The following is a 57671-nucleotide window of genomic DNA, read 5'->3' as shown; positions in this document are numbered from 1 at the left end:
CATTAAGGCTGCTTACGCCGCAGGCGTACGCATGTTTGTGTTTGACTGCCTTGAAGAGCTGGAAAAGCTGGCAGCGCATGCACCCGGTGCCCGCGTTTACTGCCGCCTTTTAGTTGATAACGTTGGCGCAGAATGGCCGCTTTCACGCAAGTTTGGCACCACGCTGGACTCTGCGCGAGCACTTATGCTCAAAGCCCGTGAACTCGGCTTAGACCCCTACGGTCTGTCCTTTCATGTGGGGAGCCAGCAGCTTGCTACAGACGCCTATGAAGTGGCTATTGCCCGTGTGGCCGCGCTGTTTACAGACCTAGCTGCGGCTGGGCTGGATTTGCGTATGGTGAATTTAGGGGGCGGTTTTCCGGTAAAATACCGCGATGACGTACCCGAAATTGATCGTTTTGCGACAGCTATTAGCCATGCCATGACCGAGCATTTTGGTAATGCTCTGCCAGAAATGCTGGTAGAGCCGGGCCGTTATATTGTGGGTGCCGCAGGCGTTGTGCGCTCAGAAGTTGTGCTGGTAAGCCGCCGCGGGCGCGAAGATGGCCCGCGCTGGGTGTATCTGGATATTGGCCGCTTTGGTGGGTTGGCAGAAACAGAAGGCGAAGCCATTCGCTACGCCCTGCGTACCGCGCGGGACGGCAGCCCAACTGGCCCAGTAGCCCTAGCAGGCCCAACTTGCGATGGGGCAGACATTATGTACGAAAAAACAGCGTACGAACTCCCACTCGGCTTGCAGTCTGGTGAGCAGATCGACCTGCTGTCTACCGGTGCTTATGTGTCTACCTACTGTTCTACCCGCTTTAACGGCTTTAAGCCTTTGGCAGAACATTATATCTAACCAGCTATGCGCTGGGCGTGATATAACTCTAAGGCATTGATATAATACGTTTTTAAAGACTATGCAGGCAGGGCTGGCTTTTGTCAGTCCTGCTTTGTGTTGTGCTGCCTTTGCTTGGTAGTGCTGCGGCTTAAAGTGCCTCCATACGTGTGTGCATTTGCACAAAAAAGTTGGAGGTTTTTCATGAAAAAAACAGGTTTAGTGCTGTCTGTTCTGCTGGCATCTGCGGCGGTTCCGGCATGGGCTGATGTACCCGCTGTAACGCCAGCTAGTGCACAAGCGGCGCAGGGTGCAGCCGCTGCAACAGCGCAACTGGCAGATACAGCCGCGCAAGATTTCGGTCGGCTTTCGGTAGATGGCAATACGGCGTTTGAAGAATTGACACTGGCCCGCAACGCTATTTTTGATGGTGACCTAGACGGCGCACAAAAGCTGATAACAGACGCACAACAGGCCCTTGAGCGCGCACGGGCAGACAACACGGCGTTTCAAAAAGCTCAAGAAGAGCTTATGCCAAGCAAAGCGCACCAACAGCCAGTAAGGCCAGCCCCTGCCGCAGGCCCGCAAGTGGCATGGCTACCCATAGATGGTGAACTGGTGTTGGACGAAACAGTACAGGCTTCTTCAGAAAAAACGGCAGCTTTGGCTGCGGCCAACCGCCACCTGCGGGCGGGTGATGCCAGCCGTGCGTCAGACGTGCTGCGTATTGCCAATGTTGATGCAGATTATGTTGTGGCGGCAGTACCGCTAGAGCAGGCACGGGCCAACCTGAAAAAGGCTGCACAATTTATTAAAAGCAACCCTTACAAAGCGAGCGAGGCATTGCGTGCGGTAGAAAACTCCGTGCGGTATGCATCGGTTGATATTCAAGGGGGCAGCCAGCAGGCTGGTGCTAAAAAATAAAGTTTTGGTTCAAGAGTTTGTAAAGAAAAAGCCGCCCAAAAGGCGGCTTTTTCCGTAGTCAGTGGTGTCTCAAAGCAGGTCTTTAACAGACCTTAAATGGCTTTGAGAGCAACCGCAGACTTTTTGCCGTTACGGCCAGCTTCCAACTCATAGGAAACCTGCTGCCCTTCATTGAGGGTGTGCATGCCTGCGCGTTCAAGTTCGGAGATGTGAACGAACGCATCTGCCCCGCCGTCATCTGGCTGAATGAAACCGAAACCCTTTGTGGGGTTGAACCATTTTACGGTGCCTGTTGCCATAACAAGGCTCCCTTCTTACTAAACCGCGGTCGTGCACAAAACACACACGAAATCATAACTTTTAAGGAGAGAAGGGGCGCAACATGCGCCCAGCACTCGGAATAAAAGCATCCGCTGGGCAAGACATGCGCCTGCTTAGCCCTGAATGCAAGGGCTAAGCACCACATAAAAGGTAGCGTGGCATTTGGGGTGGGGCATGGTGCGCCATGTTATACTTGCCAAACTGTAAAGTTAGCTTGCCTTGTGCGTGGGCCTGCGTGCCCCAACATTGGGCAGAGTGCTTGAGCGCACACATGCCTTATGGGGCGCGTGTGCGGGCTTTTTAGTGTTTAACGACGATGCAGGTGTTTGGGAATGGAAAAACGAGAACTCGGCCGTACAGGCCTTATGGTAAGCGAAATCTGCCTTGGCACCATGACCTTTGGCCAACAAAATACCGAGGCCGAGGGGCACGCCCAGCTTGATATGGCCTTGGCCAACGGCATTAATTTTATTGATACGGCTGAACTTTATTCCATTCCCCCCAAAGCCGAGACCTATGGGGCGACAGAGCGGATTATTGGCAGTTGGCTTAAAGCCCGTGGTGGGCGCGACAAAATTATTTTGGCCAGCAAGGTTGTTGGGCGTGGCACATCACCATGGTTTAGGCCGGGTGGGGAGGAAACACGCCTAACCCCGCGCCAGATCCGTTACGCTCTTGAAGGCTCGCTACAGCGCTTGGGCACAGACTACCTTGATCTGTACCAACTGCACTGGCCAGACCGGAAATTAGGGTTGTTTGGTGAAGGCGGGACAACCTTCAGCACTGTTTCAACGGCAGATGAGGTGCCGTTGGAAGAAACACTCGGCGTACTGGGTGACTTGGTGGCAGAAGGCAAAATTCGCCATGTTGGGTTATCGAACGAAACCGCATGGGGTGTGGCTAAAAGTCTGGCCTGTGCGCGTGAGGGCGCGCCACGAGTCGCTTCCATTCAAAATGCGTACAACCTCATAAACCGTACCTTTGAAATAGGGCTGGCTGAAATGGCCTTGCGGGAAAAAGTGGGGCTTTTGGCTTACTCACCTTTGGCGCAAGGCTACCTAACAGGTAAATACCTGAATGGCGCCCGCCCGGCAGGGGCCAGAAGCACCTTGTTTGACCGTGGCCAGCGTTACCAAAAACCGGGGGTAGATGACGCTATTAAAGCCTACCACGCACTGGCGCATGAGCACGGCATAGACCCGGTACAACTGGCCATAGCCTTTGTAACAACCCGCCCCTTTGTAACCTCCAACATTATTGGTGCCACCAGTACAGAGCAGCTTGGTACTATTTTAGGTGCTTCAGACGTACAGATTACGCCTGAATTGGAAGCGCAGATAAACGCTATTCATCAGGTGCATTCTAACCCTGCTCCGTAAGGGGCTACTACCGGGTAGGGGCGGCAGGCTTAAAATGCTGCCGCCTTTTATACCAGAGGTTACTCAACCGCAGCGCGTAGGCCTGCACCCGCTGCCAAGGGGCAGAGGGGTAGGGCACCTGCCAAAAAGGCCCCAAGCAGTTCTAGGTCTGGCCCCCATGGTAGGCCGGTGCTTGCGGCATCAATGGCGGCCGCGCCAAAAATAAGAGCCGGGGTAATAAGGGGCAGCACCAAAAGGGGCAGCAACACCCCACCCCGCCGTGCGCCCAGCACAATAGAGGCCCCCATCCCCCCTGTTAAAGACAACACCATGGAGCCAAGCAGCAAACCTGCCAGCAGAATCGGCAAGCTGCCTGCGGGTAGGCCCAACATAATGGCCAAAGGTATGGCTGCAATTAAAAGCGGCAGGCCAGTAGTAAGCCAATGCGCGGTCATTTTTGCCAGTGCCACAAGCGGGGCGGGCAGGCCTAAAAGCAAGAGCTGGTCGAGTGAGCCATCTTCCAGCTCGGCACCAAATAGCCGGTCGAGCGGCAGTAGGGCTGCAAGCAACGCGCACACCCAAATAATACCGGGTGCCATGTGGCGCAGCAATTCAGGCGATGGGCCAAGAGCTAACGGAAACAATGTGCCTGTGAGAATAAAAAAGAGCACAGCTCCGAGCGTGTCTGCCCCATGCCGGAGGGCTAATTTCAGGTCTCTTAACACAATAGCGCAGAAGAGTCGGGTCATGCCGTGGCTCCTGTTTGGTCGGGCCATGTGTCATCGGCCAGATCGTCCCACAGGGGGGCAAGGTGCTCTGGTGTGGCGGGCAGGGCCAAGTGGCGTACTGCTTCAAGCGGGAGCGGCACATGGGTTGTGGCAATAACCATGCCCCCTTGTGCGCGGTGCTGGGTAATAGCGTGGCCCAAAAGGGTAATAGCGTTGGCGTCTAACCCCAGACTCGGCTCATCTAGCAACCATAAAGGGGCATTGGCTAACAACACACGGGCTAAGGCGGCCCGGCGTTTTTGCCCGGCAGATAGGAGGCGGGCGGGTAGGTCTGCTAAATCCAGCAGGTCAACAGCACTTAGGGCTTGGGTCAGTGTGGGGCCTGTTGGGGTTAAAAACAGGCTTAGGTTTTCGCGCACGCTCAGGCTGGGCTTTAATGCATCTTGGTGGCCAAGATAGGCAACACGGCTGGCATGCGCGGCGGTATCTTCGGCTATGGGTGTGCCGCACCACAGCAAAGCACCGGCATCTGGCCGCCGTAGGCCTGCTAAAACCCGCAATAAGGTAGACTTGCCCGCACCGTTAGGCCCGGTCAGCAGCATGGCCTCACCCGCGCAAAGTGTGAGGCTAATCTCGTTGAGTACCAGCCTGTCTCCGCGAAAAACACGCAAAGACTCTGCCGCAAGCAGGGCGGTACAAGGTGGAGCAGAAGAAAGAGGTGCTGGGCCATCTTCCCCCTGTTCGGGAGTAAACAAAGACTCGGAGATAGGAGTTCTCCTTAATGTTACCTGTCAAAACCCACGAAAACGGGGCTGCTCGCGCGCTCGTGGTCACGTGCCCGCTTGTGCCTTACCAGAGTGCCGGTATGTTCTACCGCCAACGGGATATCAAGCCGGGCACCCAAAAGAGATGGGTGAGCGTATAGCGCGGTACCATGCGGTATGTCGGCTTCCGGAACGTATCACCAGCCATGGGCTGTGATCGGGGAGAAGAGTATATGAAGACGGTTGGGCACGATTCACTGAAAACAGGCCGCACACTGAATGTGGATGGCAAGGCCTATCACTATTTTTCTATTCCAGAAGCGGCTAAGACCATTGGCGACGTGAGCCGCCTGCCGGTTTCGTTGAAAGTGCTTCTTGAAAACGTCCTGCGTTTTGAAGACGGACGTTCTTACAGCGTTGATGACGCTAAAGCCATTGCTGGCTGGCTGCCACAGGGTAGCAGCACCAAAGAGGTGCCTTTCAAACCCTCTCGCATTCTGATGCAAGATTTCACCGGTGTTCCTGCCGTGGTTGACCTTGCCGCCATGCGTGATGGGATTGTGAAGCTGAAAGGCGACCCACAAAAAGTTAACCCGCTGGTGCCGGTCAACCTCGTGATCGACCACTCCGTAATGGTTGACGTGTATGGCTCAGCCGATGCCCTGCAAAAAAACATTACGCTGGAATTTGAGCGCAACGCTGAGCGTTATGCCTTTTTGCGCTGGGGCCAGGAAGCCTTTGAAAACTTCTCTGTTGTGCCGCCAGATACGGGTATCTGCCACCAAGTAAATCTTGAATACATTGCGCAGGTTGCCTGGACAGCCAACGTAGCCGGGAAAGACTATGTCTACCCCGATTCTCTGTACGGCACAGACAGCCACACCACCATGATCAATGGTCTGGGCGTTCTGGGTTGGGGCGTTGGTGGTATTGAGGCAGAAGCCGCAATGCTGGGCCAGCCCATTGCCATGCTTATTCCAGACGTGATTGGCTTTAAGCTAACCGGCAAACTGCCAGAAGGCGCTACAGCCACTGACCTGGTGCTGACCGTAACCCAGATGCTGCGTAAAAAAGGCGTTGTGGGTAAATTTGTTGAGTTCTTTGGCCCAGCCCTTGACCACCTGCCCGTGGCCGACCGCGCAACCATTGCCAACATGGCACCTGAATACGGCGCAACCTGTGGCTTCTTCCCCGTTGACACGCTAACCCTTGATTACCTGCGTGAAACCGGCCGTGACGAACATCGCATTAAGCTGACAGAAGAATATTTGCGCGCGCAGGACATGTTCCGCACCGCTGAAACACCAGAACCCGTGTTTACAGACGTGCTCGAACTCGACCTGAGCACGGTTGTACCGTCTATTTCTGGCCCTAAACGCCCACAAGACCGTGTTGTTCTGACCGAAGCTAAAACCGCTTTCGAAAAAGAACTCACCACCTCTTTGGGTGTGCCCGCTAACGACGCCGACAAAAAAGTGCCGGTTGCTGGTACCAATTACGAAATTGGTCAGGGTGACATTGTTATTGCGGCCATTACGTCTTGCACCAATACCTCTAACCCTGCTGTGCTGATTGCTGCTGGTCTTGTGGCCCGCAAAGCCCGCGCACTGGGCCTTACGCCTAAGCCTTGGGTTAAAACCTCTCTGGCGCCTGGCTCTCAGGTGGTAACAGACTATCTTAACCGCGCTAAATTGACAGAAGACCTTGATGCACTGGGTTTCCAGACCGTTGGGTATGGCTGCACAACCTGCATTGGTAACTCTGGCCCGCTGCCGTCTCACATTGTAGACGCGATTGAAAATAACGATCTGGTCGCGGTGTCTGTTCTGTCTGGTAACCGTAACTTTGAAGGGCGTATTTCCCCCAACGTGCGTGCCAACTATCTGGCAAGCCCGCCGCTGGTGGTTGCGTACTCTCTGCTCGGCACCATGCGCAAAGACATCACCAAAGACCAAATTGGTACGTCTAAAGACGGCAAGCCGGTTTACCTAAAAGATATCTGGCCCACCAATAAGGAAATTGCTGACCTGATTGGCTCTTCCATCAACCGCGAAGAGTTTATCAATCGCTACAAGAACGTGGCAAAAGGCACCAAAGAGTGGCAAGACCTTAAGGTTGCTACAGGGTCTGAAACCTACACGTGGGACCCTAAGTCTACCTACGTGCAAGACCCACCTTACTTCAAAGACATCACGCCAGAACCAACCCCGCGTGGTGGTATTGAAAATGCCCGTATTCTGGCCATTTTGGGCGACAACATTACCACAGACCATATCTCACCCGCCGGTGCGATCAAGAAGGACTCCCCTGCTGGGCATTACCTGATTGAAAACGGCGTTGAACCACGCGACTTTAACTCCTACGGCTCACGCCGCGGGAACGACCGCGTGATGGTGCGTGGTACCTTTGCTAATATCCGCATCAAAAACGAAATGCTGCCGGGTACAGAAGGTGGCCTGTCCAAACATTACCCAGACGGCAAGGAAGGCTTCATTTACGATGTCTCCATGCAGTACCAGAAAGAAGGTACGCCGCTGGTAGTTTTTGGTGGCAAAGAATACGGCATGGGCTCATCACGCGACTGGGCTGCTAAAGGCACCCTGCTGCTTGGTATTAAAGCCGTTGTTGCAGAAAGCTTTGAGCGTATTCACCGTTCCAACCTTGTTGGCATGGGCGTGCTGCCTCTGCTCTTCAAAGAAGGGACAACCCGTAAAACACTCAACCTGCGTGGTGATGAAACCATTACCATTAAAGGTCTGGAAAAAATCACGCCGCGCATGGACGTAATTATGACAATTACGCGTCATGACGGTTCTACGCAGGATGTTCCGCTTCTTTGCCGTGTCGATACACTGGACGAAGTAGAATATTACCGGCATGGTGGCATTCTCCAGTATGTTTTGCGCGGGATGACTAAAGCTGCCTGAAAACCGTTCTGTTCTTAACGAACATGACAGTGCCGACCCGGTAAACACCGGGTCGGCTTTTTGCGTAAAAGAAGACCCTGTTGTGCTGAGTGCACAAAATGTGCACAAAAGTTTTGGAGAAGGCGCCATTTTAAGCGGCGTTTCTCTGGAAGTGCGTAAGGGCGAACTCATATCCATCATCGGCCCATCAGGGTGTGGTAAATCCACCTTTTTGCGCTGCATGAATTTTCTAGAAATTCCAGACCGTGGCACCATAACGGCCATGGGCGTTACCATAGACCGCCAAGGTGGCCCGTGGCGCCGTGCCGATGAACATATGGCCCATAAGCTTCGTACCCATGTGGGCATGGTGTTTCAGAGCTTTAACCTGTTTCCGCATTTAAGCGTGCTGGATAACGTGTTGCTTGGCCCCCGCGTGGTAAAAGGTGAGCACAGCCAGACCGAGCGTGATGAAGCCATGGCCCTGCTTGAAAAAGTGGGCCTTGGGCGTGTGGCGCAACGCTACCCCGTCTCTCTCTCTGGTGGGCAGCAGCAGCGTGCGGCCATTGCCCGTGCGTTGGCCATGCGCCCCGAAATTATGTTGTACGACGAGCCAACCTCTGCCCTAGACCCCATAGTGGCAGAAGAAGTGCTTAATGTTATGCGCACGCTCGATGATGAAGGCATGACCCAAATTGTGGTCACACACGACATGCGCTTTGCCCAAGTGGCGTCAGACCATATTGTGTATATGGATGGGGGGCATGTTATTGAGGCCGGCCCGCCAGAAACCCTGTGTGTTAACCCGGTTGATGACCGAACACGGCGTTTTTTAAGGACAGTTTTGTGAGAGATGGCCTGAAGCGTTCCGTGGCGCGTGCTTTTGCAACACGGGTTTGGTTTTTGGGTGTTCTGGCGGTTTTGGTATGCGGCTTATATGGCGGTACCCCTGCTGCGTCGGCGCAGGTGTTACGCTGGGCGGCTGATGCCTCGGCTGATGTGCCCTATACGTTTCATGATCCCAAAGACCAGTCGCGCTTAACGGGGTATGAATACGACCTTATGCAGGAGCTTGGCCGGCACCTGCAACGCCCCACACAGTTTGTACAAAACGACTGGGACGGCCTTATTCCCGGCCTGCAACGTGGCCTGTATGACCTTGTTATATGCGGCATTGAAATTACGCCCGAACACGCACAGGGCATAGATTTTAGCGACCCCTATTACGTTACCGCAGAGCGTTTGGTGGTACGTAAAGGCAGTGCGCCGTTTGAGAGCATTACAGACCTTAAAGGGCATACGGTTGGCACCATAAAAGCCACTCAGGCCGAGCGTATTTTGGCTGACTACCCAGATGTGCGGGTACGCACTTACGATGAAGAGAGCAATGTCTTCATGGATCTGGTGAATGGTCGCACAGATGCCGTGCTGATAGATGGCCCCATTGCCCAATATTACGGCGGCACCAACCCAGCGCTTGAGGTGGTTGGCCCCCCAATTGGCCGTGTGTCTTACGGTATTGCGTTTGGTAAAGGGCAAAATGCGGTGCTTAAGCAGCAGGTTAATGCTGCATTGGAGCAAATGCGCGCCGATGGCAGCCTGCACCGCATTTTGGCCCGCTGGCACCTGTGGTCGCCAGAAATGGTGGCGTTTACCAAAGACACAACCCAGCCAGACATAGCCCCTACAGAGTGGCAGCATTATGCAGATTCCGTGCACGAAGCCTCTGGCTGGCAGGTACGGTTTTGGCAGTATGTTGGCTTTTTGCCCCTGCTGGCAAAAGGTGCGGTGCTCACCTTGCTGGTGTCGCTTTGTGCTATGGTGTTGGCTGTGGCGCTGGGCTTAGCCTTAGCGTTGGTGCGTATGTACGGCCCTAAATGGGCAGTGTCGCTTGCAGCCCTGTATGTTGAGATTGTGCGTGGCACACCGCTGCTTATCCAAATCTTGTTTATTTTTTATGGTCTACCGCAATTTGGCATTAATTTAGGGCCGTTTTTGGCGGGTGTTATTGGTTTGGGCATGAATTATGCCGCCTACGAAGCTGAAAATTATCGTGCAGGGTTGCAGTCCGTTGCGCGTGGGCAAATGGAAGCCGCCCTTGCGCTGAACATGACGCACTTTCAGGCATTGCGTTTTGTGGTTGTGCCGCAGGCCTTCCGGCTGGTGATGCCAGTTATGACCAACGACTTCATCTCGTTGCTCAAAGACTCGTCCTTGGTCAGCGTTATTACCCTGACAGAGCTAACCCAAACGTATATCCGGCTGTCATCTACCTATTTTGACTATTTTGGAACGGGCCTGATGGTGGGCGGGGCGTATTTGTTAATTGGTCTGCCTTTTGTGCGGTTGGCCCGTATGGCTGAAAAAAGGCTGGCTCAACCCCATACGCGCAGAGAATAAAGTTGGGCACGCAGCGCCGCTCTGATGCATAAACGGCATGGCGGAGCAGTGTTCGTGTGCCTTGTGCGCCTGCGGGCCTTGAGTCAGATAAGACAAAAGTAACGTCTGTTGCTGCTTTAAAAGTCTGTCAGGTCTAAAAGGTGCGTACCGTATAACATGCCTGTTCTGGCACTGTGCGCTTCTGGAAAGATCGGAAGGACACGTTTTTAGTTTTTACCATAGTCGTTCCGGAACCGATGGATCTTCTTTCAGCCCTTCATAGCTTTGTCCGCGTGGCGGCCACAGGCTCTTTCTCCGCTGTCTCGCGTGAAACCGGGGTAAGCCAGCCAACAATCTCGCGGCATATTGCACTGCTGGAAGCGCATTACGGCACAACGCTGTTTGCGCGTACCACCCGCAGCCTTATGATGACCGAAGATGGCCGCAGCTTGCTACCGCACGCCTACGAAGTGCTGGAAATTCTTGAAACTGCCGAGACCGTTTTGGGCCGTAGGCGGGCATCTATTTCTGGCCTGGTACGGTTGGGGGTTACCACGGCTTTTGGTCTGTACCTGACCAAGCGTTTAGGCGAACTGCTTGAGCGGCACCCAGACCTGTCTGTAGAACTGGTTATGCGCGACTCCTTTGGAGATCTGGTAGAAGAAGGGCTAGATCTTGCCGTGCGGGTGGGTGACATAGCCGAAGGCTCACTTATTGCCCGCAAACTGGGCAGTGTACGTAAATGGCTCGTAGCGTCTCCGGCTTGCCTTAAACGGTGCGGCACCCCAGAACACCCGCGCGACCTGCCAGAATACCCCGCCATTGTGTATAACTATGGCGGCGGCCGCCAAGACTGGAACTTCTACCGCGAGGAAGAAGAAAGCGTTATTGCACCCTCTACGGTTTTTCGGGCCAATAGCAGCGAGGCCGTCTATTACGCTGTGGGGGCCGATATTGGTATTGGCCTTTTACCAGAGTTTTTAGTGCGGGAAGATGTTAAAGCAGGCAAACTTGTACGGCTCTTTTCAGATTGGAAAATACCCGTACTGCCGTTTTATGCAGTGCATACCGGCCCACGTACCCTACCACTCCGTACGCGCACCGTGCTGGATTTCTTGATCGAAGTATCTTCAGATGTTTTGAAAGAAGATCGCTAAAGGCCGCAGTGTACAAGGCGGCCTAAGGTTTATGCGGTAGCATGGTGCCGGGCCCAAGCGTCTGGCCAGCCGTTTGTTATAGTCATCAGTTTATACGAAAACTAAAAAAGGCGGGGCAATTAAGCTCCGCCTTTTTTGGCTGTGGTCAGTGCTTTAGGCCTTAACCATGAAAACCGGGGTCTGCTGCCAAAATGGCAGACCATGCCGTGGTGTCTAGCGTGCCGGTGTAGCCTTTACGTAATTCTGGTGTCCAATGTTGTAGCCAAGAGCTGGTGCGTTGCACAAAATCAGCGACATCGGGGGAGTTGTTCATACCCGGTTTAGACCAGTCTTCAGGTGCGCCGGGTATGGTTACGTGTTCACCTGCCTGTGCCGGGCTTACAAAAATATGCACAGAGGCAAAATCTACCCCGTTGCCAGATTTGCTTTTTTCAATATGCACCCAGCCTGCATCAACGAGCACAGGGGGTAGGGCAAAGCCCATCATGCTCAACCGTTGCAATGCGGGCGGAATAAACAGCGGGCTACTCACCAACCCTTGCAAGGCTTGGTTAGAGGTTATGAACTGGTTGTTGACCACCTTAATGGGGGCGGTCATCCAGCATTCAGTTCTGTTGCCGTCTTGGGGTAGGTCGCCTGCGGTAAAGTTAAAGGTGTTGTGGCACATATCCTGCCACATTTGCGTATCAGACGACGGCAGAGACTGCGTGGTGGCCTGTGCAATAATAAAGCCCGTTACCATGCCGCGTTCTGAGCGCACGTAAAGCGAGGTCAGAAGTTCGCCATGCGCCACGTCATCCTGATAATTCAATACAGGGTGCCAATGACCTGCGGGTAGAGGCAGTTGCCGCCCGGCAAAAGGGATAACCCCTTCAAGCTGGGCATCCATCGGTGGTTGAGAGACCATGCGGCGGCCTTGGTTATCGGCATCGGCCGCCTTTTGGGCGGCGCTCTCCCGGCCTAACATATGGCCAATTTTATCTGTGCCGCGTTGGTAAAGCGGCAAGCTGCGCTCCAGCCATGGGGCAGGAAACAACAGGGCAAAGGTGCTGCATACCCCGGTTAAAATAAGGGTAGTGCGCCACAGGGGCGCACGGCGCCATAAGCGGGTAAAAGCTGACATGGCGTATAATCTCAGGGTGTCAGGCGGGCGTGCATGCTGTCACTACTACCGGCAGCATCTGCCACTTTAGCGGTAATGGTGCCGTCATCATCTTTAATGATACGGATCATGGAGGCCCCTTGCTGGCGTGCCACAATAAGAGATTCGCTAATCATGTCCTCAATAGAGCGCACAAGGTCACGGGCAGATGCGCCATCCCCCATACGGCTTTGGCGGCGCATCACGTCTATCAGCAGGGCAGGGTCAATACCGCCGGTTTCTACTTTCAGGCCGTAGCTTTCAATCATGGCCTCAATTTCAAGGGCAGAAACGCGGGCAATATCTAGCCCCTTCAGAGCGCGGAACACAAAAATACGGTCAAGGCGGTTCAGCACTTCTGGGGCAAAGCCTGCTTGGCGCAAGGCTTCAACCGACTCGGCACGCATACGGTCGGGGTCGTCATGCAGGCGGTCGGCAATTTCGGTCAGGGCATCTGTTGCAATGTTAGAGGTCAGCACAAAGATGGCCCGTACAGTAGAAATCTGCTGCCCGGTTGATGCTTCGGTAATGTGCCCATCGTTCCATGCCGTCAGGAATTTCTTGAACACATCGGGGTGGGCTTTTTCAATTTCGTCCAGCAGCACCACGGCATCTGGCTTTTCTTTCAAGCCGCCGGTTAGTTTGCCGTAAGTATCAGACCCCACATACCCTTTGGGGGAGCCAAAAAGTTGGGTGGCAGCGTGGGGGCTGCTCATTTGGGTCATGTCAAAATGCAGCAGGGGCCGTTCAAGCTGGCGAGCCATTTGCTTGGCAAGATAGGTTTTGCCAGTGCCCGGAGGGCCTGCCAGCAAGAAAATACCAACGGGTTTGCCGCGTATCTGCAACGCAAGGCGGCGGCGCAGTTGCTGGGCAATATCTTCACACACTTGGTCTTGCCCAATAACGCGGGCGCGCAGGTTTGCGGCCAGTTCTTCGGCGTCAATTGTTGTTTCACGCTGTTCGCGCGCCAGCATTTCTTCCAGTGCGTTGCGGTTAGTCAGTCTGGCAAGAACATCCATCATCCACCCCCGTCGGCGTAATAAACCTTTGCGCGCAAGCCGCTCGGCGCGTGTTTCAAACAGCAGGCCACCCAGCGTGAGCAGGCCGCTTAGTGCAGCAATAACGGGCCATGCCGGTGCGCACCATTCCATGAAATGCGCCAAAGACGCGAAAGAAAGGTGCAGGCTTATGGCCATTTGAACACTGGCCAGCACCAAGAAGATAACCATCATTAACGGCATCAGCCGGTTGAGAGCAGGGAGTAGGCTCTTCATTGCGCAATCACCGTAAGGCCAAGAGACTCGCCCTGATGCATGACCGGCAGGGGCTGCGGCCCAAATAAAGTGACCACGCCTGCTCCTATGCCTGTCACGCCTGGATCTGATACGGGTAGAATATCGACGTTTCCGGCAATTGTAATTGGTAAAATCAGCACTGTAGGTGTTGGCTGCAATGCCACGGTGCGGTGTGTGGTGCCGCACACCACGCTGACTGTGCCGCCTGTGCCGGTTGCATCAAAAATAGGCATGGCGACCAAGCGCAGGTCACGCCGTTTAATGCCTGCCAAAATATCAGCCTGCTCTTTTTCAGAATACCCGGAAGATGCAAGCGCCTGCGCTGCTTTTTCCGGCGCAATAAGAGACATTTGCACGCCTATGCGTTGCTGCTCCGAATCGGCCACAGGGCTGGCATTTGTGTCTGCCCCGCCTAAAAGGCGCCCCCCCAAGCCAGAAAAATGAACACCCGCCCCGGCCAACAAGGTGCAGGTCGCTAAAATGATGCAGGCCGTTCTGAAATGAGAGGGTTTATCCTCTGGGTTCAGTTGCGGTTTGTAGGCGGGTTCAGGCTCTGTGCTCATAACAAATAGTCAGGCATAGGTCGGTGGCTCTGTGCAAGGTCTGAAACAGCAGGGTAGGGCTATAAAATGGCCGTGGCGTATTAATTTCTTTTTCACGAATCGGGCAAAAATAAGAGCAGCCTATTTTCAAGCCTTGCAGCGTAGCCTTGTATCGCCTACATGGAACATCATCCTTTCATCGTATCAGAAATTTGGGGGGTGGCCTTGACGGGCCGCCTTTTTTGCATTGGACGCTGACCTACCTACTCATTCCGGCCTAGAAGCCCGCCTTGTGGCCCTTGTAGCCCCAACGCTGGACGACCTTGGCTATGAAATTGTGCGTGTGGCGGTGCTTGGGCGCGAGCGCCCAACCGTGCAGATTATGGCCGACCGTAAGGACGGCACCCTAATAAGTGTTGATGATTGTGAGCGTATCAGCCGTGCAGTTGGCGCTGTGCTGGACGTGGAAGACCCTATTCCCGGTTTATGGACACTTGAAGTGTCTTCCGCCGGGATTGATCGTCCACTCACCCGCGCAAAAGACTGGAACCGTTTTGCAGGCCATCAGGCCAAGGCAGAGGTTTTGGTGCCAATTGACGGGCGCCGCCGTTTTGCGGGCGTTGTGCTGGGTGCCGATGCTGAAAATGCACGGATGCGCTTGGATGATGGAACGGAGGCCGTCTTGCCGCTGGCGGAAATACGCCGTGCAAGGCTGGTGTTGACAGATGCCCTGATTGAGGCGAGTGCCCAAATGGCCCGCCCAGCCGCCGAGGGTGACCAAGAAGAGCGCAAGGCCGGGGCAGAAAACCCTGCCGGGCGCAAGTTACACTGATCAAGCCGCCTGCTTTGGAGAGCTGAGAGTATGGATACCTCTGTTTCCCGTCCTGAACTGCTGCTGGTTGCAGACGCTGTTTCGCGCGAGAAGGGAATCGACCGCGATGAAGTGCTGGAAGCCATGGAGCAGGCTATCCAGAAGGCCGGTCGTGCCAAATACGGGCACGAAAAAGACATTCGCGCGACCATAGACCGTCGCACTGGTGAAGTGCGCCTGTCCCGCTGGACAGAAGTGGTCGAAAACGCCGAGAACGAGGAAACCCAGATTCCGCTGGCTATTGCGCGCAAATTTCAGCCAGAAATTAAAGCGGGTGAATATCTGGTTGACCCGCTGCCGCCTATCGATTTTGGGCGTATTGCAGCCCAGACAGCCAAGCAAGTTATTGTGCAGCGCGTGCGTGAATATGAACGCAAACGCCAGTACAACGAGTTTAAAGACCGCGTAGGCGAAATTGTGAACGGCACCGTCAAGCGTACCGAATACGGTAACCTGATGGTTGAAATCGGCTCTGCTGAGGCACTTCTGCGCCGCGATGAGTTGATTGCCCGCGAAACGTTCCGCAACTCTGACCGTGTGCGCGCTTACATCTATGATGTACGTGACGAGCCGCGTGGCCCGCAAATTTTTCTTTCTCGTACGCACCCTGCTTTCCTTGCAAAGCTGTTTGCACAAGAAGTGCCCGAAATTTATGACGGCATTATCGAGATCAAGGCTGTGGCCCGTGACCCCGGCTCTCGCGCTAAAATGGCTGTTGTGTCCCGTGATGCTTCTATCGACCCGGTAGGGGCGTGCGTTGGTATGCGTGGCTCCCGCGTGCAGGCTGTTGTGGCCGAATTGCAGGGCGAAAAAATCGACATCATTCCTTGGAGCCCGCAGGCTGCAACCTTTGTGGTGAACGCACTGGCCCCGGCTGAAGTCTCCAAAGTGGTGATGGATGAAGAAGCTGGCCGCGTTGAAGTTGTGGTGCCAGACGAGCAGCTTTCACTGGCGATTGGCCGCCGCGGTCAAAACGTACGCCTTGCAAGCCAGTTGACCCGTTGGGATATTGATATCCTGACCGAAGCTGAAGAATCCGAACGCCGTCAGGAAGAATTCCGTCGTCGCACCAACCTCTTTGTTGAGGCTCTGGACGTTGATGACGTGATTGCAAGCCTGTTGGTAACTGAAGGCTTCCATTCCATTGAGGAATTGGCCTATGCAGACCCCGATGAGCTGATAGGCATTGAAGGTTTCGATGAATCGGTGGTAAGTGAACTCGTACAGCGCGCTGAAGCCTATTTGGTGAAACAGGAAGAAAACCTGGATACCAAACGGCGCGAGCTGGGTGTGTCTGACGATATTGCGGACATGGGTGTCTTTACCAACCAGATGCTTGTGACTTTGGGCGAAAAGGGTGTAAAAACTCTTGACGACCTTGCTGATCTGGCTGGCGATGAGCTTGTCGAAATCCTCGGTACTGATGCCATTGAGGAAGATGCTGCCAATGAAATCATTATGGCAGCACGTGCTCACTGGTTTGATGGCGAGGGTGATCAGTCTTCCTCAACAGAGGGAGCGTAAGCCCGAAGGTTAACAAGGGCTGTTTAAAAGTGGGTAGTGATTTTTTGCCAGAAGCCGATCCCGAAAAAGGCCCCTTGCGCCGCTGTGCAGTAACACGGCAGCAAGGTATTCCAGCCGAAATGGTACGGTTTGTGGTCTCTCCCACCTCGGTCATAACCCCCGATCTGGATGGAAAACTGCCCGGACGGGGAATATGGTTGAGTGCCAAGCGAGATGTGATAGAACAAGCCCGCACACGCGGGGTGTTTGCACGGGCCGCGCGGTGTCAGGTACAGGTGCCCGAAGATCTGGCTACGCAAGTAGAAGCAGGTCTGCACCGGCGCATGATAGAGGCTTTAGGGCTGGCACGGCGTGCCGGGCAGTCTGTAAGCGGGTTTATGAAGGTGCGGGAATTGATAACACGCCAAAAGGCAGCCGTTATCATTCACGCATCGGATGGAAGCAGGGAAGAACTGGATCGGCTTATGTCGGGTGCCAGAGACCTCCCTGTCATTGAGGCGCTTTGCGTACAAGACCTTGCAAAGGTTTTTGGGCGGGAGCGGGTGGTAAACGTAGCATTGGTACCGGGGGCCTTGGCGTCCCGCCTATGTTGCGAGAATGAGCGTTTTTCGGGGGTTGCCCAAGGTGGCCCTCGGGTTCGTCGGACCTTTCCGGCGGATGGGTTTGAACAGGCGGGTCAATGAGCGAAGGCAAGGATCAGGATCAGGGCAAGGGGCGTTTGTCCCTTCGGCCAGCAGGGCGTTCAGACGTCGGGCGTACGGTTGATGCCGGGTCCGTGCGGCAGAGTTTTAGCCATGGCCGCTCCAAGGTTGTGCAGGTTGAGGTGCGCAAAAAGCGTGGCCCAGGTGCTGGCAATGGGGCAGGTGGCCGTGGTGCTGGCGGGCGTGCAGGGGCAGGTCGTACCCTGACAGCCGCCGAGCTGGCAATGCGCCAGCGCGTGCTGCAGGAACAGAAAAAAGCAGCTGAAGAAGCTGAACGGCGTGAAGCCGAACGGCGCGAACAGGAAAAAATTCAGATCCTGTCTGCTGCTGAAGAAGCACGCCGCCGCGAAGAAGATGAAAAGCGTGCAGTCGAAGCCGCCGCCGAAGCTGCAGCTGCAGCCGCGGCTGAAGAAGCTGCTGCTGAAGACGCTGACCGTAAGGCGCGCATTGACTCCATCAAACCGATCGAAGTCAAAGGGCCGGTGGTTTCTGCTGTGCCAATTCCGGGCGAGGTAACCCTTGCACCGCCGGTAAGCCGCCTTAAGCCTTTGGCCGAGCGGGCTATTATGCCTGCCAAGCCGTTGAAAGCTGCCGCGCCACGCCCGCAAGCTAAAGCTGCTGCTTCTGCTGCGGCAGAGCCGGGTGCAGCCGCACAAACACTGCGCCTGCGTGGTGGCCGTGCAGCCGATGGTGATGAAGAACCACGCCGTGGTGGCCCAGCTCGTAGGCCGAGCGGTGGTGCGCCCCCTCGTAAAAGTGCGGGTTCGCGTAAAAGCGATGGTGGTGGCCGTCGTTCCGGTCGTATTGACGTGCAGGCCGCCATTGAGGGTGATGACGACAAGACGCGTTCACTCGCCTCTGTGCGCCGTCAGCGCGAGCGTGAGCGCCGTCAGGCTGAGCTAGAACGCCTGCGTGCAGACCAAGTGCGCGTTGTGCGTGACGTTGTGCTGCCTGAAACCATCACGGTTCAGGAACTGGCAAACCGTATGGCCGCCCGTCAGGGTGAGGTCATTAAAGCGCTGATGAAAAACGGCGTGATGGCAACGGTAACCCAGACCATTGATGCTGATACGGCAGAACTGATCGTTGAAGAATTCGGCCACCGCGTGCGCCGTGTTGCTGAAAGCGACGTTGAGCTCGGCATTGAAGGAACGCAGGACGAACCTGAAGAACTTCAGCCTCGTGCTCCTGTTGTTACCATTATGGGCCATGTTGACCACGGTAAAACCTCTCTGCTTGATGCCCTGCGCACAACAGACGTTGCCGCGGGTGAAGCTGGTGGCATTACGCAGCATATTGGTGCGTATCAGGTAACGCTCGCTTCTGGCGCGAAAATCACGTTCCTTGATACACCCGGCCATGAAGCCTTTACGGCAATGCGTGCCCGTGGTGCCTCTATTACAGACGTGGTTGTGCTGGTTGTTGCCGCAGACGATGGCGTGATGCCGCAAACAATTGAAGCCATTAAGCATGCAAAAGCTGCTGATGCGCCCATCATTGTTGCCATCAACAAAATCGACAAACCCGGTGCCAACCCAGACCGTGTGCGTCAGGAATTGCTGAACCACGAGATTGTTGTGGAATCTCTGAGCGGTGATGTGCAGGACATTGAAGTGTCTGCCAAAAAACGCGAAGGCCTCGACAAACTTGAAGAAGCCATTCTGCTCCAGGCTGAAATTCTTGACCTGAAAGCCAACCCGAATCGTTCGGCTGAAGGTGCAGTGATTGAAAGCCGTCTGGACCGTGGCCGTGGTTCTGTGGCGTCTGTGCTGGTGCAAAAAGGTACACTGCGTAAAGGTGACATTGTTGTTGCCGGTGCTGAGTGGGGCCGTGTGCGTGCGCTGGTTGATGACCGTGGCCGTCAGGTTTCTGACGCAACACCGTCTATGCCGGTTGAAATTCTTGGCCTTACAGGCGTGCCCTCTGCTGGTGCCCCGTTTGTTGTGGTCGAGAACGAAAACCGTGCCCGCGAAATTTCTGAGTTCCGTCAGCGTAAGCTGAAAGAGCATCAGGTTGCAGGGCAGGTTGCAGCACGTGGTACGCTTGACCAGATGTTGGCCCGTATTCAGGCGGGTGAGCAGAAAGAAGTTGCTGTTCTGATCAAGGCAGACGTTCAAGGCTCTGCTGAGGCCATTCAGGCTTCTGTGCTCAAACTGGCGCATGAAGAGGTGGGTGTACGCGTACTTAACGCTACGGTTGGCCAGATCACGGAAAGTGATGTGCAGCTTGCCAAGGCGTCTAACGCGGTCATTATTGCCTTTAACGTGCGTGCAACGTCTCAGGCACGTACCCTCGCCCAGCGCGAAGGGGTGGATATCCGTTACTACTCAATCATCTATCAGGTAACTGATGATGTTGAGCAGCTTGTTCGTGGCAAAATTGCTCCGAAACACCGCGAAAAATTCCTTGGCTACGCCGAGATTCGTCAGGTGTTCAACATTACCAAGGTTGGCAAGGTGGCTGGTTGCTACATCACAGAAGGCGTTGTCAAACGCGGCTGTGGCGTGCGCTTGCTGCGTGACGGTGTGGTTATTCACGAAGGTGACCTCAGCCAGCTCAAGCGCTTCAAAGACGATGTCAAAGAAGTGGCTAAAGGCTACGAATGTGGTCTTTCCTTTGCAGGGTATAACGACCTGCGCGAAGGCGACGTGGTTGAGTGCTTCGAAAGCGAACTGGTGCCTGCATGAGCCGCCGCAACGGATCAGGCAAGGCAGGGTTGAACGGGCCGGCGGGGTATCTCGCCGGTCTTTCTCCATCGGGGCCTTCTCAACGCCAGTTACGGGTGGGGGAAGAAGTCAGGCGGGTTTTGGCCGAGCTTTTTGCACGCACAACCTTCCGTGACCCCGAGTTGGCCGATACCGCAGTAACTGTTACTGAAGTACGTCTTTCACCCGACTTTAAGCATGCTACGGTTTTTGTGGCACGTTTAGGCCGTAGCGATGTGGATGCTTTGCTGCCCGGCCTTAAACGGGTTGCCCCGTGGTTGCGCACGCAAATGTCGCATAAGCTAAGGCTGCGTGTGGCCCCAGAGCTGCACTTTCAGCCAGACACAACACTTGATGAAGCCATGCACATGGATGCGCTTCTTAAGTCTCCTGATGTGCAAAGAGATATTGCTGCTGCACAGCCAGAAGACGATGAGGAAGACTAAGTTTTTTCCTTATTAGAGCGCTTACCTTACCAAGCAGTACCTAGGGCTCTGCACGCAGGTAAGAAGCGCATAAAGGTTCCAGTTTGCGACACCCTGCCCGAAAAGATATTCTTTTCAGGCAGGGTGTTTGCGTATGGGGCTTAGCCTTTCCAGCCTTGTACAACGGGGCGAATGGCAAAGTTGCTTTGTATGCGTACAACACCGGGCATGCGCGAGAGTTCTTCTTTATGAATACGCTCGTAATCAGACATATCCTGCGCTTCTACACGGAGCAGATAGTCTGCATCGCCGGTCATAAGGTAACATTCTTTTACATCGGCGCACTCTTTTACGCGGCTCTCAAAGCGGCGTAGGCAGTCTTCTGTTTGCCGCTCAAGGGTAATTTGCACAATAACCGTGGCCATAGAGAGGGTGGCGTTACGGTCTATAATGGCGCGGTAGCCTTGTATAACACCTTTTTGTTCCAACAACTTAACGCGGCGCAAGCAGGCTGAGGGAGAAAGCCCAACCTTTTGCGCAAGCTCAGCGTTGCTCATGCGGCCATCGTGCTGCAATTGGCGCACTATAGCGTCTGTTACTCGGTCGAAGATCATGTGGTTAATCTCGGCATTTTTGAAATATTATACGAATAATTTGCCGTATAATGCATAATTATGCGACAGATCAGCAGGATATTCCATAGATATCCTGATAAAGTTTTTATATCGAAACAGTATGGGGTACTGATTCAATGTCTCTGCCGGTTGTTGCCTCGTGGCCTGCGCATAGGGCTGGTGCCGTTCTTACGATTGATCTTGGCGCTATTACAGAAAACTACAAATTTCTGGCCCAAAAAGTGCAGGGGGCAACATGTGCTGCTGTCGTTAAGTCTGATGCCTACGGCCTAGGGGCCATACAGGTGGCGGAGGCTTTAGAGCAGGCTGGAGCTAAAGAATTTTTTGTTGCCCATGTTGATGAAGGTCTTGCACTGAAACCTGCACTTTCGGCTCAGGCGCGCATTACGGTGCTACACGGTGCCCGCCCGCAGGCCTTGGCAGAGTGTTTGCAAGCCGGTTTGCGCCCTGTGCTTAACTCTTTGGAGCAGGTGGCAGAGCTCAAAGCATACGCCCATAGTACTGGCCAGCAGCAAAATGCTGTTTTGCAGCTTGATACGGGTATGTCTCGTTTTGGCCTGTCTGGGGCAGATGTTGCGCTCTTGGCTGAAAGCCCTGACCTGCTGAACGGTATTTCGCTGTCTTTGCTTATGAGCCACCTTGCTTGTGCAGATACGCCGCAAGACCCGGCTAACGCGCAGCAACTGGCCTGCCTGTTGCGCTATGCCAGTGTTTTGCCCAAGGCTCCGCTGAGTTTGGCGGCGTCTTCTGGTATTTTTGTGGGGCAAAATTTTCACCAAAATTTGGTGCGGCCCGGTGCGGCCCTCTATGGCGTGGCCCCTAACACGCAAGGCCCTAACCCCTTACAACCAGTAGTGCGTTTACAGGCCCGTGTGCTGCAAACACGCTACCTGAAAAAAGGTGACCGGGTTGGCTATGGCCTGACATGGCAAGCCAGCGGCCCGTGCCGCATAGCAACGTTGGCTACCGGCTATGCAGATGGTTTTGCCCGCGCCGGGGCGACTACCGGGTGTGCTTGGTTTGAAGGCCATAAACTCCCCATTCTGGGCCGTATTTCTATGGACTCCCTAACCGTTGATGTCTCTGGCGTGCCAGAGGCAGCCTTAGGGGCAGAGACTTTGGTTGACCTGCTTAACGACCAATACGGCGTAGATGATGTGGCCAAGGCAGAAGGCACAATTGGCTACGAAATTCTTACCTCACTGGGGCGGCGCTATCATCGCGTGTACCACAACCAGCCTTCTCCAGTCTGAAACTAACAAAAATAAAGGGCTCTATTTATGAAAGTTCTTGTTTTAGGTGGCGGTGTTGTTGGGGTTACGTCGGCTTGGTATCTCGCACAGGCAGGGCATGAGGTTACGGTTATAGACCGCCAGCCCGAAGCGGGTATGGAAACAAGCTTTGCCAATGCTGGGCAGGTTTCTCCGGGGTATTCTGCTCCGTGGGCTGGGCCGGGTGTGCCTGTAAAATCTGTTAAATGGTTGATGATGGCGTACCGGCCATTTGTGTTTTGGCCTATGCCAGACCCCCATTTGTGGAAATGGCTGTGGCAGATGCTCGAAAACTGCACCACAGAGGCTTACGACCGTAACAAGGGCCGTATGGTGCGCCTTGCTGAATATAGCCGTGACGTGATGTGCGACCTGCGTAAAGAAACAGGCATTACTTACGATGACCGGCAGCAGGGCACTTTGCAGGTTTTTCGTACACAAAAGCAGCTTGATGGCGCTGCGCTCGATATTGCTGTGCTTAAGCAATATCAGGTGCCCTATGAAGTGCTTGACCGCGAGGCCTGCGTAAAAGCCGAGCCGGGGCTTGCAGAGGCCGCGCATAAAATTGTTGGTGGCCTGCGCCTACCGGGTGATGAAACAGGTGATGCATTTAAATTTACCCAGACACTGGCTGGCATGGCTGCAAAAGCAGGTGTGAAATTTCTCTACAACACCAAAATTAAACAGATTTTGTCTGACAATGGCCGGGTTACGGCGGTTGAAACCAGCCGTGGGGTTATGACAGCAGACAGTTATGTGTTGTCATTAGGGAGCTTCTCTCCCGCATTGGCGCGGCCTTTGGGTATGGATTTACCAATTTACCCGGTTAAAGGTTATTCGCTTACCGCCGATATTACAGACGCAGCCCGTGCCCCGGTTTCAACCATTATGGATGAAACCTTTAAAATTGGCATTACCCGTTTGGGTAACCGCGTGCGCGTGGGCGGTACGGCGGAGCTGGCAGGCTTTAGCCGCCGCCTGCGCAAACCTCGGCGCGAAACGCTGGAACATTCTGTAACAGACCTGTTTGCTGGGTGTTGTGATGTACCGGGCGCTTCTTTCTGGACAGGCCTGCGCCCTATGACACCCGATGGCACCCCTATTATTGGCCGTACAGGGCTTGAAAACCTGTTTTTAAACACTGGCCATGGTACATTGGGTTGGACAATGGCGTGCGGCTCTGGCCGAGTGCTGGCAGATATTATGTCTGGTAAAAAACCTGATATTGCCTACGAAGATCTGAACGTTTTTCGTTACGATCTCTCTTAATTCTGGCATTCCCTTCATCACGTTGGATCGGCAAAACTCTGGGGTTAGAAAATGGCCCCAGAATTTTTTGCGCTTGGGCCAAATGTCGTGTTGAGGCCCAACATACTTTCTGTTCGGTCTTGCCGTATGCCGTATGCCGTATGCCGTATGCCGTATGCCGTATGCCGTATGGGGCCTAGCACCCTGTGATAGCTGCCCAGCAGGTGTCTTGTGGCGGCACGAAATGTTTTTACGTGCAGAAACTAAGAGTATGTCCGCTTTAGGCGTAACCATTTGACGTTGCTTTTAAAACGATGCAGGGCAGAAACGTTATACTGTCATGGCTATGACATGGAACTGCCTATTTTGCATGATGAAACAGCATGCAAATCTGTGGCAAAAGCCTAAAGGGCATACAAAGAGGGGCATACGGCAGAGGTTATGAGAGTAAAGACGTTTTTGAAAAAAATGCGAACCCCGGCTGCTATGCCGTTTTCTCTTTTTTCCCGCACCGCTTTGGCCGGTATGGGGGGTGCGGCTTTTGCTTGTGGTGGGGTTTCTTACGCGCATGCCGCCCAAAGCCAGCCTGCTACAGCACTGGCCCCAACAGCTCTCCCCGCACAGGTGCCCGCACCGCCTGTTGCACAAACCCCCGTTGATTCTGCCAAAGCGTTTATTTTGACATCGTCAGATACGCAGTTGCTTGAAGACCTTGAGCACCGCACGTTTTCTTGGTTTTGGGACGCAGGCAGCGCCAAAACCGGCTTGGTGCCAGACCGTTACCCGTCTGACCAAACGCAAGCGAGTGTGGCCTCTATAGGCTTTGGCCTGACGGCTTACGGTATTGGGGCAGAGCGGGGCTATATTACACATGCGCAGGCCGTACAGCGCACCTTAGTGACTTTGCGCTACCTCAAAAGCCTGCCGCAAAACGATACGCCCAATAAAGCTGCGGGCTTTCATGGTTTTTTCTATCACTTCTTAAACCGTGAGACCGGCTTACGTTTAAACCCGGATATTGAGCTTTCCAGCATTGACACAGCCTTGCTTATGCAGGGTATTTTGTTTGTAGAAAGCTATTATACAGCCAATACCCCAGCAGAGCGTGAGATTAGGCATTTAGCCAATGCCCTGTACCAAGATGTTGACTGGCCGTGGTTATGCCGCCCTGACCATAGGTTAAGTATGGGCTGGTCGCCTGAGCATAAATTTCTGCCTAATTATTGGGAAGGGTACAGCGAGGGCATGATGGCCTATGTGCTGGGCCTTGGTTCTACCCTGCACCCCTTGGCGCCGTCATCATGGCAGGCATGGTTGACCACAAACGACAAACGGTGGGGCGAATATTACGGCCAAACCCTGCTCAATTTTGCACCGTTGTTTGGGCACCAATATACCCATTCCTGGATTGATTTTAGAGGTATTCAGGACGACTGGAACCGCCAAAAAGGCATAGATTACTTTGAAAACAGCCGCCGTGCCACGTATGCACAGCGCGCTTATGCCATAGCAAACCCCGGTAAATGGCAGGATTACGGGCCAGAAGTCTGGGGCCTTACTGCAAGCGATGGCCCCGGTGAACTAACAGAAACCGACAATGGGCTAACGCGCCATTTTCTTTCGTATTCTGCGCGTGGGGCAGGGCGTGATTACACGCAAGATGATGGCACCATTGCCCCTACCGCCGCAGGTGGCGCTGTAGCATTTGCTCCAGAAATTGCCGTGCCTGCCTTACGGGAAATGAAGCGCCGTTACGGCAGCCGTATTTATGGGCAATATGGCTTTGTTGATGCCTTCAACCCCAGCTTTCACCATAACAACCAGCCTTTCTGGTCAGACACGGCCTATCTTGGCATTGATCAGGGGCCTATTTTGCTCATGCTGGAAAACCGGCGCAGTGGCTTTGTGTGGTCTGTCATGAAGCGTAACCCGGCTATTAGAGCCGGGCTTGAGCGGGCAGGCTTTAAAGGTGGCTGGCTTGATGAGGTAAAAAAGCAGGCTGGCACAGCAACGCCCAACCCGACCACAGCAACCGTTAGCCCGGCTACCGCAACACCTTAAACGGGTGGTGAACTCCCTTAAAACCAAAGAGCCTGCACGGGTTTACCCTGTGCAGGCTCTTTGGTTTTTTAGCCTTGGTAAGACGCTATTTCTATCAGGTTTTGGTCTGGGTCGTGGCAATAGACAGAGGTAAGCGGGCCTAGCGCACCTAAGCGGGCAATAGGGCCTTCTACAATGCTTACGCCACAGGTTTTAAGGTGGTCTACAATATCATCGCTGGTAACAGCGGTTACAAAACAGAGGTCATTACCGCCGGGCAGGGCGTGTACGGCTGTGTCCCATCCGGTGGCGTCTTGGGGGCGCAGGTTTAGTTTTTGGCCACCAAAACGCAGGGCTGTGCGGTTATTACGCCCGTATTCCTCGCGCTCCATACCCAGCACACGCTGGTACCACGAGGCTGAAATTTCAACGTCTCTCACGGTCAGGACGGCATGGTCCATTCGGTCAACGGTAAAGCGCATGAAACGCAAGGCTCCTCTGGTTGGCCCGCCCTGTAAGCCGGACGGGCTGCTGCATGGCTCAGCTTAACTCAGCGTAGAAGTCATTGCCTTTGTCGTCGATAACAATAAACGCTGGAAAGTCTTCAACTTCAATTTTCCAGACGGCTTCCATGCCGAGCTCTGGGTATTCCAGCACTTCTACCTTACGGATACAGTCTTGGGCCAAGCGGGCAGCGGGGCCGCCAACAGAGCCAAGGTAAAAACCACCATATTTCTGGCAGGCGTCTTTGACAGCTTTGGAGCGGTTGCCTTTGGCCAGCATAACAAAAGAGCCGCCATGCGCTTGCAGTTCAGACACGTAAGAGTCCATACGCCCGGCAGTTGTGGGGCCAAAAGAACCCGTAGCCATACCTTGTGGGGTTTTGGCTGGGCCTGCGTAGTAAACCGGGTGGTCTTTAAGGTATTGTGGCAGGTCTTCGCCGCGGTCTAGGCGTTCTTTAAATTTGGCGTGCGCAATGTCGCGCGCCACCACCACGGTGCCGGTTAAGGCTAGGCGGGTTTTAACCGGGTATTGAGACAGCTCTTTGCGAATCTCATCCATTGGGCGGTTAAGGTCAATTTTAATGGCATCGCCGCCCAAATGCTCGTCTGTGGTTTCTGGCAGAAAGCGGGCTGGGTCGTGCTCAAGCTGTTCCAGAAAAAAGCCATCTGCTGTAATGCGGGCTTTAATCTGGCGGTCTGCTGAGCACGAAACCCCCATGCCAACCGGCAGAGAGGCCCCGTGGCGCGGTAGGCGGATAACCCGTACATCGTGGCAGAAATATTTGCCGCCAAATTGTGCGCCAATGCCGAGTTTGCGGGTTAGGCCCAGAATTTTCTGTTCCATCTCTACATCACGGAAAGCATGGCCCGTGGGGCTACCGCTGGTGGGCAGGCTGTCGTACCAGTGGGTAGAGGCCAGCTTGACTGTTTTAAGCGTTTGCTCGGCAGACATACCGCCAATAACAATAGCCAAGTGGTAAGGCGGGCAGGCAGAGGTGCCCAAGGTTTTAATTTTTGTGTCTAACCACTCAAGCAGCTTCTGCTCAGACCCCAGCAGGGCGCGGGTTTCCTGAAACAGGAACGTTTTATTGGCAGAGCCACCGCCCTTGGCCACAAACATCAGGTCAAACTGTTCATCGTGGTGGGTGGCGGGGCTTGCAAAAATATCGCACTGCACTGGCAGGTTGGTGCCGGTGTTTTTCTCTTCAAACATGGAGAGAGGCGCCATTTGCGAATAACGCAGGTTGGTGCGGGTGTAGGTTTCAAACACACCTTTAGAGAAGGCTACTTCCTCATCGCCTTCAACCCACACACGTTGGCCTTTTTTACCAAACACAATGGCCGTGCCGGTGTCTTGGCACATAGGCAGCACGCCGCCCGCAGCAATGCAGGCGTTTTTGAGCAGGTCTAGCGCCACAAAGCGGTCATTGTCCGAGGCTTCGGGGTCTTTGAGAATGCTGGCAAGCTGCTCAAGGTGTTTGGGCCGCAGGTAATGGGCCACTTCATGAAACGCCTGCGCTGTAAATTCAGTCAGGGCTTCTGGCGTAATGTGCAAAATGGTTTTGCCGCCACAGTGCGATGTGCTCACACCTTCAATTTCTACCTTACGGTAGGTGGTTGTGTCTTCCCCCAACGGAAAAATGGGGGAGTACGTGAAGGCAGGCACAGGCGGGCGGGGGGGCTGGCTGTTCATGTGTGCATCATCTCCATGGCCGCGCCCCCGTGGTATTTTAAGTGGGGGCTTTAAGCGGGTGATGGCCCTTTCTTACGAAAAGCGTCAAGGCTCACAACCTGAGAAGAGGCATCACTTTCTGCTGTGGGCTCTGCTTCTTCGGTGTTTTCTTCTGCCTCTGGGGTGGTTTGGGGGAGTGTTGCCGCTTCATCAGCGGAGAACTGCATGCTGAGGTGAATGGCAGGGTCTGCAAAGCCGGTAAAGGCCCCAAACGGAATAACCAGAATAGACCCAACACCCCCAAAAGACAGGCCAACAGACACGATTTTGGTGTCGTAATTGACGTTCAGATCCCAAAACTGGTGCTGGAGCACAATGGTCATTTCATGGGGGTATTGTGCCCGCAGGCGGGAGGGAATTTCTACCCCCGGCAGGTCTGTGCGAAATGTCAGGTAAAAGTGATGCTCACCAGACAGTCCTTCACGGCCGACATAGTCAAGCGCCTTGAGCATGACATCACGGTAAGCGGCTTCCAGCCATTGCTCGTAAGGCAGTTGGCTTTCGGGGGGGAAGGCACCGTTTTCTGGGGTGTTGTCGTGGTCATCTGCCATGGCAGCTCTCCTGTTTGGCACACCGGTAAGAAAAACCCGGGTTTGTTCGTCTACGGTTGCTGTCAGGCATGCGGCAAAGGAGAAGCAAGTGCAAGTGAGGAGTGCATGTTTCTTCAAAGTAAGCATAAAAGCACAAGGGTTTTATGCGCCTGCGCTTGCAGGCCATGCGGGGTAAAAAAATAAAGGCAAAGTGGGAGGGCTTCTGTTGCCCGGTGCCCTCCCGAACCGCGCTTATCGCTTATGCAGCGACAGCGAGCACCTCAGTGTTATCATTGGCACTTGTAAGTTTAGCCCGATAACGGCGGTACAATGCCGGGCAAAAAGAAGGTCTTTACCACGCGTGTCGAGCCTGTTTCGTCCCCATCTGTCCATGCCCCTAAAGGCCGGATTTTATGGTGGAGACGCCGGGTACTGCCCCCGGGTCCACTACGCTTATTCCACGTTCCGTTTATCGCCATAGCCAAGGGGCAAGCCCCTCCTGCACTGCCAAACATAAGTGCCATAAGGCCGGATTGCAAGAGGGTACATGTAAAGTGTGTGCAGGGCGGCAGTTATGGGGTGCGGCGCTGCTTGGCGTGGTGCTCGGCGAGTATAAGCAGGCGCTCTAGGTCTTTGGTATCAATGTCAAACACGTCGTCTGTGGCGTTAAGGGCAGAGACGATGTCTTCATGCTTTAATCCCGCTTCTTGCTGCGTTTGCAGGGGTACGGTTGGGGCGCGGTGGGGGTAGCTGTGCCCGCTAAAGCGGTGAAAGAGCATACCAACCCCCACAAGAATACTGGAGTTTAAACAGACTGGTAGCAGCGGGAATGTTAGGTCTGTGCTGAAAGGCAGGGTATTGGGGTGCAGCATAACCGCTGTGAGTGCTGCGGCACCGCCGGGTGGGTGCAGGGTACGGCTTGCGGCCATAAGCACAATGGCAAGGCCCACAGCAAGCCCAGCCGCCAGTAATGGGTTGGGTATAAGCAGACCTATGGCAATGCCTATGGCGGCAGAAAGGGTATTGCCACCAATAACAGCCCGTGGCGTGGCAAGCGGGCTGGCCGGTAGGGCAAAAACCAGCACGCTAGAGGCACCAATAGGGGCCACAATGGCTGGCAAGGTAGCGGGTGTTACCAACCCGGTTAAAACAAGGCAGGCCATAATGCCGCATACCGCCCCTAACCCTGCCAACATAGCATACGGTGCGTTTTGTAAGGCCGTTTTGACGCGCGTAAAATATGCAAAAAAATTAATCACGGCAGTGCTCATAAAAAAGCAAATTAGAAAGTCTTAGCGTCATAGCAACGCGCGGCGTGCTTGTCTGGTTTGCAGCCGTAAAAGATGTGCGAGAAATGCTTTTTATTGTGGGTGTGTTGTTATGTGGTGCCACAGAGAGGGGTTATTAGTCTTCGTGTGGTATGTTCACGCTTCTTCATTTGTCCCGCTTGTTCTGTGTCTGTATAGGGTGGGGCAGACTTTTGTATGGCGCTAATTTGCCTGCTTTCAATGGGGGAACACCATGTCACTGACCGATGCACAGCGTGCTGAAATAGCCGCGCACGCCAAGGAAACGAGCGCCACGCGCCGCCCGACCGTTCCCGCCCTTGAAGCTATGCTGTACGAACCCCAAGAAGTGCTCGACCACGGCTTTTTACGTGTTATCGATTATATGGGCGATGACGCAGCCGTTGTGCAGGCTGCCCGCGTGTCTTACGGGCGTGGTACCCGCAAGGTGTCAGAAGATGCCGGGCTTATTCGTTACCTTATGCGCCACCGCCATTCTTCTCCATTTGAAATGTGTGAAATCAAATTTCACGTCAAACTGCCCATCTTCATTGCCCGCCAGTGGATTCGCCACCGTATGGCCAGCGTGAACGAATACTCAGCCCGCTATTCTATTTTAGATAGTGAGTTCTATTTGCCCGCCCCAGAACATATGGCGGCCCAGAGCGAGGTAAACCGCCAAGGCCGTGGCGATGTGCTGGGCAGCGAGGCCGCAGCAGACGTGCTGGATATTTTGCGTAACGATGCCATGCGCACCTACAGCAACTACGAAAAAATGCTGGATACAGACGAAGGCTACGGCCTAGCGCGTGAGCTGGCCCGTATTAACCTGACCCTGAACACGTACACACAGTGGTATTGGAAGATAGACCTGCATAACCTCATGCACTTCCTTGCTCTGCGCCTAGACCCCCACGCCCAGTACGAAATTCGGGCATATGCGGAGGTCATGCTGAAAGTGCTGCATGCCTGGCTACCTCAGACCGCAACCGCGTTTGAAGAATACCGCCGTGGCGCGGTAACATTCTCTGCCAGCATGATGAAAGTTGTGCGCCGTATGCTGGCTGGTGAAACTGTAGAGCGTGAAGGCACAGGCCTAAGCAAGCGCGAATGGGATGAAATGATGGCCACCCTTAAAGGTTAAGGGTAGGCCAGAAGCAGAAGCAGAAGCAGAAGCAGAAGCGTGGCGCGGCTTTAATTAAGCGCCACGCATAGGGGCGTCATGCCGCAATGTGCGTGAGAGCAGGTTACCTAAGGCTTGCAGCCCCGTTACCAAAACAATCAAAACAGCCACAACACCCAGCATAACCGTGGTGTTAAACCGCTGGTAGCCATAGCGTATGGCAAGGTCACCCAAGCCACCGGCCCCAATGGCCCCCGCCATGGCAGAAGCCCCGACAAGGGTAACCAACGTAACCGTAAAGCCTGAAATAAGGCTTGGCAGGCTTTCTGGTAAAAGCACGTAGCGCACAATCATCCATCTGGTGCCGCCCATGGCTCTTACGGCTTCTATCAGGCCAGAATCGACTTCCTGCAAAGAGACTTCGGCAATACGGGCGAAGTATGGAATGGCCGCAACAGAAAGCGGTACAATAGCAGCCTCTGTACCCAAAGACGTACCCGCCACAATGCGTGTGAACGGAATAAGCAGCACCAGCAGAATAATAAACGGTACGGCGCGCACGGCATCAATTAAAAACCCAAGGGGCCGGTTGAGCCATGGCATACGGCATAACCCGCTTGGGCCGGTAAGGGTTAAAAATACTGCCAAAGGCAGGCCACCCAACACGGCAATAAAACCAGAGGCCAGCACCATTTCCAGCGTTTCGCCGGTGGCGCGCAGTAGCAGCTCAAGAATAAGACGCGACATAGCCAGCTCCCTTAACAGAAGAAAGGGCATTGTCTGGTTTCAAAATATCTGCCGGGGGGCCGTCGGCAACAATTGTGCCTTGCTCAAGCACCAGCACACGGTGGCCCAGTTGGCGCACAACGTCCATTTCATGCGTAATAAACACCAGTGTTAGGCCCAGTGTTTTATTGATTTGGTTTAACAGGTCTAGAATAGACGTGGTTGTTTCTGGGTCTAGGGCCGATGTTGCTTCATCGCACAAAAGTAAAGCGGGGTTGGCGGCTAAGGCGCGGGCTATGCCAACGCGCTGTTTTTGGCCACCAGAGAGCAGGGCAGGGTATTTACGTGCATGTTCTTCTAACCCTACAAGGTGCAGCAACTCGGCCACGCGTTCTTGCCGCTGGGCTTTGGGCATACCAGCAATTTCAAGCGGTAGGGCAATGTTGGCTGCAACCGTGCGTGAAGAAAGCAGGTTGAAGTGCTGAAACACCACGCCAATTTTACGCCGTAACAGCACAAGCTGTTTTTCTGGTAAGTGCGCTAGGTCTTGCCCTTCAAACAGAATGCGGCCTGTATCAGGCCGCTCCAGCGCGTTAAGGCAGCGCAGCAGGGTAGATTTACCAGCCCCAGAGCGGCCAATAATGCCCACGCTTTCACCTGCTTGCACGGTAAAGCTAATGTCGCGCAAAACAGTATGGCCAGCAAAACTCCGGCTTATCGCTTCAACAGCAAGCAGGGTCATGACCACGCTGGCACAATGGCCCCGTGGTACACATCAAGCAAAATTTGGCGTACGTTGGGCTGGTGAAAAGCCTCAACCAAGGGCGCAACCCACGGTGCGTTTTTATCGGCCTCGTTTACGGCAATAAAGCAAACATAAGGGTTGTTTTGCAGGCTTTCTTGGCCAATGCGCTGTTTTTCAAGGTCTATGCCAGACTTTTTAGCCCACTCGGTATTAATAACCGCGGCATCTAGGTCGGTCAGAGTGCGGCCTACAACGCCTGCATCTAGCTCTTTTACTGTAATGTTGCGGGGGTTTTCCGTAATATCTAGCGCGGTTGGGGTCAGGCCTGCATCAACGGCAAGTTTTATAAGCCCGAGCGTTTGTAAAAGCAGCAGGGCGCGGCCTTCGTTGCTGGGGTCGTTGGGTACGCCAATTTTAGCGTTTTGCGGTAAGTCTGCCAAAGAGTGCCAACGGCTGGAATATAGGCCAATAGGGGCAAAGTAGGTATTCCCTACCGGCACAATATGGAAATTGTTGGCGTCGTTCTGGGCCTTTAAAAACGGGCCATGCTGGAAAGCGTTTGCGTCCAACTCGTGCTCATAAAGGGCTTCGTTTGGGGCGTTATAGTCAGAAAACGGGGTGAGCTTGAGCGTAAGCCCCGCTTTGGCCGCATTTTGCGCGACCACATGCCACACATCTTCATCTTCCCCAGACATAATGCCAATGCGCAGGGTTTGCGGTGTTGCGGCATACCCAGTGCTGCACAGCAAAGGTGCGCTGCCAAGTAAAGTCAGAGCAGACCGACGGGAGAGGAGAGAAGAGGACATGACGCGCCGCCCCAAAACAGGAAAACAACAAAGAGAATATAACGGAGTGGAGTGATTGAATGTAAGATACTACCAATGTCAAGAGAACTAACACCTATGGCAGAGTATAACACGCCTTTGTCTGTGGAATATCTTGTGTCTTTCAGGCCGCATTCTTCACATATTTGCCATGTTGCAGCAGGTAGGAAACTCTAGGCGGTGTCTCGCTCTATAAAAGAGTTAAAGTACCTTTAAAGCGGGGCAGGGTGTGTCACTGTCAGTTGGCTTTAAAACCGAATGGGATTGAAAAAATGGATATTAGAAAGCACGCCGTTATAAAGCCTTTGTGTTTGGCCGTTATGGGTGTTGCCTGCTTGGCCACCAGCACCTTAGCAAGAGCAGATAGCCTGCGTGAGCAACAAACCGCCGCCTGCAAAGGAGACGCGGTTAAACTCTGCACTTTGGCTATTCCCAACGAAGAAAAAATTACCAAATGCATGGAAAAGAAAAAAGATAAGCTCAGCCCCAAATGCCGTGCTTTTTTTGACAAAGGCCTAAAAGACAAAAAAGCGTCAGAGAAAAAATAAGCTAAGGCCTACTAAGCCCAGCACACAGGGTCTACCCCGCCGGGTTAAAGCCGGGCGGGGTAGGGTGGGCCTTAGCCGTCTAATTTGGCAGCCAAAGCCTGCCGTGTTGCTTGGGCAATACGCTTAAAAGCCTGCGCGGCTTCGCTTTCGGGGGCGCTGGCGACAATAGGGGTGCCGTCATCGCCACTGCTGCGAATAGCGGCCAAAAGCGGCACTTCGCCTAAAAACGGTACGTTCATGGCATCAGCTTCTTTGCGGGCACCGCCGTGGCCAAATAACTCTGTGTTGTGGCCACAGTTGGGGCAGCAGAAGTAAGACATGTTCTCTATCAGGCCCAGCACAGGCACTTTCATTTTCTCAAACATGGTTACACCGCGGCGGGCGTCAATTAAGGCAATGTCTTGCGGGGTAGAGACAATAACAGCCCCTGCCAAAGGCACTTTTTGCATAAGAGAGAGCTGGGCGTCTCCGGTGCCGGGGGGCATGTCTACCACCAGCACGTCTAGTGGCCCCCAGTCTACATCGGTCAAAAACTGGTTAATGGCCCCCATAACCATAGGGCCACGCCAGATCATGGCCTGTTTTTCATCTACCAGCATACCAATAGAAACGGCTTTCAGCCCCCATACCGGCACAGGTTGCAGGCGGCCTGCGTTAACCTCTGGTTTGTTGGCAGTACCCAACATGCGGTGCAGAGAAGGGCCGTAAATATCGGCGTCAAGCAGGCCTACGTTTAGCCCTTCTTGGGCCAAAGCCACGGCCAGATTAGTGGCCGTGGTAGATTTACCAACCCCACCTTTGCCAGACGCTACAGCAATAATGGCTTTTACGTTTGGTAATACAGGTGCGTTGGGGTCTGCTGGTGGGGCGCCACCAAAGGGGCGGTGGCCTGCACTGGCTGCCGGGCGCTGTGGTGCGGGCTGTGGCGGGGCGGCAGGCCTGTGGGCGGTAAGAATAATGGTGGCATCTTGCACGCCGGGTAACGTTTTTAGGCGTTCAGAGGCTTGGTCACACAAGGGGGAAAGGGCACCGGCCTGCGTGCGGTCTACCCCAAGGGCTACCGAGAGTTTACCCTGCTCCAGCCGAAAGCCTTCAAGTTTGCTAAGCGCTAGGAGAGAGTGGCCAGAGTGCGAATCATGCACTGAATCCAAAACCTTGGCGATGTCATCATGGTGTGGTGTGGGGGGAGTTTGTGCCACTGAGTAGGATCCTGCGTTGGGGGAGAAAGAAAGCGTCTGTGCTCATGTGGCAGCATTAACGGGGGCTTTCCGTCAAGGGGGTGCTGTGTTTTGGTGCCTTTGTTCTGCCAACGAGACAGCGTAAAGAGAGTAAGGCAGGGCCAAAAGGGTTGGGCCTTAAACGCACCATAAAAAGGGTATGTCTGGTTTTATGATGGCTCAGCACGATACGCACATTACTGCGCACAGGCCTGTAGCCACCCCTCCGGCCCAACCGTCTGCTGCCCCTATCGGCAAACCCCCTACCAGTGGGGGCCGAGACCACAGAATTGACGCCATGCGAGGCGTTGCCCTGTTGATGATGTTTGTAGACCATATTCCCCAAAGTTTGCTCAACCGCTTTACCATGCGCAATGTGGGCTTTGCTGATGCGGCAGAGGTCTTTGTGCTGCTGGCTGGCTATGCCTCTTGGTTGGCTTATGGCCGGGGCTTTCGGAAATACGGCATAGCAGAGTGCCTCAAGCGTATTTTTAAGCGGTGTGTGCAGCTTTATATCGGGCAGGCCATTATGGTGTTTGTCTCGGTGCTGAGTATTCGGCTCTGGCGGCATTATACGCCTGTGCCGGTAGATTTTTTAGAGCCTGAACTGGCCCACGGCCTAAGCTGGGTGTGGCGTGTCATGATGTTTGACGCACTGCCGAGCAACCTTAACATTTTGCCGCTTTATATTGTGCTACTAGGCGGCTTTCCGTTGTTTTACCTGCTTATGCGCACGCACCGCTCTTTGGCGCTGGTGCTTTCTGGTGCGTTATGGATGCTGGTTAATCTTGACCCGGGGCTAAATTTCCCAAATTGGCTCGACCCCGATGGCTGGTATTTTAATCCGCTGGCATGGCAGTTTCTGTTTGCTTTGGGTGTTGCGGCCTCAGCTGAAACAGAACGGAGGGGGGCAGACTTCCCGCGGATAGACCTTTTGGTGGCGGGCTGTGTGCTCTACCTTATGTTTTCAGCCTTGCAGGCGTTTCCGTGGGCGCAGTGGCACCTGCCAGATATGCGGCCCTTTGGGCAAATGATGACCCCCGAAAAAAGCTGGCTCTCGCCGCTTAGGTTGCTGGATGTCATGGCTATTTTTTATCTGGTGCAGTCTTCAACTAAAGCCAGAGCATGGGCGGCGCACTCGGCCAGTGGCCAAATTCTGGCGCGTGTTGGGCGCCATTCGTTGGAAATATTTGTGGTGGGCACCTTGCTAGACCTTTATGCCCGCTTGGTTTTCAATACCTTTGGTGATGGGCTGTTTTTGCAGGTGCTCATTAACGTAACAGGCCTAGCCATTTTGTTTGCCCTTGCTGCATGGCTGGACAAAAGGCGCAGCCGTAACCGCCAGCCTATAACAGCCAAAACCTAACCCTAAGGCACAAACGCTGCAAAAAGCTGACGTGCCCGCCATATCGTGCGATAGTCAAAGTCCTGTCCGTTAAGACTAGTGAGAGTGATTTAGCCCATGCGTCTGCCCGTTCGCCTTTTTTGTGCTGGTTCTCTGTCTTGCCTATTATTGGCGGGGGTTTCTGGTCCGGTTACCGCATGGGCTGCGGGGTCTGCTGCCATACCGCCAGTAGCACCAGCACCAGCCACTGCACCGGTGGTCAGTAGCCGTGGCGTGCCAGACAGCTTTGCAGACCTAGCCGCACGTCTGCTGCCCGCTGTGGTGAATGTTTCAACCACCCAAACCGTTAAAAGCGGTGAAGCAGACGATGATGAAGACGGCGAGGGGGAAGACCAACTGCCCCAGATGCCCAATTTTCCGCAGGGCTCACCTTTCGAGAAGTTTTTTCATGACTTCATGAACCGCCAAAACAGCCCCGATGCGCCGCCACGGCGTATGCAGGCGTTGGGTTCTGGTTTTATCATAGACCCCGCTGGCTATATCGTGACCAATAACCACGTTATTCGCCATGCCGATAAAGTAACAGTTACCCTACAAGACAACACGGTGTTAACCGCCAAACAAATTGGCCATGATGACCGCACAGACCTTGCTCTTCTTAAAGTAGAAAGCAAAAAGCCACTGCCTTTTGTAAGCTTTGGCGACAGCGACAAACGCCGCGTGGGTGACTGGGTGCTGGCTATTGGCAACCCATTTGGCCTGTCTGGTACGGTTACGGCAGGTATTATTTCCTCCCGCGGGCGTAATATCGACCAAGGCCCGTATGACGACTTTATCCAGACCGATGCCCCCATTAACAAAGGCAATTCCGGCGGCCCCTTGTTTGATATGGATGGTAGCGTAATTGGCGTAAACACCGCCATTTATTCACCTTCTGGCGGGTCTGTGGGTATTGGTTTTTCTATTCCCGCTAACGAAGCACGGGGCATTATTGAGCAACTGCGTAAAACCGGCAAAGTGTCGCGTGGCTGGCTAGGGGTACGTATTCAAAACGTAACCCAAGATATTGCTGACGGCCTTAACTTAACGCCAGCGCGTGGCGCATTGGTTGCCGGGGTAGAAAAAGACGGCCCCGCTGCAAAAGCTAAACTGCAAACGGGTGATGTGATTCAAACTCTCAATGGTACAGCCATAGAAGGGAAAGCCCTGCCGCGCCTTTCTGCACAATTGCCCGTTGGTACGGTGGCGCATTTGGGTGTGTGGCGTAAAGGTAAGGTGCTAGACCTGCCTGTAACCATTGGCGCTTTGCCTGAAACCGCAGCAGAGCCAGAGAAAAAAGCCGAACAAACCCCCAAAAACGCCAAAGATGTAAGCTTTGCAGCCCTTGGCTTTAGTGTGGGCACGTTAGATGACGCTGCACGCCAAAAATATAACCTGCCAGCCGGGCAAAAGGGTGTGGTTATTACAGCGGTAAAAGAGGGCGGCCTAGCCTCTGACCGCGGCCTGAAAGAAGGCGATGTGGTAACAGAAATACAGCAGGCAGAAGTAACCACACCTACAGACCTAAAAAAACGTATTGAAGCGGCCCAGAAAGCCAAGAAAAAGTCTGTGCTCTTGCTCGTGCATGATGCAGACGGCCTGCGCTGGGTGCCCTTTCCCTTAAGCGGAGATGACGCACAGTAACGCCACGACAAGCGCTAAACGCGTGCATACCCCTGCTTTTTTCTTCTCGCTGCCGTGGTTAGGTAACGCCACGGTACGCCAGACCATACGGCTGCTTGTCTCTGTTGCGCTAGCGGGCTTGGTGGCGTGGCTTACCAATTTGCAAGAGCCTGCATGGGCGCTCATTACTGCTGTTATTGTTACCCAAAGCAGCATTACCGAGACCATGTCCAGCGGGCGCTACCAGCTTGTGGGTACGCTTATTGGGGCGGCTGCTAGCACCGTACCCATTACGCTTATGCTGCTGCATTGGCCGTTATGGCTAAGCTTTGCCGTTGCATTTGTGCCGCTGTCGGTACTGGCGTCATGGCGGCCCAATACGCGTATGGCGGTTGTAACTCTCATGATTGCAACCCTCTTCCCAACGCAAGATGACCCCTACCTGCGGCCCGTTGAGCGTGTGCTCTCCATTTTGTTTGGGGTGGGTGTATCTATGCTGGTGTCTTATGTGGTGTTGCACGAGCAGGCCCGGAGGGACGCTTTCCGCAATGCGGCACAGACCGTGCGTAAAATTGTAGAAATTTTGGAACACGGCCTCAAGCAAGACTTAGACTGGCCAGCACTGCAAGATTTGAGCGATGACTGCACCACCTCCTTGCGCAAAGTGCAATCTGCCGTTGAAGAAGCACGGAGGGAGCGGTGGAAACCGCTAGAACAGCGCGACCCCATGCTGGCTGCACTGCCCAAAACATTACGCCAGTTGCAAATGGATAGCGTGGTGGTAGCCCGCGCCCTTATGCGCCCGCCTAAAGGTGTGGCCGCGGCTCTTCCAGACCAAGGGGAGGAAGACCTGCGCGCAGGTATGAAGCGAGGGTTTGATTGGATTATTAGCCGCTGCGAGGCCGAAGCCGTTGCCCGTACAGGCGAGGAATACCGCGTAGCCGCCGGTATTATTAGTGCTCTCCCGCGTGAAGATGACCGTGATGATGAGATTGTCAGCTTTGTGCTGAACATTCTGCGCGCAGACCTCATCACATTTATCCGCTTGCTGGGTGAAGACGATACGGAGCGGGCCTAGAGGTTGTTTTAAATAATAGGGCAGGCCACATCTAATGCGGCACGTTGGGCCGCGTAGAGTGTTTGGGGCCGTATAAAATGCTGCCTATTTTGGGCGCTGCTGTATTTGCTTACGCTAACAGTGTCTGGCCTGTGCAGGTGTGGCAGAAAGCCGTTTGTTTACCCGTACAAATAGTCGGCAAGGCCGCAAATGTCAAACGGGTTTGCTGCCAGAGCAATGTTTGTAAAAAACACATTTTGCCAACCCCGCTTTAAAGTTGTTGGGGGCGCCCCCATGTAAAAAAGGCACCATACTCTTTTAGGGGTGTCTTAGTCGGTTGGGCACAGGGCAAAGCCCCTATGTGCAGCAAGAGACATGACGCAAGCCGCCTGATGGAGTAAACCTGAACCCGGCGCCTTGACCTTTCAAGGCGTACAGACGAACGCAAGGATAGTCAGTTATGGCAAAATGTCTTTCTAAATGCCCAAAATCTCCCTGTGCACGCGGCCTGCTGGTCGTTGGCCTTATTGCTACTGTTGTTTATTTTCTGCGTAAAAAGAAGTGCTGCAACTAAGACTGCGCATTAAGCCCGGCCACGCCCTTGGCTTTTACGCTATGGGGCTTGGCCCGGTGCAGTGTTGCAAGCCCGTCTGATTTGGTCAGACGGGTTTTTTTTATGGTGTGCAGCGTACATAAATGCGCAGTGGCTTGCGGTGCGCAGGTTGGGTTGCCTTTACACAGACAGGTGTTTTTTGTGGCAAAGCAATGCGCCGCGTAAGGGTTGTGTTATCGTGCGGGCGTTGTATCAAATAGTACCATAAACCGTGTCTGGGGCCACCCGCCGTTCAGACTGATTTGAAAAAAGGAAAAGGGCGTTGCAGTCTCTCGTCTCTCGTCTTGCTTCTCTGGCCGCTGGCTCCGTTGCGGTATGTGCTCTCACTGTTGGCGGCGTGAGCGCTGTTTCTTCTCAGGGCCATGCTCAGGCGTCTGTGCTGCTTAAGCACCAGTCTGCACAGGCTGTGGTTGAAACAGTAGACCACACCGCCCGCGAACTGCTCCTGCGTGAAGGCAACGGCCATCTTATCACCATCGAATATGGTTCTGCTGTGCGCGACCTGCCGCACGTTAGCCCCGGCGATAAGCTGAGCATTAGCTTTGTTGAAACACTGGGGGCCGATCTTGCCCAGCCCGGTAGCCCACTGCCCGAATCTACGCTTACAACAGCGCGTGGTTATGTGCATGGCCACCCACGGGGCGTTATTGCGTCTTTCCGCCGTGAGCGCGCAAAAATTGAAACGATCGACCTGCCAAGCCACACGGTGTCTTTCGTAACAGAAGACGACACCTCTCACATTGCCGTACTGCGCACCAAAGCCATGCAAGACTTTCTTGCAACGCTTAAAGTGGGTGATGTGATTGATATTACCCGTATGGAATCTATCTCCTACATTATCCAAAACGACACCGTGGCACAGCCAGCCGCCCCAGATGCAACGGCACCGGCCGCGGCTGCACAGGCACCTGTAACGGCTCCGGCTCCTGCTGCGCCTGCTACCGCTCCGGCAACAGCACAGTAATTTTTTCTCCGCTTTTGTCGGGTTAAAAGTAGAAAAGCGCCCCTTTGTCGGGCGCTTTTTTATTGGCGGGTACCCTAAACCCTTAAGAGTCACTATTTTAGCCGCCAAATTTGCACCAGCTATGGGGGGGTGGAGCCTGCTTCTGTGCGCTACCGGGCAGCAGGCATTGCGTAAACAATGCATGACTTGCACGCCCACTCAGCGTAAGACCCCTAGTTACAGATGTACCCATTAAGTGGGGTAGCTGTTAGCCGCCACGACCTATCAGGTTATGAGGAGTTTTTTCATGCCCACACCCCAAGCACCCCAGCCAGCTTTTTTGCGCAAGGTTGAAGAGCTTAATGGTGGCCGCTCTATTTGGGCCAACTTGGGGGCTTTCTTGTGCGTGCTGGGTATGATGGGGGCCGCAAACTATATCTGCAAATTCGCATTGCATGCCGATATGTCTTACGTGCTGCGTATTTTAGTTGTTGCTATGGCCTGTTATTTTTTTGTGCCGCCACTTGTTTTGTGGCTATGGCGGGGCCGGTCATAAGCCCGTCAACCCCTATGGCTAGAGCGCTTTGAAACCCTGCAAACTAGATTGTTAGCGAGAGCTAGGCCCAGCAAGAGGGGCTGGTAGTGCAAGTTGGGTAAAAGTGCACCGCCGCCCTGGTAGGGTAGAGGTTAGGGTATATCTTCAGAAAACGCCCCCAAAACACCAAAGTATTTTGGGGGTAAAAAAGGTTAGCGTGGTGTGCGGCGGGTAAGCTGGGCTACATCACGCACAGCACCGCGTGCGGCACTGGTTGTAAGGGCGGCGTAGGCTTTTAGGGCGTTAGACACAACGCGCTCACGCTTGGGCTGCCATGCGGCATCGCCTTTTTCGTCCATTTTTTCCCGGCGGGCAGAAAGCTCACTGGCAGGTACTGCAACGGCCAGTTTGCGGTTCGGGATATCAATTTCAATAATATCGCCTTCTTCAACCAGCCCAATGGTACCGCCTTCTCCCGCTTCGGGGGAAATATGGCCAATAGACAGGCCAGAGCTCCCACCAGAAAAGCGACCATCTGTAATAAGGGCGCATTTTTCAGCCAGCCCCTTAGATTTAAGGTAGCTGGTGGGGTAGAGCATTTCCTGCATGCCGGGGCCACCTTTTGGCCCTTCATACCGGATCAGCACAACATCACCGGGTTTGATCTGGTCGGTCAAAATGGCAGACACAGCGGCGTCTTGGCTTTCAAAAATGCGCGCGGGGCCAGAGAAGGTTTCAAGCCCAGCAGCCACACCGGCAGTTTTTACAATAGCGCCATCTTCGGCAATGTTGCCGTATAGCACGGCCAACCCACCATCTTTGCTGTAGGCATGCGCCCCATCTCTAATGGCCCCAACAGCTTGGTCTGTGTCCAGCTCTTTATAGAGGCTAGCCTGCGAAAACGCTTGCGTGGTGCGTACCCCCCCCGGTGCAGACCGGAAGAAAGTGCGGGCTTCGGTTTTGCTTTCACCTTCAACTCTCCGAATATCCCACTCCGCCAGTGCTGCACTGACAGAGGGTGCATGCACCATCGGAATATCGTTATGCAGCAGGCCCAAGCGGTCTAGCTCGCCCATAATGGCCGGAATACCACCAGCGCGGTGCACATCTTCCATATGCACATCTGGGCGGGAGGGGGAGACTTTGCACAGGTTGGGCACGCGGCGCGAAAGCTGGTCAATGTCCTTCATGGTAAAGGGCACGCCGCCTTCATGCGCTGCAGCTAACAAGTGCAATACCGTGTTGGTAGAGCCACCCATGGCAATATCTACAGACATGGCGTTCTCAAATGCGCTCATGGTGGCAATATTGCGGGGCAATACGCTGGCATCGTCCTGCTCGTAAAAACGGCGTGCCAGGTCAACAATGCGTTTGCCTGCCTGTTCAAACAGGCCACGGCGGGCCGCATGCGTTGCCACAAGGCTGCCGTTACCGGGCAAGGATAGGCCAAGCGCTTCTGTCAGGCAGTTCATGGAGTTGGCGGTAAACATACCAGAGCAGGAGCCACAGGTGGGGCAGGCAGAGCGCTCAATGGTTTGCGAATCTTCTTCGCTTACGCTGGGGTTGGCCGCTGCTACCATGGAGGTCACAAGGTCGGCACGCTGCTCAATATCGTTCAGCGTTACGCGCCCGGCTTCCATGGGGCCACCAGACACAAAAATGGTCGGAATATTCAGCCGCATGGTGGCCATAAGCATACCCGGCGTAATTTTGTCGCAGTTGCTAATACAGACCAGAGCATCTGCGCAATGGGCGTTCACCATATATTCTACGGCATCGGCAATGAGTTCGCGTGAGGGCAGGCTGTACAGCATGCCGCCATGGCCCATGGCAATGCCGTCATCTACCGCAATGGTGTTAAATTCGCGGCCAATACCACCGGCTTCAGCAATGGAGTCGCACACAAGCTGGCCAAGGTCTTTTAGGTGCACATGGCCGGGCACAAACTGCGTGAAGGAGTTAGCAACGGCAATAATTGGCTTGCCGAAGTCAGAATCTTTCATGCCTGTTGCGCGCCACAAGCTGCGGGCGCCTGCCATGTTACGGCCGTGGGTGGTGGTGCGGGAGCGGTAGCCGGCCATTGCGGGTCTCTCTGGTTTGGTCATGGTTCACACAAGGGGGCTGAAATCATACAGTGTGATCCCAGCGGTCGTCGGGCCACAGTGCTGCCGGGGCAGCGTGCGGGGGGTGCACCTTACGGCACAAAGGTCGTTCTGTCAGGTGGCATCTGCGCTCTGGGCTCTATACACTTATAATACTACAATTTTGTGACAAAAGTTGCTTTATAAGAGCGTGTGGCCAACAGTTGGTTGCAGGAGTGCTGGGGGTTCAGTATTGCTTCGAACGCCCGATTGCAGATCGGAACGGAGTGCAGATGGACGGATCCACACAGCAGCCTGCCCAGCCGACTGTGGCGAAAGCACGCCACAGCGGTAGCCTAACAGGAGACCCCCTGTTTAAGGCGTTGGCTATGGCAACAGGTATTGGCGTATTGCTAGTGCTTGGCGTTATTATTGCCGTAATGGCTATTGGCGGTATACCCGCCTTTAAAGCCTTTGGCCCCGGCTTTCTGTTTTCTGCCGTCTGGAACCCCGTTACCCAACATTTTGGTGCGGCAGCCCCAGTTTTTGGTACTCTGGCCAGCAGTGCCCTTGGCCTGCTTATTGCCGTACCACTGGCATTTGGCACAGCGTTCTGGCTTACCGCTTTAGCGCCGCCCGCTCTGTCTTCTGTTATTGGTATGGCGGTGCAGCTTCTTGCTGCGGTGCCCTCTATTATTTTTGGTATGTGGGGCTTTTTTGTGCTGGTGCCGCCTATGGCGCATTATGTGCAACCCACGGCCCGCCACTTGTTTGGCCATATACCGGGTCTTTCTGCGCTGGTTGCAGGCGCACCGTTTGGCACAGGCTTGCTTACGGCAGGGCTTATCCTTGCCATCATGATCATGCCGTCCATTACCGCCGTTATGCGGGACGTGTTTGTGTCTATGCCAGCCGTATTGCGTGAAAGTGCTTATGGCTTGGGCGCTACTCGGTGGGAGGTCATGCGGCAGGTTGTGCTGCCGTGGTCTCGGCAAGGGGTTGTGGGCGGCATTGTGCTGGGTATGGGCCGTGCAATGGGTGAAACCATGGCCGTGACCTTTGTTATTGGCGATAGCAACCATATTGGCTGGTCTTTGTTTGCGCCGTCCAACACCATTGCATCTCTTATCGCGCTCGAATTTCCCGAAAGCCCTGCAGGTAGCCTTAAACTGGCGTCTCTCATGGCGTTGGGGGCCATTCTTATGGCCATTTCTTTCATAACCCTATGGTGCTCACGCATGTTGCTGGCACGGGGTGAAGCACAGGCAGGAAAACGCTGATGGCCAGCTCCCCCCCCGCCTCTTCCTTATCTGTCTCTGGTAAATCCCGCTCTCGCGCCCTCCAGCGCAAAGCCATGGATCGTCTGGCAACAGTATTAAGCTGGTGCGCAACCTTTCTGGTCGTGTTTGTGCTTGGCTCCATTTTATGGACACTGCTTAAAAACGGCTTACCCGGCCTTACTGCGGCCCTGTTTACACGCTCTATGGGGGCACCGGGGCAGGGCGGTGGGTTAGCTAATGCTATTGTTGGCAGCATTTTACAAACTGGCCTTGCCATTTTGCTTGGTGCGCCAGCAGGTCTTATGACCGGCATTTATCTGGCCGAGTACGGCAGTCATAGCCGTTTGGCACGCGCTGTGCGCTTTGTGTCAGACATGTTGCTGTCTGCGCCGTCTATTCTTATCGGCTTGTTTATCTATATGGCCCTAGTGGCCCCCCTTGGGCACTTCTCAGGGTTTGCAGGCTCTGTGGCACTGGCAATTCTGGCTATGCCCATCATGGTGCGCACCACAGAAGACATGCTGCGCCTTGTTCCCCTTTCCATGCGCGAAGCCGGTATTGCGCTTGGTGCGCCCAAATGGCGTGTCATTTTGTTTATCTGTGTAAGGGCTGCACGGGGCGGTATTATTACCGGTGTTCTGTTGGCTATTGCCCGCGTAGCGGGTGAAACAGCACCCTTGCTCTTTACCTCTTTGGGTAACTCAGAGTGGTCTTTGGACATGCGGCGCCCCATGGCCAGCCTGCCGGTGGCTATTTATCAATATGCTGGTTCTGCCTATCAGGACTGGATGCAGCAGGCATGGACAGGGGCCTTATTGGTTACCTTGGGCGTGCTGATCATTAATATCGTGGTGCGTATTGGCATCCGCGGAGGACGGACATGAACGGAGAAGCCGCGAGCGGCACCATGCAGGCCGGAGCATCTGGCACCCCTCAGGTAGATGAGGCTGCCCGTCCACTTGCTATTCAGGTGCGTAACCTCGATTTTTACTACGGTAAAACCCGTGCCCTGCATAACATCTCGCTCGATTTTCCAGAGCGGAGCGTTACAGGCATGATTGGCCCGTCAGGGTGTGGTAAATCTACGCTGTTGCGTATTCTCAACCGCATGTACGACCTCTATCCCGGCCAACGCGCAACGGGTGAGGTACTGTATGATGGCCAGAATATTCTCGCCCCGGGCGTAGACCTTAACCTGCTGCGCTCGCGTATTGGCATGGTGTTTCAAAAGCCAACACCTTTCCCTATGTCTATTTACGACAATATTGCCTTTGGCATTAGGCTGCATGAGCGCGTGAGCCGCTCAGAAATGGACGGCCGTGTTGAAGACGCCTTGCGCCGCGTTGCATTGTGGGCCGAGGTCAAAGACCGGCTGCAAGCCAGTGCAACCGCTATGTCGGGTGGCCAGCAGCAGCGCCTGTGCATTGCCCGTACCATAGCCACCCGGCCAGAAATTATTTTGCTGGACGAGCCAACCAGTGCGCTAGACCCGGTTTCAACCGCGCGTATTGAAGAGCTACTGGATGAGCTTAAAGGGGACTTCACCATTGCTATTGTTACCCACAATATGCAACAGGCGGCCCGCTGCGCAGACCAAGTAGCGTTTTTCTATTTGGGCGAACTGGTAGAGGTAGACAGCACCGCACGCATGTTTACCACCCCGCGTGAAAGCCGCACGCAGGATTACATTACCGGCCGCTTTGGCTAAAGAAAGAGGGCAGAGTTATGGGCACAGAACCAGCACATACCGTTACCCGCTACGACCAGGAGCTTGACCGCCTGCGTGGCATGGTTGCCCGCATGGGTGGCCTTGTTGAGCGCCAGACCGCACAAGCCATTGCCGCCGTTGTAGACCAGAACGAAGAAGCCGCTCTGGAACCCCCAGAGCTGGACGTTGAGGTCGATGCGCTAGAGCGTGAGGCCGAGGCATTGGCTATTCGTATTTTGGCACTACGTGCCCCTATGGCCGTTGACCTACGTCTTATTATTGCGGTGCTAAAAATTACCGGCGATCTGGAACGCATTGGCGACTACGCATCGTCCATCGCGCGCCGTGCCCTTAAGGTAGAACCGCTTGATGGGGCTATGTCGTTTAGCGCTCTGCGCAGCATGGGCCGCTTGGTGCAGGAAAACCTGCATAAAGCCATAGATGCCATGGCCTGCAATGATAGCGAACGCGCCATGGAAGTCTGGAACGCTGACACGGCGGTGGATGAACTCTACACCGCCATGTTCCGGGAACTGGTTACGTACATGATGGAAGACCCCCGTAAAATCGGGCCGTGTATCCATTTACTGTTTGTTGCCAAAAACCTTGAACGTATTGGTGACCACGCCACCAATATTGCCGAGCGTGTTTATTACGCCGTAACGGGCGAAATGCTGCCAGCAGTACGCCCCCGTGGCGGGGCTGCCCGTAAAGGGGCGCAGCTCTAAAATTTTGGCTAGGGGCGCGTTATAGCCCCAAACCTTACGGCTTTCTTGAGACTATATAAAAACACCCCTGTGCAGCACTAGCGCAGGGGTGTTTTGCTAAATATTGCTAGGTCTGGGCATAAGCCCGAAAACCTAAAATAAAGCGTGCGTGTTAGAGCCTCAGAAAAAAGCAGGGGCGGTTGCGCAACGTTACCGCCTCTTTGCCTGTTTTTGTTTCAAGGGCCTTTAAAAGAAAGCCCGAGTTGTGCGGCAACCTGTGGGTTGTTGGGCAGCATGCTTATTCCGGCAATAAGCGCCATAACAGGCACAGGCTGTGCGGGTTTTACTGTAAGAGTAAGCGGGCCTTTCCCTGCATGGGGCAGATAGGCTGCAAACTCTGCCAATACAGGCGAAGGCATAGGCCCGTGTGGTGCAAATTGGGCTTGCAACTGGCTTGTTAGCTCTTCTGGTTTCAAGCCACGCGCTTTGGCAGATGCCGCCACTACGCGGGGTACAAGCCCGCTATCTCTATACGTTATGGTCATAGCGCGTATGGGCATGTCGGCTGCACCGGCGCTGAGCAGGGTGCTGGTATCGGTCTGCCCAAAATCGCCACTCAGGTCTAGGCGGCCCATATCTTTGCCGTTTAAGCGGAATTCTTCTACATGCAGGGTGTTGGCTTTAAAGTCGTGCGTGTCGTCTAGCAGCAGTGAGCCTCTAAACCGGTCATACCCTAAAGCAGGCAGAATCGAGAGGTTAGGCACATCAGGCCAAAGCTCTAGACCATCAAGGCTTGAGACTTCTTTTTCCGCATCATCAGTACGGGTTGCGTGCGAGCGTAGGGTAGCAACATGCAGTAGCGGCGTTATGCCTTCTATTGCCATGTCCTGCACCTGAATATCTCGGGTACCATTACGCGGGGTATAAGGCTGGCCCGTAGAAAGGCTGGCATACAGCCCAGCCAGATCCAGCCCGTCAATAAGCACAGAGGCTGCTTTAATACGGCGCTGCGGCGCAACATCGGTAGAAAGCTGTACGTTTTGCGCATCAAGGCGGGACGGGGCATTGCCGCCGTAATCTTCTACCAGCACAGCGCTGGCTGAAATGTCAGACTGTAGGCTGCTAATAAAGCCATGCAGCTTGCTGGCTTTGGCGTGGTGTATTTCAAGCCCTTGGGCGGCAATGCCCTGCGGCTCATCAGCTTTGATGGGTAGGGTCACGCCTTCAAGGTTCAGCGTGTCTAGGTGCAAGCTGCCTGAGGGGTCTGCTAATTGAAAATTATGGAAAGTTAAGGTGCCGATTCGGCGGGTATTGTCGCCACTGGTGGCGGGTTTGGAAATTTCGGCCTCATCTGCCGTAATGGTTTCTGGCCCTTGCCTTAGCACCAGCCCATCAAACTTCACGCTCCTGCCTAGTAGGCCCGGCCATGCCTTTTTATAGGTCAGTGCGCTATCTGGCCCCAATGTCTGCCTAAAACCGTCAATGCTTTTTTCAAGCATGGCGTGCTCGGCATGATGGGCGCCAAACCAGCCCAGGCAGGCAAGGGCGGCTAAGCCACCAACAGTAACAAGAACGTTCTTCTTCACCAGCGGGAAATCCTGCTTGTTTTCACGAGAAATTTTTCAGCTCCAGACTCCTTTAGTGCACTGAAGGGGGAGGCCGCAAGGGGTATAACGGTATTATGTTACCAGAAGAAAAACTGCTGAAATATTGGCCATCAACGCCAATTTCTCTTGACGAAAACGTAGCAGCCCCCCATAAGGCCCCATCTTTACAAGTCTACAGTCTTAACGGAATCATACTCTATGAAGACCACCCTCTCGCTGAAACCTGCGGAGGTGACGAAGAACTGGATCCTGATCGATGCCGAAGGCCTCGCTCTTGGTCGTCTTGCTGTCATCATCGCTAACCGTCTGCGCGGCAAGCACAAAGCCCAGTTCACACCACACGTTGACTGCGGCGACCACGTTGTTGTCATCAACGCTGAAAAAGTGGCTCTGACAGGCAACAAAGCTGGCCAGAAGCTGTTTCACTACCACACGGGTTACCCCGGCGGTATCAAGACTCGCACCATTGCACAGCGTCTGGGTGGCAAAAACCCTGACCACGTTGTGGTTAAAGCTGTTGAGCGCATGATCACCCGTGGCCCGCTGCAGCGTCAGCAGATGCGCAGCCTCCATGTTTATGCTGGTGCAGAACACCCGCACGACGGCCAGCAGCCTCAGAAGCTGGACGTTGCGGCGCTGAACCGCAAAAACGTTGTTAACGCGCAGAAAGGCTGAGCATCATGTCTGAAACTCAGGAACGTACAGGCACGCTGGCAGATCTGAAGGGCGTTGTTGCAACCGCTCCAGAAGCACCTGTTTATGAAGTCAAGCGCGATGCGCAGGGCCGTTCTTACGCAACCGGTCGTCGTAAAGACGCAGTAGCACGCGTATGGATTAAGCCCGGCAAAGGCGACATCACAGTTAATGGCCGTCCGGTTGGCACCTATTTTGCTCGCCCGGTTCTGCGTATGCTGCTGACCCAGCCTTTCCTTGTGGCTGACCGTTACAACCAGTTTGACGTTGTCTGCACCGTTACCGGTGGCGGTCTGTCCGGTCAGGCTGGTGCAGTGCGTCACGGCATTAGCCGTGCACTGACCCACTACGAACCCGCTCTGCGTAGCATCCTTAAGGCTGCTGGCTTCCTGACCCGTGACTCTCGTCAGGTTGAACGTAAGAAATACGGTCGTGCAAAAGCTCGTCGTTCTTTCCAGTTCAGCAAACGCTGATCTATCAGAACGCAGCATTTGCTACGCCAAAAAGGCGGGAGAGGGTTTCCTCTCCCGCCTTTTTTGTGCGTTTTGTTTGTGGTTGTTTGTGCCGCTCTACAAAAGAGCTCAGCGCAGCAGGTCGTCTTGTCATTATTCCACTTTCTGGCGTAATGGCTTGGCGGGGGACGTTTACTGCGTCTCATTACCTTCGCTTACAAGCTGAGCTGGGTTAGGCCGCTCTTTATAAAACGACTATTCCAAACCTATCGAGGCAGCTTTTTAATTGCCCTGTGAATAAAAATGTAGGTTTGGGCCAGCTTTAGGCGTCACGACAAAGCAGAAAAAAGAGGACGGATAGCTCCTCCCATTTCAGCCTAAAGTGTAAGTCTACTGCTGTAGCAGAGGGCATTGTTCCTGCCTGCGTTTGCTGGTGGCCAACGCACAAACTGCGTAGTGTTATTGGCACGCTTATAAAACGCCACTCTATTTGGTTACGGTGTGTAGCCGAATAGAGTGCTCGTTTTATGAGCTGCCGCACCACGTCTGTATTATTAAGATTGTAACAGATACATGCGCATTATTGTTAAAAATCTGAGGCTACATTTTCATTGTAAGTGTGTTTTGTAATCTGCCAGTTTAGTTTGTGTATCTTTGGCTAATTTCACTACATCTGTGTTCTGAGATGTAATAATTTCAGTGCTCAAAATAGGCTGTATGAGAGTATGCGTACGTATAACTGCTCTGGTATACGCCTTATCAAATGCTGTGCCATGTAAACGCTGGGTTTTGCTAATAAAGGCATGGCTTTTAGCATCAGGTTTATCTGTTAAGGTCAGGGCATGTGCTGTTGCCAGCTTGGTCAATTGTGCCTGCGTGTCTGTAATGTCTTTAGCCATGGTGGTGCCCAATAGAGCAATGTCGCTACGGCCGGCATTGGTTTTGGCGCTATTTGCCAATGCCAGTAGGGTCATGTTGGCTTCGTTCAGTTTTTGTAAAAAAGCAGAATCAGCCGGGGTAAACGGTGCGGGCTTGGCAAGAGCTGGCAATGGTGGCGTCTCTGGGTAGCCAGCGGTACAGGCTGTAAGTGCGCATACAGTTACAATAAAACCAGAGCGCGTCCAAAATTTGCGATAAGATGGCAATAGCATAGCAGGCAGTTTCTCCCTCTTTACGTTTCTTTGGTACGTCTGTTTTTGTTTGGTAATAAAGTGTTTATCAAGCTTTAAAACCGCGCAAAGTCCCAGATAAGAATACAGGATACCAATTTTTCTTATAGTGTTTTCATGATGGAATGTATAAATTTCAAAAGCAATAGTTAAATTAAAAAATACATTTTATGTTTATAAATTTATATGAAATTTTCAAGACCTGCAAATTTCTATAGAAAATAAACTTTATTTCTACTTTTGTTTAATTTATTATTACTCTTGCTTCTTTTATAACGTACGCAGTAATTTTGTTAAAGTAAGCGCACCATTTAGCCTGTGCGTTCAGAGTAAGATATGGAGACCTTCCAAACAATGAACCGTCGCCTTCTGAGTGCGCTCGCCGTTTCTCCGTTATTTATGAGTTTAAGTGGGTGTGGGTATTTTGACTCACGTGCGGCCCATAAAGCACAAGTCACCATGATAGGTATGACCTCTTACGACCTGCAGGCTTGTGCTGGCATTCCCAGCGCAACCAAGCAACTTAACGACACAACGCAAATTTTCACGTACACAGGCACTCAGCCACAGCTAAGCTACGGTGGCTCAACCCTTATCCCAATCGGAGATATTGTGACCACAATCCAAAATCTTGGTGGGGGTGGGGGTACAAGTTGTACAGCCGTCATCCGTCTCGACCACGATCGGGTGTCAGATGTGCATTATACGGGTAATAACGATGAGATTATTGGCACAGATGGTATTTGTTCCATCATAACCCGCGGGTGTGCACGCCAGCCTGAAGGTACTATGAAACGTTCAACCGGTAGTCTATTATTCGGCCCGGTTTCCGCTTTTCACCCACCTACAACGCCTAATCAAACTTCTACGGCTACGTATTCTCAACAGTCTGGGACTGTTATTCTTAATACTGAAGAAAAATCTAAAAAACCAGCCATTATACCAAATTCAAGTTATTAATTATTGTTTCCATATGAGCGTGTATTCTTAAATATTCACGCTCATAGGCTAACACTAAATAATATTTTTAATATTATTTAGTGTTCTTTGATGGAATTTAGGATTCGTTTTTTGCGAGAGAAGGTGAGGCTTACTGTAGTGTTGATTGCGACCGCGGCCATGTGAGGTTATAGCTCATATTTCTTATTTATTTTACAATAATTATGAGATTTCACAAATATATATACCATAAAGTCGTGCATTTTCTATACGTGTTTATCGCAAAATTGGTTTTATTTTCTGTTATTGTTCTGTGATTACATAGGGTAGAATCACACACGGAACATGGCGTTTGAGGTTCAGGCTGCTTTTGTTAGTTCAATATGATGGGAAAAACTCTTTGGGAGCATGAAGGCTGTCGCTCTGTAAGCTCTCAGGTGTGTTGTGTCGAGTATTAGCGGTCTGGAACGGCTCCATCGAATGACGCAATTATAGAAGGTTTTATGCGCATTGTAGCTTTCCACGGTACCATTTCATTGAAAAGCATTTAATATCAAGTGCATAGCTTCCATTTGGAAGCATGAGGGTCATTCACATACGGAAACCCATATGGCAGCGGGAAAAAGTGCTTGATTCGTTTTATTATACCTAGCGCTCAGACAGTAAGAATGTATAATTTATAAAACTACTCACCACCGTAAGTCTGTAAATTATAATAATTCGATTAGCTCGGCGAGCTAACAAACCTTGAGATTAGTTACTGTAAGTGCATGAATTTTTCTTTAAAATTTGCATTTTTTGAAATCTTTTGTTAATTAAGCGTAGACAAGATTTACATAATGTAATTACTGTGGATAGTTTTATTTTTGCTACGTCGGTCGTGCTTATATTTTTTTGGTGAAATGCTGTGTTGGTTGCTAGGGAGTGCCATCGTCCGTTCTGATCGTAGAGGGATATGAGGCAGGGCGTTCTACAATAGTGTTATTTTCTTACAAGCAACGATGTTATGCTGGAACTCAGTAAGATTTAAAGGGGCGTTATGGACTTTCCTCTTGTAAATGCTGTCTTGGCTGGGGTGCCAGATGCTCCGCCTAATGAGGCAAGTGATATTTCGGCTTTAAAGGCTGCTGTACAAGAGCCTGGTTTGAAATATAAAGAATTTGATAATGTAGATCTTTTGCCAGCACGGCATGCTTCAGAAGCTGTGGAGAATCCGCCCAAAGAGGCGGATATTGTGCCGCCGAATCCTTTAACGTCAGATCATTTGGAAAAAATATTTAGTTCCAAGGAGTCCGAGGCTGGTGCTGTGCGTGGCTTTGCATCTTTCACAAAGCCCGTTACGCCATCTTCTTCGGGCGTTCAGGCAAAAAAAATGGACGAGAAAAATATGAAGCAACAACCTTTACGTGATGTTTTTGCTTTTCTTGCTGGGAGGCAGTCAGATGCCAGACCTGCAACAAGTTTACGAGATATTTTTCGTTAATTTTTTGGCTTTAATAGTTTAACATTTATGTCAAAGTGTTTTTCATGCCTCTAATTTGTTGTGTTTCTCCTAAAGGTGGTGTGGGTAAAACCATGATTGCGGCTAATTTAGCTATGGGGTTGGCTAATAGACGTCGTTTTCAAGTTATAGCTGTGGACTTTGATCCACAGAACATGCTGCGTCTTCATTTGGGCGGAGACCTATCTGATGGGCATGGCTTTGTCGGTTTATTTGAAAAGGCTGGTAATTGGGGTGATGCTCTAAGGCAAGATCAGAAGAGTGGTGTGGTCACACTCCCATATGGACAGCTTTCTACTAAACAGACTCTTGCAACGGATGGTATTTTAGCGCAGCGGCCTGACTTATTATGGAAGCCTTTACTGCGTATGGCTGCGGCACCAGATATGGTCGTCATTATTGATACGCCACCGGGGCCATCAGTAATGACACAGGCAATTCTACCTTATGCAGACTTGTTATTGACAGTATTGGCTGCTGATACGGCATCTGTTGTTTTGTATGGCGATATTGCTTCAGGAAAGACGTATTCAGAGGTGAAATCTGAACGGCGTCGATATGTCATCAACCAATTTGATCCTGTGAGCCGGTTGGGTAAGGCAATTGGGCAAGGACTCACTGACAAAATGGGACAATCCCTTTTGGGGAAAGTGCATCGCGATGAGCATGTTACTGAAGCTCTGGCAATGCAACAATCCGTTTCTGGGTATGCTCCCTCATCACGCGCAGCATTGGATTTGAATTTAATATCTGAGCGCGTAAGTCATTATCTGGAAAATTTACGATGAAATTATTTGATAGAATTGAAGAGTTAATTTTTTCATCTAAAAAATTTGGTAAAGTCACACGCTTTTTTATTATATTTTTAGCCGTATTTTCTTTAACTGTAGTGATATTTGCTCGACTTTCTGCAGAAGGGCAAATTGTTGTGGGTATACTTGGTATTCTCATTTTTTATATATTAAATAGAAGGCATGACGAAACTGCAGCTTTATATTTAAAAATTCTTTCTGTTGTTGTCTCTTTAAGATATTTAAGTTGGCGTTTAATCGATACTCTAGATTTTCAAACGCCCTTTCAGGCTACTCTTGGTATTATTCTGGCTCTGGCAGAATTCTATGCGTTTATGATGCTTGTCTTGACGTATTTTCAAACTATTCATCCGCTTGAAAGAAAGCCTGCCCCTCTACCAGATAACACGACACACTGGCCAACAATCGATGTGTATATCCCGACATATAATGAAGAACTTAATATTGTACGTGTCACTGCGCTTGCATGTGCTTCAATGGATTGGCCAGCAGACAAGCTCAATGTGTATATTCTTGATGATGGACACCGTGTAGAGTTTCAGCAATTTGCTGAACAAGCAGGTATTGGTTATATCAGTCGGGCAGACAACTCTCATGCTAAAGCAGGCAATCTAAACCATGCGATGGGTATAACCGATGGTGAGTTAATTGCCATTTTCGATTGCGACCATATACCGTGCCGCGCATTTTTACAAACAACTGTAGGCTGGTTTGTTGCTGACCCTAATATTGGTTTGCTGCAAACGCCTCATCATTTTTATTCTCCAGATCCTTTTCAGCGTAATTTGGCTAATGGTGCCCGTGTCCCACCTGAAGGGAATAGTTTTTATGGTCTCCTTCAGCCAGGAAATGATTTTTGGAATGCAACGTTTTTTTGTGGTTCTTGCGCTGTTATTCGCCGTACTGCTTTGCAAGAAGTTGGGGGTATTGCAACTGAAACAGTAACAGAGGATGCGCATACCGCGCTTAAATTACAGAGGCGTGGTTGGGCTACTTCCTATCTAAAAATGCCATTAGCAGGCGGTTTGGCAACAGAGCGTTTGATTTTGCATGTGGGTCAAAGAATGCGCTGGGCTCGTGGAATGCTACAAATTCTACGAACAGATAACCCATTGTTTGGAAAAGGCCTCAGTTTACCGCAACGTGTCTGCTATTTTTCTGCGATGGTTGGGTTTCTTTTTGCAATTCCACGTCTCATTTTCTTGGCATCTCCTTTGTGCTTTTTAGTTTTTAACCAGACGCTTATTGCAGCATCGCCACTAACACTTTTTGCTTATGTATTCCCTCATTTTTTTCATTGTATTTTTACCTCTGCACGTATGAATAAAAATTGGCGGTACTCGTTTTGGGGGGAAATATACGAAACAACCCTTGCCTTGTTTCTTGTGCGTGTCACTCTTGTTACTTTAATGTTCCCTAAATTGGGAAAATTCAATGTTACTGACAAAGGTGGTACAATTAAGCATTCTTATTTGGACTGGCAGGCAGTATATCCCAATGTTATTCTTCTTAGTCTAATGTTCTTAAGTATGCTTTACGGTTTTTATAGATTAATAATGTTCGAAAATTCTCAAGTGGTTTTTAATGCTTTGTGTCTGAATGAAGTATGGATTGCTGTGAGCATTATAACACTTTTACTGGCGATTGCTGTAGGGCATGAATCACGGCAAATACGTGGTAACGCTCGTATTCGGGTTCACTTACCTGTTACGCTTCGTACTACTGAGGGGCGTTTATTTTCTACACACATACTCGATGTTTCTGCTGGTGGTAGCCAGATAAAAATTCCTGAAGGAAGCAACAATTTTTTCGAAAATGGTCAAACTGTTTTTGTTTTTGCAGACGATGAAACCCTCAAAGGTAAGATTGCTTGGGTAGGTCAGAAATCGATTGGTTTAGATTGGCAGTATTCTTCCTTACGCGAAGAGGCTCAAGTTATTCGCTATGTGTTTGGTCGAGCAGATGTTTGGACGAGTTGGGCTGACTATCCTTTAGACCGACCATTGCGGAGTTTATGGTTAGCTATCAGTAGTATACGTAGTTTGTGGTTAGTTGATAATAAGCCAGCCAGTGCAGGTAGGCACCTTCCATTAGCGGCTACTCGTAATAATCAAGTATTGAAATTAGAAGACAAAAAAGCACAAGAGCGAAAGGCTGTAATCGTGACGCCTAAAAAAATGCTGCAATGCTTTGCTTTTTTTTTAATGGGTACTATTTTTACCAGTGTTTCCCAAGCGCAGCCTTTACCAACCCATGTAGAAAGTAATACTCCTACTGCATCAAGTGGTGGGCCTGTTGCTGATGGTGAACCACCATTACCAAACATGGATGTGAGTAATCCAGTCTCAGACCAGTCTCTCACTTTAGGGACGCCTGTTGCCAATACAGCCATGCCTACGTTGGTTGGTACGAGTACAAAAAATTGGACCCTGCAAGAATTTGGCACGGGGGCAGTTTTGAGAATGACACCATTTGCGGCTATCCAAGGTGTGCCGTTTAGTTTGCCTAGAGGTAAACTCGTTACAGATGCTGAGCTTGATTTATCGGGCGCTTTGTCTCCAGCATTGCTGCCTAATGTGAGCAGTGTAACTATACAACTTAATGACCAATATGTCGGAACAGTACCAGTTACTTCAGGGCGTTCTGCTTTTGGGCCATTAAAATTCAAGATAAACCCATTTTTCTTTCAGCAAAAAAATGTGCTTAATTTTGTTTTTTCTGGCCAATACACGGAAAATTGCGGGAACGAAATAAGTCCTGTTCTCTGGGCGCAAGTCTCTGGGCAGTCTCGTTTGTCAGTTACAACAGCTCCTTTGCCACCAAAGCGCTTATTTTCATCTCTTCCATCACCTTTTTTAGACACAGACGTTGTAAAGCGAGCTGTTGTTCCTTTTGTTTTACCTGAAAAAATCTCGGCAGATAATTCTGAAGGGCGAGGTGTTCTTAAAGCAGCAGCGGTTATTGCATCGTGGTTTGGTAAACAGGCAGACTTTCATCACGTAACGTTTCCTGTGTCTTATAAACTCTCAGGGGTGAGTGATGCTGTTGTCGTGGGTACAGCCAATACTCTGCCTAATAGTTTAGGGAAAAGCTTATCTGTTTCGGGCCCGCTTATAACAGAAATAGCTAGCCCATTAGATGCTAATGCAACATTGCTTGTAATTACAGGGCGAAATGACGCAGAGGTTCTGCAAGCAGCAAATACACTCGCCTACACATCTGGTATGTTGGGGGATGTATCGCGGGCTGGTGCTGCTGATATTAAGCTTGCTCCTCGGAAGCCTTATGATGCTCCTGCATTTTTACCAACAGATCGAGTGGTAAAATTTGGAGAATTGGTGAGTCAGAGCGCATTAAGAGGGCACGGGTATGTTCCCGGTACACTCGCAATACCGTTTCGTATAGCTCCTGATTTATACACATGGCGCGAGAGACCATTTTCTTCAAAATTTAGTTTTAGCCCTCCTATGGGTAATCTAATTGACCTTAGCCTGTCTCGGGTTGATGTAAGCTTAAATGGTGTATATCTCCATAGTTTCCCGTGGTCTTTACCTGAAAAATGGCCCTCTTGGCTGGCA

The 57671-nt window shown here is 52.6% G+C and carries 49 protein-coding genes, 1 other RNA gene and 1 pseudogene (2 of these 51 cut by a window edge); 32 read left to right on the top strand and 19 right to left on the bottom strand.

Going from position 1 to position 57671, the window contains the following annotated elements; translation table 11 throughout:
* Together Abor_RS03185 and Abor_RS03180 are read left to right on the top strand one after the other, a co-directional pair.
* Positions 1-841, top strand: partial view of a type III PLP-dependent enzyme gene (locus Abor_RS03185; protein WP_048840419.1) — the 3' portion only. The gene continues 290 nt to the left of window position 1, outside the view; 841 of the gene's 1131 nt are visible here — the last part of the coding sequence; the start codon falls outside the window, past its left edge; it ends in the stop codon at positions 839-841.
* 183 nt (positions 842-1024) lie between these two features.
* On the top strand, positions 1025-1744 hold the full coding sequence (locus Abor_RS03180; RefSeq protein ID WP_048840388.1) for a YfdX family protein: 720 nt from the start codon (positions 1025-1027) through the stop codon (positions 1742-1744).
* A gap of 92 nt (positions 1745-1836) precedes the next feature.
* Here Abor_RS03180 and Abor_RS03175 read toward each other — a convergent pair whose 3' ends face one another.
* Complete coding sequence (locus Abor_RS03175; RefSeq protein ID WP_048840387.1) at positions 1837-2043, bottom strand: cold-shock protein; 207 nt, start codon at positions 2041-2043, stop codon at positions 1837-1839.
* Between the two features lie 354 nt (positions 2044-2397).
* On the opposite strand from Abor_RS03175, the gene Abor_RS03170 reads away from it, so the two are divergent.
* Entirely contained in the window at positions 2398-3444 is a 1047-nt protein-coding gene (locus Abor_RS03170) for an aldo/keto reductase (protein ID WP_048840386.1), read from the top strand.
* A 59-nt stretch (positions 3445-3503) separates the two neighbouring features.
* On the opposite strand, the gene ccmB is transcribed toward Abor_RS03170, so the two are convergent.
* Together ccmB and ccmA are read right to left on the bottom strand one after the other, a co-directional pair.
* Positions 3504-4172, bottom strand: a complete 669-nt coding sequence (gene ccmB / locus Abor_RS03165; RefSeq protein WP_048840385.1) for a heme exporter protein CcmB — start codon at positions 4170-4172, stop codon at positions 3504-3506.
* Complete coding sequence (gene ccmA, locus Abor_RS03160) at positions 4169-4906, bottom strand: heme ABC exporter ATP-binding protein CcmA (protein ID WP_181014199.1); 738 nt, start codon at positions 4904-4906, stop codon at positions 4169-4171. The genes ccmB and ccmA overlap by 4 nt, the downstream gene beginning before the upstream one ends.
* Before the next feature lie 242 nt (positions 4907-5148).
* On the opposite strand from ccmA, the gene acnA reads away from it, so the two are divergent.
* From acnA to Abor_RS03140, 4 genes are all read left to right on the top strand, one after another.
* Positions 5149-7842 (top strand): aconitate hydratase AcnA, encoded by a 2694-nt coding sequence (acnA, locus tag Abor_RS03155; RefSeq protein WP_048840384.1) that lies wholly within the window; start codon positions 5149-5151, stop codon positions 7840-7842.
* Positions 7843-7924: 82 nt separating this feature from the next.
* Positions 7925-8671, top strand: coding sequence for an amino acid ABC transporter ATP-binding protein (locus tag Abor_RS03150; RefSeq protein ID WP_048840383.1), 747 nt, complete (start codon positions 7925-7927; stop codon positions 8669-8671).
* Between the two features lie 62 nt (positions 8672-8733).
* A complete protein-coding gene (locus Abor_RS03145) occupies positions 8734-10221 on the top strand; it encodes an ABC transporter substrate-binding protein/permease (RefSeq protein WP_048840417.1) in 1488 nt (495 codons plus the stop codon).
* A 236-nt stretch (positions 10222-10457) separates the two neighbouring features.
* Positions 10458-11357 carry a LysR family transcriptional regulator gene (locus Abor_RS03140; protein ID WP_048840382.1) on the top strand — a complete coding sequence of 300 codons (900 nt, stop codon included), beginning with the start codon at positions 10458-10460 and terminating at the stop codon, positions 11355-11357.
* Between the two features lie 160 nt (positions 11358-11517).
* Here Abor_RS03140 and Abor_RS03135 read toward each other — a convergent pair whose 3' ends face one another.
* From Abor_RS03135 to Abor_RS03125, 3 genes are read right to left on the bottom strand one after another with little or no spacing between them, the layout of a single operon-like run.
* On the bottom strand, positions 11518-12480 hold the full coding sequence (locus Abor_RS03135; RefSeq protein ID WP_048840381.1) for a hypothetical protein: 963 nt from the start codon (positions 12478-12480) through the stop codon (positions 11518-11520).
* Between the two features lie 11 nt (positions 12481-12491).
* Positions 12492-13772, bottom strand: a complete 1281-nt coding sequence (locus tag Abor_RS03130; protein ID WP_048840380.1) for an AAA family ATPase — start codon at positions 13770-13772, stop codon at positions 12492-12494.
* A complete protein-coding gene (locus Abor_RS03125) occupies positions 13769-14356 on the bottom strand; it encodes a hypothetical protein (RefSeq protein WP_048840379.1) in 588 nt (195 codons plus the stop codon). Before Abor_RS03125 ends, Abor_RS03130 begins: the two co-directional genes overlap by 4 nt.
* Positions 14357-14582: 226 nt before the next feature.
* Between Abor_RS03125 and rimP the strand changes: the two genes are divergently transcribed.
* From rimP to rbfA, 5 genes are read left to right on the top strand one after another with little or no spacing between them, the layout of a single operon-like run.
* Entirely contained in the window at positions 14583-15167 is a 585-nt protein-coding gene (gene rimP / locus Abor_RS03120; protein WP_048840378.1) for a ribosome maturation factor RimP, read from the top strand.
* Positions 15168-15197: 30 nt separating this feature from the next.
* Positions 15198-16730, top strand: coding sequence for a transcription termination factor NusA (gene nusA / locus Abor_RS03115; protein ID WP_048840377.1), 1533 nt, complete (start codon positions 15198-15200; stop codon positions 16728-16730).
* A gap of 29 nt (positions 16731-16759) precedes the next feature.
* A complete protein-coding gene (locus tag Abor_RS03110; protein WP_048840376.1) occupies positions 16760-17413 on the top strand; it encodes an RNA-binding protein in 654 nt (217 codons plus the stop codon).
* The gene (gene infB / locus Abor_RS03105; RefSeq protein WP_048840375.1) at positions 17410-20118 is read left to right on the top strand and encodes a translation initiation factor IF-2; all 2709 of its coding nucleotides are present in this window, start codon (positions 17410-17412) and stop codon (positions 20116-20118) included. The genes Abor_RS03110 and infB overlap by 4 nt, the downstream gene beginning before the upstream one ends.
* The gene (gene rbfA, locus Abor_RS03100; RefSeq protein WP_048840374.1) at positions 20115-20582 is read left to right on the top strand and encodes a 30S ribosome-binding factor RbfA; all 468 of its coding nucleotides are present in this window, start codon (positions 20115-20117) and stop codon (positions 20580-20582) included. Before infB ends, rbfA begins: the two co-directional genes overlap by 4 nt.
* A 140-nt stretch (positions 20583-20722) precedes the next feature.
* On the opposite strand, the gene Abor_RS03095 is transcribed toward rbfA, so the two are convergent.
* Complete coding sequence (locus tag Abor_RS03095; RefSeq protein ID WP_048840373.1) at positions 20723-21175, bottom strand: Lrp/AsnC family transcriptional regulator; 453 nt, start codon at positions 21173-21175, stop codon at positions 20723-20725.
* 137 nt (positions 21176-21312) lie between these two features.
* Here Abor_RS03095 and alr point away from each other — a divergent pair, with 137 nt between their 5' ends.
* From alr to Abor_RS03080, 3 genes are all read left to right on the top strand, one after another.
* Positions 21313-22449 carry an alanine racemase gene (gene alr, locus Abor_RS03090; protein WP_048840372.1) on the top strand — a complete coding sequence of 379 codons (1137 nt, stop codon included), beginning with the start codon at positions 21313-21315 and terminating at the stop codon, positions 22447-22449.
* 27 nt (positions 22450-22476) lie between these two features.
* Positions 22477-23736 (top strand): D-amino acid dehydrogenase, encoded by a 1260-nt coding sequence (locus Abor_RS03085; protein WP_048840371.1) that lies wholly within the window; start codon positions 22477-22479, stop codon positions 23734-23736.
* A gap of 465 nt (positions 23737-24201) precedes the next feature.
* Positions 24202-25776: a glucoamylase family protein gene (locus tag Abor_RS03080; protein ID WP_232014974.1), complete on the top strand. Its 1575-nt coding sequence runs from the start codon at positions 24202-24204 to the stop codon at positions 25774-25776.
* Between the two features lie 68 nt (positions 25777-25844).
* On the opposite strand, the gene Abor_RS03075 is transcribed toward Abor_RS03080, so the two are convergent.
* The 5 genes from Abor_RS03075 to Abor_RS03055 all read right to left on the bottom strand — a co-directional run bounded on the left by Abor_RS03075 (position 25845) and on the right by Abor_RS03055 (position 29779).
* On the bottom strand, positions 25845-26237 hold the full coding sequence (locus Abor_RS03075; RefSeq protein WP_048840370.1) for a VOC family protein: 393 nt from the start codon (positions 26235-26237) through the stop codon (positions 25845-25847).
* Between the two features lie 58 nt (positions 26238-26295).
* Entirely contained in the window at positions 26296-27951 is a 1656-nt protein-coding gene (locus Abor_RS03070) for a fumarate hydratase (RefSeq protein WP_048840369.1), read from the bottom strand.
* A 50-nt stretch (positions 27952-28001) separates the two neighbouring features.
* Positions 28002-28541, bottom strand: a complete 540-nt coding sequence (locus tag Abor_RS03065; RefSeq protein WP_048840368.1) for an SspB family protein — start codon at positions 28539-28541, stop codon at positions 28002-28004.
* Between the two features lie 189 nt (positions 28542-28730).
* Positions 28731-29063: a transfer-messenger RNA gene (gene ssrA, locus Abor_RS03060) on the bottom strand.
* 29 nt (positions 29064-29092) lie between these two features.
* Positions 29093-29779 (bottom strand): HPP family protein, encoded by a 687-nt coding sequence (locus tag Abor_RS03055; protein WP_197719535.1) that lies wholly within the window; start codon positions 29777-29779, stop codon positions 29093-29095.
* Positions 29780-30041: 262 nt separating this feature from the next.
* On the opposite strand from Abor_RS03055, the gene thyX reads away from it, so the two are divergent.
* Positions 30042-30950, top strand: coding sequence for an FAD-dependent thymidylate synthase (gene thyX / locus Abor_RS03050; protein WP_048840367.1), 909 nt, complete (start codon positions 30042-30044; stop codon positions 30948-30950).
* 54 nt (positions 30951-31004) lie between these two features.
* Here the strand turns inward: thyX and Abor_RS03045 are convergent, their stop codons facing one another.
* The 3 genes and pseudogenes from Abor_RS03045 to Abor_RS03035 all read right to left on the bottom strand — a co-directional run bounded on the left by Abor_RS03045 (position 31005) and on the right by Abor_RS03035 (position 33206).
* Complete coding sequence (locus Abor_RS03045) at positions 31005-31676, bottom strand: methionine ABC transporter permease (protein WP_048840366.1); 672 nt, start codon at positions 31674-31676, stop codon at positions 31005-31007.
* 37 nt (positions 31677-31713) lie between these two features.
* Positions 31714-32397 (bottom strand): annotated as a pseudogene (locus Abor_RS03040) (methionine ABC transporter ATP-binding protein); the annotation flags it as partial.
* Positions 32394-33206 carry a MetQ/NlpA family ABC transporter substrate-binding protein gene (locus tag Abor_RS03035; RefSeq protein ID WP_048840365.1) on the bottom strand — a complete coding sequence of 271 codons (813 nt, stop codon included), beginning with the start codon at positions 33204-33206 and terminating at the stop codon, positions 32394-32396. The gene Abor_RS03035 and the pseudogene Abor_RS03040, both read right to left, overlap by 4 nt.
* Before the next feature lie 290 nt (positions 33207-33496).
* On the opposite strand from Abor_RS03035, the gene Abor_RS03030 reads away from it, so the two are divergent.
* Complete coding sequence (locus Abor_RS03030; protein ID WP_048840364.1) at positions 33497-33772, top strand: hypothetical protein; 276 nt, start codon at positions 33497-33499, stop codon at positions 33770-33772.
* A gap of 71 nt (positions 33773-33843) precedes the next feature.
* On the opposite strand, the gene Abor_RS03025 is transcribed toward Abor_RS03030, so the two are convergent.
* Positions 33844-34971, bottom strand: a complete 1128-nt coding sequence (locus Abor_RS03025) for an Mrp/NBP35 family ATP-binding protein (protein ID WP_048840363.1) — start codon at positions 34969-34971, stop codon at positions 33844-33846.
* Positions 34972-35161: 190 nt separating this feature from the next.
* Between Abor_RS03025 and Abor_RS03020 the strand changes: the two genes are divergently transcribed.
* The 5 genes from Abor_RS03020 (at position 35162) to Abor_RS03000 (ending at position 41165) form a co-directional block, all read left to right on the top strand.
* Positions 35162-36355, top strand: coding sequence for an OpgC family protein (locus Abor_RS03020; RefSeq protein ID WP_084594343.1), 1194 nt, complete (start codon positions 35162-35164; stop codon positions 36353-36355).
* 96 nt (positions 36356-36451) lie between these two features.
* Positions 36452-38017: a DegQ family serine endoprotease gene (locus tag Abor_RS03015; protein ID WP_048840362.1), complete on the top strand. Its 1566-nt coding sequence runs from the start codon at positions 36452-36454 to the stop codon at positions 38015-38017.
* Positions 38004-39074 (top strand): FUSC family protein, encoded by a 1071-nt coding sequence (locus Abor_RS03010; protein WP_084594336.1) that lies wholly within the window; start codon positions 38004-38006, stop codon positions 39072-39074. Before Abor_RS03015 ends, Abor_RS03010 begins: the two co-directional genes overlap by 14 nt.
* Before the next feature lie 854 nt (positions 39075-39928).
* Positions 39929-40630, top strand: a complete 702-nt coding sequence (locus tag Abor_RS03005; protein WP_048840361.1) for a hypothetical protein — start codon at positions 39929-39931, stop codon at positions 40628-40630.
* Positions 40631-40916: 286 nt separating this feature from the next.
* On the top strand, positions 40917-41165 hold the full coding sequence (locus Abor_RS03000; protein WP_052946344.1) for a hypothetical protein: 249 nt from the start codon (positions 40917-40919) through the stop codon (positions 41163-41165).
* Positions 41166-41356: 191 nt separating this feature from the next.
* On the opposite strand, the gene ilvD is transcribed toward Abor_RS03000, so the two are convergent.
* Positions 41357-43225 (bottom strand): dihydroxy-acid dehydratase, encoded by a 1869-nt coding sequence (gene ilvD / locus Abor_RS02995; RefSeq protein WP_048840359.1) that lies wholly within the window; start codon positions 43223-43225, stop codon positions 41357-41359.
* Positions 43226-43518: 293 nt separating this feature from the next.
* On the opposite strand from ilvD, the gene pstC reads away from it, so the two are divergent.
* From pstC to phoU, 4 genes are read left to right on the top strand one after another with little or no spacing between them, the layout of a single operon-like run.
* Positions 43519-44505, top strand: a complete 987-nt coding sequence (pstC, locus tag Abor_RS02990; protein WP_048840358.1) for a phosphate ABC transporter permease subunit PstC — start codon at positions 43519-43521, stop codon at positions 44503-44505.
* Positions 44505-45389 carry a phosphate ABC transporter permease PstA gene (gene pstA / locus Abor_RS02985; RefSeq protein ID WP_048840357.1) on the top strand — a complete coding sequence of 295 codons (885 nt, stop codon included), beginning with the start codon at positions 44505-44507 and terminating at the stop codon, positions 45387-45389. Before pstC ends, pstA begins: the two co-directional genes overlap by 1 nt.
* A 23-nt stretch (positions 45390-45412) precedes the next feature.
* Positions 45413-46213: a phosphate ABC transporter ATP-binding protein PstB gene (gene pstB, locus Abor_RS02980; RefSeq protein WP_048840411.1), complete on the top strand. Its 801-nt coding sequence runs from the start codon at positions 45413-45415 to the stop codon at positions 46211-46213.
* Positions 46214-46230: 17 nt separating this feature from the next.
* The gene (gene phoU / locus Abor_RS02975) at positions 46231-46941 is read left to right on the top strand and encodes a phosphate signaling complex protein PhoU (protein WP_048840356.1); all 711 of its coding nucleotides are present in this window, start codon (positions 46231-46233) and stop codon (positions 46939-46941) included.
* Positions 46942-47156: 215 nt separating this feature from the next.
* On the opposite strand, the gene Abor_RS02970 is transcribed toward phoU, so the two are convergent.
* Positions 47157-48506 carry a hypothetical protein gene (locus Abor_RS02970; RefSeq protein WP_048840355.1) on the bottom strand — a complete coding sequence of 450 codons (1350 nt, stop codon included), beginning with the start codon at positions 48504-48506 and terminating at the stop codon, positions 47157-47159.
* 219 nt (positions 48507-48725) lie between these two features.
* Here Abor_RS02970 and rplM point away from each other — a divergent pair, with 219 nt between their 5' ends.
* Both rplM and rpsI read left to right on the top strand, forming a co-directional pair.
* Positions 48726-49202 (top strand): 50S ribosomal protein L13, encoded by a 477-nt coding sequence (gene rplM / locus Abor_RS02965; RefSeq protein ID WP_048840354.1) that lies wholly within the window; start codon positions 48726-48728, stop codon positions 49200-49202.
* Positions 49203-49207: 5 nt separating this feature from the next.
* The gene (gene rpsI / locus Abor_RS02960; RefSeq protein WP_048840353.1) at positions 49208-49693 is read left to right on the top strand and encodes a 30S ribosomal protein S9; all 486 of its coding nucleotides are present in this window, start codon (positions 49208-49210) and stop codon (positions 49691-49693) included.
* Between the two features lie 587 nt (positions 49694-50280).
* Here the strand turns inward: rpsI and Abor_RS02955 are convergent.
* Positions 50281-50823 (bottom strand): DUF4142 domain-containing protein, encoded by a 543-nt coding sequence (locus Abor_RS02955; protein WP_048840352.1) that lies wholly within the window; start codon positions 50821-50823, stop codon positions 50281-50283.
* Positions 50824-51300: 477 nt separating this feature from the next.
* Between Abor_RS02955 and Abor_RS02950 the strand changes: the two genes are divergently transcribed.
* The 4 genes from Abor_RS02950 to bcsA form a co-directional block, all read left to right on the top strand.
* Complete coding sequence (locus Abor_RS02950; RefSeq protein ID WP_048840410.1) at positions 51301-51801, top strand: hypothetical protein; 501 nt, start codon at positions 51301-51303, stop codon at positions 51799-51801.
* 1018 nt (positions 51802-52819) lie between these two features.
* Positions 52820-53263 (top strand): hypothetical protein, encoded by a 444-nt coding sequence (locus Abor_RS02945; protein ID WP_048840351.1) that lies wholly within the window; start codon positions 52820-52822, stop codon positions 53261-53263.
* A 44-nt stretch (positions 53264-53307) separates the two neighbouring features.
* On the top strand, positions 53308-54069 hold the full coding sequence (gene bcsQ, locus Abor_RS02940; RefSeq protein ID WP_084594334.1) for a cellulose biosynthesis protein BcsQ: 762 nt from the start codon (positions 53308-53310) through the stop codon (positions 54067-54069).
* Positions 54066-57671, top strand: the 5' portion of a protein-coding gene (bcsA, locus tag Abor_RS02935) for a UDP-forming cellulose synthase catalytic subunit (protein WP_048840349.1). Its footprint extends 1005 nt past the window's final position; the window shows 3606 of its 4611 coding nt (coding positions 1-3606); it begins with the start codon at positions 54066-54068; its stop codon lies beyond the right edge, outside the window. Before bcsQ ends, bcsA begins: the two co-directional genes overlap by 4 nt.

This window comes from Acetobacter orientalis (assembly GCF_000963965.1).
GTDB classification, from domain to species: Bacteria; Pseudomonadota; Alphaproteobacteria; order Acetobacterales; family Acetobacteraceae; genus Acetobacter; species Acetobacter orientalis.
Note: the sequence above shows the minus strand (reverse complement) of the source record. Positions and strands in the feature narration are given on the sequence as shown.

What these genes read in the sequence shown, in the direction of transcription:
- Abor_RS03180 (WP_048840388.1), top strand. Translation starts at nt 1,025, where the DNA reads ATGAAAAAAACAGGTTTAGTGCTGTCTGTTCTGCTGGCATCTGCGGCG.
- Abor_RS03175 (WP_048840387.1), bottom strand. Translation starts at nt 2,043, where the DNA reads ATGGCAACAGGCACCGTAAAATGGTTCAACCCCACAAAGGGTTTCGGT.
- Abor_RS03170 (WP_048840386.1), top strand. Translation starts at nt 2,398, where the DNA reads ATGGAAAAACGAGAACTCGGCCGTACAGGCCTTATGGTAAGCGAAATC.
- ccmB (WP_048840385.1), bottom strand. Translation starts at nt 4,172, where the DNA reads ATGACCCGACTCTTCTGCGCTATTGTGTTAAGAGACCTGAAATTAGCC.
- acnA (WP_048840384.1), top strand. Translation starts at nt 5,149, where the DNA reads ATGAAGACGGTTGGGCACGATTCACTGAAAACAGGCCGCACACTGAAT.
- Abor_RS03140 (WP_048840382.1), top strand. Translation starts at nt 10,458, where the DNA reads ATGGATCTTCTTTCAGCCCTTCATAGCTTTGTCCGCGTGGCGGCCACA.
- Abor_RS03135 (WP_048840381.1), bottom strand. Translation starts at nt 12,480, where the DNA reads ATGTCAGCTTTTACCCGCTTATGGCGCCGTGCGCCCCTGTGGCGCACT.
- Abor_RS03130 (WP_048840380.1), bottom strand. Translation starts at nt 13,772, where the DNA reads ATGAAGAGCCTACTCCCTGCTCTCAACCGGCTGATGCCGTTAATGATG.
- Abor_RS03125 (WP_048840379.1), bottom strand. Translation starts at nt 14,356, where the DNA reads ATGAGCACAGAGCCTGAACCCGCCTACAAACCGCAACTGAACCCAGAG.
- nusA (WP_048840377.1), top strand. Translation starts at nt 15,198, where the DNA reads ATGGATACCTCTGTTTCCCGTCCTGAACTGCTGCTGGTTGCAGACGCT.
- infB (WP_048840375.1), top strand. Translation starts at nt 17,410, where the DNA reads ATGAGCGAAGGCAAGGATCAGGATCAGGGCAAGGGGCGTTTGTCCCTT.
- rbfA (WP_048840374.1), top strand. Translation starts at nt 20,115, where the DNA reads ATGAGCCGCCGCAACGGATCAGGCAAGGCAGGGTTGAACGGGCCGGCG.
- Abor_RS03095 (WP_048840373.1), bottom strand. Translation starts at nt 21,175, where the DNA reads ATGATCTTCGACCGAGTAACAGACGCTATAGTGCGCCAATTGCAGCAC.
- alr (WP_048840372.1), top strand. Translation starts at nt 21,313, where the DNA reads ATGTCTCTGCCGGTTGTTGCCTCGTGGCCTGCGCATAGGGCTGGTGCC.
- Abor_RS03085 (WP_048840371.1), top strand. Translation starts at nt 22,477, where the DNA reads ATGAAAGTTCTTGTTTTAGGTGGCGGTGTTGTTGGGGTTACGTCGGCT.
- Abor_RS03080 (WP_232014974.1), top strand. Translation starts at nt 24,202, where the DNA reads ATGCCGTTTTCTCTTTTTTCCCGCACCGCTTTGGCCGGTATGGGGGGT.
- Abor_RS03075 (WP_048840370.1), bottom strand. Translation starts at nt 26,237, where the DNA reads ATGCGCTTTACCGTTGACCGAATGGACCATGCCGTCCTGACCGTGAGA.
- Abor_RS03070 (WP_048840369.1), bottom strand. Translation starts at nt 27,951, where the DNA reads ATGAACAGCCAGCCCCCCCGCCCGCCTGTGCCTGCCTTCACGTACTCC.
- Abor_RS03065 (WP_048840368.1), bottom strand. Translation starts at nt 28,541, where the DNA reads ATGGCAGATGACCACGACAACACCCCAGAAAACGGTGCCTTCCCCCCC.
- thyX (WP_048840367.1), top strand. Translation starts at nt 30,042, where the DNA reads ATGTCACTGACCGATGCACAGCGTGCTGAAATAGCCGCGCACGCCAAG.
- Abor_RS03045 (WP_048840366.1), bottom strand. Translation starts at nt 31,676, where the DNA reads ATGTCGCGTCTTATTCTTGAGCTGCTACTGCGCGCCACCGGCGAAACG.
- Abor_RS03035 (WP_048840365.1), bottom strand. Translation starts at nt 33,206, where the DNA reads ATGTCCTCTTCTCTCCTCTCCCGTCGGTCTGCTCTGACTTTACTTGGC.
- Abor_RS03030 (WP_048840364.1), top strand. Translation starts at nt 33,497, where the DNA reads ATGGATATTAGAAAGCACGCCGTTATAAAGCCTTTGTGTTTGGCCGTT.
- Abor_RS03020 (WP_084594343.1), top strand. Translation starts at nt 35,162, where the DNA reads ATGATGGCTCAGCACGATACGCACATTACTGCGCACAGGCCTGTAGCC.
- Abor_RS03015 (WP_048840362.1), top strand. Translation starts at nt 36,452, where the DNA reads ATGCGTCTGCCCGTTCGCCTTTTTTGTGCTGGTTCTCTGTCTTGCCTA.
- Abor_RS03010 (WP_084594336.1), top strand. Translation starts at nt 38,004, where the DNA reads ATGACGCACAGTAACGCCACGACAAGCGCTAAACGCGTGCATACCCCT.
- Abor_RS03000 (WP_052946344.1), top strand. Translation starts at nt 40,917, where the DNA reads ATGCCCACACCCCAAGCACCCCAGCCAGCTTTTTTGCGCAAGGTTGAA.
- ilvD (WP_048840359.1), bottom strand. Translation starts at nt 43,225, where the DNA reads ATGGCCGGCTACCGCTCCCGCACCACCACCCACGGCCGTAACATGGCA.
- pstC (WP_048840358.1), top strand. Translation starts at nt 43,519, where the DNA reads ATGGACGGATCCACACAGCAGCCTGCCCAGCCGACTGTGGCGAAAGCA.
- pstA (WP_048840357.1), top strand. Translation starts at nt 44,505, where the DNA reads ATGGCCAGCTCCCCCCCCGCCTCTTCCTTATCTGTCTCTGGTAAATCC.
- pstB (WP_048840411.1), top strand. Translation starts at nt 45,413, where the DNA reads ATGCAGGCCGGAGCATCTGGCACCCCTCAGGTAGATGAGGCTGCCCGT.
- phoU (WP_048840356.1), top strand. Translation starts at nt 46,231, where the DNA reads ATGGGCACAGAACCAGCACATACCGTTACCCGCTACGACCAGGAGCTT.
- rplM (WP_048840354.1), top strand. Translation starts at nt 48,726, where the DNA reads ATGAAGACCACCCTCTCGCTGAAACCTGCGGAGGTGACGAAGAACTGG.
- rpsI (WP_048840353.1), top strand. Translation starts at nt 49,208, where the DNA reads ATGTCTGAAACTCAGGAACGTACAGGCACGCTGGCAGATCTGAAGGGC.
- Abor_RS02955 (WP_048840352.1), bottom strand. Translation starts at nt 50,823, where the DNA reads ATGCTATTGCCATCTTATCGCAAATTTTGGACGCGCTCTGGTTTTATT.
- Abor_RS02950 (WP_048840410.1), top strand. Translation starts at nt 51,301, where the DNA reads ATGATAGGTATGACCTCTTACGACCTGCAGGCTTGTGCTGGCATTCCC.
- Abor_RS02945 (WP_048840351.1), top strand. Translation starts at nt 52,820, where the DNA reads ATGGACTTTCCTCTTGTAAATGCTGTCTTGGCTGGGGTGCCAGATGCT.
- bcsQ (WP_084594334.1), top strand. Translation starts at nt 53,308, where the DNA reads ATGCCTCTAATTTGTTGTGTTTCTCCTAAAGGTGGTGTGGGTAAAACC.